The sequence below is a fragment of the Streptomyces sp. NPDC007856 genome (assembly GCF_042868225.1).
Classification (GTDB): Bacteria; Actinomycetota; Actinomycetes; order Streptomycetales; family Streptomycetaceae; genus Streptomyces.
This window is the reverse complement of sequence record NZ_JBIAEC010000002.1, coordinates 556,924-613,674: the sequence shown is the minus strand read 5'-3', so window position 1 is coordinate 613,674 and position 56,751 is coordinate 556,924. Positions and strand designations below refer to the sequence as shown.

Genomic DNA, 56,751 nt, shown 5'->3' with positions numbered 1-56,751 from the left:
CGTACAGATCGGGCGCTTCCTCGAAGTGGCAGCAACGCAGCCGCACCGGATGGCCGACGGTGCCGTACTTGAGGTCCAGCCGCCCGGTGACGCGCGCCCCCCACACCTTCAGCCCGGCGATCCGCCCGTCCCGCACCGGCCCGTCCAGCAGCAGCTCCCGCAGCACCTCCGCCCGCAACGTCCGCTCCGGACCCCATGACGCGCCCTGCGCGGGGTCCTCGTCCTCGCCCTCCCGGAAGTCGACCCCTTCGCCGAGCGGGAAGGCCTCCCGGACGCGGCGCTCGGCGGGCGTCAGGTCCGTGATCTCCACGTCAGCCCCGCGCCTGGGCGAGCGCCTCGGTGACCCCGTGCTCCCGCGGCCCGAGGAAGGTCGGATCCGGACGGAACACCGCGTCCAGCACCGCCTTGCCCGCCGCGAACACCTCGCGGGTCCCGCCGTAGTACCAGGTCACGTCGTGCTTGTCGGCCACCCCGACCCCGTACGAGTCCACCCCCGCCGCCTCGCACAGCGCCACCGCACGCCGGATGTGGAAACCCTGGCTGATCAGCACGGCCCGGTCCACACCGAAGATCTTCTTGGCCCGCACACAGGAGTCCCAGGTGTCGAACCCGGCGTAGTCGCTGACGATCCGCCGGCCCGGCACCCCGTGCTTCTGCAGGTAGGCGCGCATGGCGTCGGGCTCGTCGTAGTCCTTGCGGCTGTTGTCCCCGGTGACGAGCACGACCTTGATCCGCCCCGCCCGGTACAGCCGAGCCGCCGCGTCCAGCCGGTGCGCCAGATACGGCGACGGCTCCCCGTTCCACAGCCCCGCACCGAAGACGACCGCGACGGGTGCCGACGGGGCGTCGGCCGTCGTGCGCAGCCGGTCCGCCGTGGACACGAACAGCCAGGTCGCCGGCAGCAGCGCCAGCACACACCCGGCCATCACGGCCTGCACCAGCCGCCGCTGCCCCGTGCGGGTGCGCGGCAGCCGCGGTCGACGGATCTTCATACGGCCCCCCAGGGCTCGGTGCCAACCGGTTCCGACCATGGAGGACGTCACCGGCAGCCGTCCGGTTTGCCTCACATCGAGCATCCGTACGACGTGAAGCAGCGGAAAAGGCTCGTGACGGCCCGGCAACGGCCACGCAACCTGGCCCCGTCAGGATCCTTTCATGACGGCGTCGCACCCTCCCAGCTCCGAGTCCCGCATCCACCTCGACAGCACGGCGCAGCTCATGGACAGCATCAGCAGCCGGCTCGCCGGCCGGCTCCGGCTCGTCTCCCCGCTCGGCCACCGCCGCACGGCCCCGCCCGCCCTCGTCCTGGTCGCCCACGGCAGCCGCGACCCGCGCGCGCTGGAAACCGTGCGGACGCTCGCGGACCGGGTGCGCGAACTGCGCCCCGTCCTCGCCGTCCACCTGGGCCACATCGAGCTGAACGAGCCCCTGCTCCCGGACACCCTCGCCGCCCTGGGCGACACCCCCGCCGTCCTGGTCCCGCTGCTCCTCTCGCGCGGCTACCACGTCAAACAGGACATCCCCGAGATGGCCGCCGCCGCACCGGCACCGACCCGCCTGGCCGCCCCGCTCGGCCCGCACCCGCTCCTGGTGGAGACCCTCTACGACCGCCTGGTCGAGTCCGGCTGGCCCCCGGCCATGGACGCGGCCCCCCGTCGTGGGAGCGCGGTCGTCCTGGCCGCCGCCGGCTCACGCGACCCCGACTCGGCCCGCGACACCCGCCGCACGGCCCGCCTCCTCGCGGACCGGCTGGGCGTCCCGGTGGTCCCGGCCTACGCCTCGGCGGCGACCCCGACGGTCCCGACGGCGGTACGGGCCCTGACGGCGAGGGGCCGGCACAATGTGGCGGTCGCTTCGTACTTCACGGCCCCGGGGCGTTTCGCGACGCAGTGCGCGGACGCGGCGCCGTGGATGGCGTCGGCCCCCCTGGGCGCGCATCCGGCGATGGCCCGCCTGATCCTGCACCGGTACGACCAGGCACGGGTGACGAGGCAGGCGGAACTGGCTTCGGCTTGAAAGAAGGGGCTGCGAAAGAAGGGGCGCGGGGCTGTATCGCTATGCGGCTCCGCCGCGTGGGCGCGACGAGCCACACACGACACCCGCCTCAAAACAGAACAGGGCAGATGAGTAGGCATACTGTCGAAGAATGGAAGGCACCGCACTCGACAACGGCACCTACGACCCCACCGCAGCGGAGCGTTGGGTCCCCGAGCCCGACAAACGCCCCGGCCGCACCGCCTTCCAACGCGACCGCGCCCGCATCCTGCACTCCGCCGCGCTCAGAAGACTGGCAGGCAAGACCCAGGTCGTCACGCCAGGCACCCGGAGCCAGGCATGGGACGCCAGCCCCCGGACACGGCTCACCCACTCCCTGGAATGCGCCCAGGTGGGCCGGGAGCTCGGCGCGGCCCTCGGCTGTGACCCCGACCTGGTGGAGGCCGCCTGCCTGGCCCACGACCTCGGCCACCCGCCCTTCGGCCACAACGGCGAACAGGCGCTGAACGCCTTCGCGGACGACTGCGGCGGCTTCGAGGGCAACGCCCAGTCCCTCAGGCTCCTCACCCGTATCGAGCCCAAACGGTTCACCGCCGGAGGCACCCGTTCGGTCGGCCTCAACCTCACCCGCGCCACCCTCGACGCCGCCACCAAGTACCCCTGGCCGCGCGGCGCCCACCCCACCGACCCGGCATCGAGGAAGTTCGGTGTCTACGCGGACGACCGCCCGGTGTTCGACTGGGTCAGGGCGCACGCCCCAGGCACCCGCACCTGCTTCGAGGCCCAGGTCATGGACTGGGCGGACGACGTGGCGTACTCGGTGCACGACGTCGAGGACGGCCTGCACGCCGGTCATGTCGACCCCAACTGCCTGCACGCCGAGCCCGAGCGGCAGGCGGTGTTCGAGGTCGCCATCGGCAGATACGTTCCCGCGGACACCGCCCCGGCCGAACTGGCCGCCGCCCTCGACCGGCTCCAGGACGAGGAGTGGTGGCCGCACGGCTACGACGGCACGGCGGTCGCCCAGGCCCGCCTGAAGGACGCCACCAGCCAGCTCATCGGCCGGTTCTGTCTGGCCGCCGAGGGCGCCACCCGCGTCGCGTACGGCACCGGCCGGCTCACCCGCTACGACGCCGAACTCGTCGTACCCCGCGAGGCCCGCATGGAGTGCGCGGTGCTCAAGGCGGTCGCGGACCGGTATGTGATGCAGCGCGCCGAGCAGGAGCGGCTGCGCGCCGACCAGCGGGTCGTCGTGGCGGAGCTGGCGGAGGCGCTCACCGCCCGCGCGCCGGACGGGCTGGATCCACAGTTTCGGGCCCTGTTCGACGGGGCAGGCGACGACCACGCACGCAAGCGGGTGATCGTCGACCAGATCGCCTCCCTCACGGACGCCTCCGCGCGCTCGCTGCACGCGAGACTTACGGGGCATATGTGAGAGGAACATGACCGTCCGTGGCCTGATCGGGTCACTCCCTCTTCCCGCAGCACGCCCGGTGCGGGACGCTCGCATGTGGCGGCACCCTTACGAGGAGGCATCAAGTGGTCGACGCGGATCAGACATTCGTCATCGTCGGGGGCGGACTCGCCGGCGCGAAGGCGGCCGAGACGCTCCGGGCGGAGGGCTTCACCGGCCGGGTGATACTGATCAGTGACGAACGCGACCACCCCTACGAGCGACCGCCGCTGTCCAAGGGCTATCTGCTCGGCAAGGAGGAACGCGACAGCGTCTTCGTGCACGAGCCGGCCTGGTACGCGCGGAACGACATCGAGCTGCACCTCGGCCAGTTCGTGGACCGCATCGACCGCGGCGCGAAGACGGTCCGCTTCGGCGACGACGGCACCCTCGTCCGCTACGACAAGCTGCTGCTGGTCACCGGCGCCGAGCCGCGCCGCCTGGACATCCCGGGCACCGACCTGGCGGGCGTGCACCACCTGCGCCGCCTCGCCCACGCCGAGCGCCTCAAGGGCGTCCTCGCGGCCCTCGGCCGGGACAACGGGCACATCGTGATCGCGGGCGCCGGCTGGATCGGCCTGGAGGTCGCGGCGGCGGCCCGCGAGTACGGCGCGGAGGTCACGGTGATCGAACCGGCGCCGACCCCGCTGCACGGCGTCCTCGGCCCCGAGCTGGGCGGCGTCTTCGCCGAGCTGCACCGCGAGCACGGCGTCCGCTTCCACTTCGGGCGGCAGCTCACCGAGATCGTCGGCCAGGACGGCATGGTCCTCGCGGTCCGCACCGACGACGGCGAGGAACACCCGGCGCACGACGTGCTCGCCGCGATCGGGGCGGCGCCCCGGGTCGGCCTCGCGGAGGCGGCGGGCCTGGAGATCGCAGGCCGGGCGCTCGGCGGCGGCATCGCCGTCGACGAGCGGCTGCGCACGTCCGACCCCGACATCTACGCGGCCGGTGACGTGGCGTCCTTCCCGCTGGCCCGGTTCGACACCCGGCTGCGGGTGGAGCACTGGGCCAACGCCCTGAACGGCGGACCGGCGGCGGCCCGCGCGATGCTGGGCCAGGACGTCGTCCACGACCGGGTGCCGTACTTCTTCACCGACCAGTACGACCTGGGCATGGAGTACAGCGGATGGGCGCCGGCCGGGTCGTACGACCAGGTGGTGATCCGGGGTGACGCCGGGAAGCGGGAGTTCATCGCGTTCTGGGTGAAGGAGGGACGCGTGCTGGCCGGGATGAACGTGAACGTGTGGGATGTCACAGAGCAGATCCAGAAGCTGATCCGTTCCACGGCCCAGGTGGACACGGAGGCCCTGGCCGACCCGCACGTGCCGCTGGAGAGCCTCACTTCCTGAGGACCGGGACTGTCACAGCACCCCCGTAGAATTCACGCGTGGCAGGACGGATCAACGACGAGGACGTGAAGGCGGTACGGGACGCGGTCCCGATCGACGCCGTGGTCTCCGAGTACCTCCAGCTGCGGGGCGCGGGCGGCGGCAACCTCAAGGGGCTGTGCCCGTTCCACGACGAGAAGTCTCCGTCCTTCCAGGTCAGCCCCAGCAAGGGACTCTTCCACTGCTTCGGCTGCCAGGAGGGCGGCGACACCATCACCTTCGTGATGAAGGTGGACCACCTCTCCTTCTCGGAGGCGGTGGAGCGGCTCGCCGCCCAGGCCGGCATCACCCTGCGTTACGAGGAGGGCGGGTACAACCCGACCCACCAGCGCGGCGAGCGCATCCGCCTGGTCGAGGCGCACAAGATCGCCGCGCAGTGGTACGCCGAGCAGCTCGCCACCAGCCCCGAGGCCGAGACCGGCCGGGTCTTCCTCGCCGAGCGGGGCTTCGACCAGGCCGCCGCCGTCCACTTCGGCGTCGGCTACAGCCCCCAGGGCTGGGACCACCTCACCCGCTATCTGCGCGGCAAGGGCTTCAGCGACAAGGAGCTGATCCTCTCCGGGCTCTCGCAGGACGGCCGCCGGGGTCCCATCGACCGCTTCCGGGGCCGTCTGATGTGGCCGATCCGGGACATCGGCGGCGAGGTCGTCGGCTTCGGCGCCCGCAAGCTGTACGAGGCGGACAACGGCCCGAAGTACCTGAACACCCCCGAGACGGCGATCTACAAGAAGAGCCAGGTGCTGTACGGCATCGACCTGGCGAAGAAGGAGATCGCCAAGGCCAGCCGCGCGGTCGTGGTCGAGGGCTACACCGACGTCATGGCCTGCCATCTCGCGGGCGTCACGACGGCCATCGCGACCTGCGGCACGGCCTTCGGCGGCGAGCACATCAAGATCCTCCGCCGGCTGCTGATGGACAACGGCAGCGCACGCGTGATCTTCACCTTCGACGGCGACGCGGCGGGCCAGAAGGCCGCCCTGCGCGCCTTCGAGGACGACCAGAAGTTCGCCGCCGAGACCTACATCGCCATCGCGCCCGACGGCATGGACCCGTGCGAGCTGCGCCTGGCCAAGGGCGACGAGGCGGTGGCGGACCTGACCGAACCCCGCACGCCGCTCTTCGAGTTCGCACTCCGCCAGATCGTCTCGCGCTACGACCTGGACACGCCGGGGGGGCGCGCGGCCGCACTGGACGAAGCCGCGCCAGTCGTGGCCAAGATCAAAGACCGCAGCGTCCGGCGTGAGGTCGCGGTGCAACTGGCGGGCCTGGTCGGAATCCTGGATCAGGAGTTCGTCGTGGATCGCGTCGGCTACCTGGTGCGCAGAAACGGGCACGGCGGCCAGGCTCCCACGCCGGCGCGAAGCCGGATGCCGGCGTACGACGCCACACCGCGCCCGGCCAGCAGCGGCCCGGCCCTCACCCTGCGCAACCCGGTCTACGCCGCCGAACGCGAACTGCTCAAACTCGCCCTCCAGCGCCCTGAGCTGGTCTCCCCGGCCTTCGACGCCTACGGCGTGGACGAGTTCACCGCGCCGCCGTACGCGGCCGTCCGCCAGGCCGTCGCGGAGGCGGGCGGCGCGGAGTACGGCGTCCAGGACCCCCAGGAGTACCTGGTCCGGGTCCGTGAGGCCGCGCCCGACGACACCGTCCGCGCGATGGTCACCGAGCTGGCCGTCGAGCCGATCCTGCGCCGCACGGTCGACGAGACCTACGCCGGCACGGTCCTGGTCCAGATCCGCCGCCGCGCCGTCGAGCGCCGCATCCACGACATCCAGTCCCAGCTGACCCGCCTCGCCACCGGCGGCGACCCCGCCCAGCTGGCCGCCGTACAGAACGAGATGTGGGTGCTGCAGCAGTACGACCAGGCGCTGCGGGAGCGGGGCGCGGAGGCGCTCTAGCGTCCCGCGAAGGCCGGTGTCACCGCCTGCACCAGCCGCTTCGCGAACTCGCGCCCGCGGTGGGCGAACCGCGGGTACTCGGTGACGAAGTGGTCCCACTCGGCGTGTTCCGCGGCCTGTGCCACCTCCCGCAGGGTGACCAGATCGCGGTCCCGGGCGGACGAGTCGGCGCTGCCCGAGAGCTGGAAGACCCGCAGCAGCAGGTCGTAGGGGAGCGGGTGGGATTCGGCCAGCAGTACGGCGTCGTACAGGTCCTTGCCCTGGGGATGCATGTCGTCGATCAGCCACATCAGCTTCCAGGCCAGCGACAGCGCGGGGGACGCGGCCAACAGCACGGCAGGGCCGGGAAGTTCGACCGGCTCGGGCTGCTCGGGCAGCTCCTCGTTGAAGACGAAGTCCAGCTGCACGTGCCCGCCGGGCAGGCCGGGTGCCGACCAGGGCAGGAGCATACGGCGGCCGGGCACACGGTCGTAGGTCCAGATGTCCTCCACGAGGGAGCTCCGGGCCGCGAACCTCACTCCTCCCGCGTCCGCCGCCCGCGCCTGCGCCGCCTCCGCGATGCCGTCGAGCATCCGGGTCGTGCGCGCCTCCTCGATCCCCCAGTCCGCCGGTACGACGACGAAGTCCAGGTCACCGGGCTCGCGGGCCGCCTCCCCGAACCACAGCGACATCAGCAGACTGCCGCGCAGCACCAGGGACTCGACCCACTCGGAGTCCCCGATCGCGGCCAGGACCAGGTGCAGCGCCTGCCGCCGGGCCGTACGCCACGCCTCGCCGCGCGCCGGGTCGGCGAAGGCGGGGTCGGTGGCGCGGTAGGCGTTCTGGTGCTGTTTCAGGGCCGGTTCGAAGACGGGGCGCTGGGTCACGTCGTCGCCCGGTATCCAGGTCAGTGTCCGAGGTACATCCCTGGTCGGCCGTTCCCGATCCGTCCCGCTCATCCCCGCATCCCCTGAACCATCGGTTCCTCGATCCATCCGTCGTCCACCGACTCGTCGCTGTCGTACAGCACGAACTCCCGCTCCAGGGAGAGGACTTCGAACTCGCCGAGCTCCGAGAGCAGCAGCCGCAGAGCTTCTTCGGCCGCTGCGTCGCGGACACCCCGGCAGCGCTGCGTCACGAACCGCTCGTGCCGTCCGCCCCCGCACACCCGGCGTGCGTTCCACGACAGGTGCGCTCCGTGCGGGACGACCCGTGCGGTCAACGAGTCCAGGTCGGTCTCCGCGTCCAGGAGCAGCTTCACATGGTGCTCGAAGTACTGCCCGCCCCCGCACGGCCCATCGGGCACCTCCGGCGCCCACGGCACCGACTCCGTCTTCACCCGGACCGGCGCGAAACCGGCCGACCGCAGCGCCGCCACCGTCCCGTCCGCCCGCGCCGACTGCTCGGCGTACGAGGCCGAACCGGCCAGGGTCAGCATCCGCTGGTCCCGCATCCGGCCGCGGGCCAGCACGATGTGCGTCACCTTCAGCCCGGCCGCCTCGGCCCAGCCGCGCAGCCGCTCCGTCTCGGCGGGGCCGGCACAGCGGACGGTGACATGGGTTTCGTACAGAAGTCCGGACACCCGGGGATCCTCCCAGATCAAGGCCGGACCCGGCGCCCGGTTTTCCTGCGCCGATCACCATCCGGTCACGAACCGGACGCAAAAAGTCACCGCAAGCCCCTCGTGGCGGGGATGTGTCGTACTCCACACTGGGTCCGGTGCCCGATCCTCGGAGCGCAGGCCGTCGACTCTCCGCTCCCGAAGTACCGCTGCCGCACAGCCTTCAGCAGCGATCATCCTGGAGGTCGCCCCCGTGCAGACCCAGACCCTCACCCAGACCGACAGCGCCACCAGTGCCACCGGTACCACCGGCACGACCGCGGACGAGCCGGACGCGGAGCTGGACGTCCTCGTGGCCGTGCCCCCGCAGGGCCGCCCCGCCCACCACCCGGAGGCGGTGCCCGCCGAGCCGGTGGAACCACCGGCGGAGGCGCTCGTGGACGAGCCCGAGGAGGACGGCGGACCGCTGGAGTCCGCCGAGCCCGTCGAGACACGGGTCGCCGCCCGGGCCGAGACCGGCGGCCCCTCGGCCGACCTGTTCCGCCAGTACCTGCGCGAGATCGGCCGTATCCCGCTGCTCACCGCCGCCGAGGAGGTCGAACTCGCCCGCCGGGTCGAGGCCGGCCTGTTCGCCGAGGAGAAGCTGGGCAACGCCTCCGACCTGGACAGCCAGTTGGCGCTCGATCTGGACCGGCTCGTCGTCATGGGCCGGATGGCCAAGCGGCGGCTCATCGAGGCCAACCTGCGGCTCGTCGTGTCCGTCGCCAAGCGGTACGTCGGCCGCGGCCTGACCATGCTCGACCTCGTCCAGGAGGGCAACCTCGGGCTGATCCGGGCGGTGGAGAAGTTCGACTACGCCCGCGGCTACAAGTTCTCGACGTACGCCACCTGGTGGATCCGCCAGGCCATGTCCCGGGCCCTCGCCGACCAGGCCCGCACCATACGGGTCCCGGTGCACGTGGTGGAGCTGATCAACCGGGTCGTCCGGGTGCAGCGGCGCATGCTCCAGGAGCGGGGCTACGAGCCGACGCCCGAAGAGGTCGCCGCGCATCTCGAACTGCCGCCCGAACGGATCTCCGAGGTGCTGCGCCTCGCCCAGGAGCCGGTCTCGCTGCACGCCCCGGTCGGCGAGGAGGACGACGTCGCCCTCGGCGACCTGATCGAGGACGGGGACGCGGCATCGCCGGTCGAGTCGGCGGCGTTCCTGCTGCTCCGGGAGCATCTGGAGGCCGTGCTGTCCACGCTGGGCGAGCGGGAGCGCAAGGTCGTACAGCTCCGGTACGGGCTCATCGACGGCCGGCCGCGCACGCTGGAGGAGATAGGCCGGCTGTTCGGGGTGACCCGGGAGCGGATACGGCAGATCGAGTCCAAGACCCTCAACAAGCTCCGGGACCACGCCTTCGCGGACCAGCTGAGGGGCTATCTGGACTGAACGGGGGGCCGCCTGCCGACGGCCCCCCCCGTGCGCCTAGTCCACCTCGGCCACAGCCTGCGCGAACTGGGCCTTGTACAGCCGGGCGTACGCACCGTCCGCGGCCAACAGCTCCGCGTGCGCGCCCTGTTCCACGATCGACCCGTTCTCCATGACGAGAATCGTGTCGGCGTCCCGGATCGTCGACAGCCGGTGCGCGATCACGAACGACGTCCGTCCCGCGGCCAGCTTGGCCATGGCCTTCTGGATCAGCACCTCGGTGCGGGTGTCGACCGAACTCGTCGCCTCGTCCAGCACCAGGATCGTCGGGTCGGACAGGAACGCCCGCGCGATGGTGATGAGCTGCTTCTCACCCGCGCTGACGCCCGTGCCCTCGTCGTCGATCACGGTGTCGTACCCGTCGGGGAGGGTGCGGACGAACCGGTCGGCGTGGGCCGCCCGTGCCGCATCCTCGATCTCCCCGCGGGTGACCTCCCGGGACGCCCCGTACGCGATGTTGTCCGCGATGGTGCCGCCGAACAACCAGGTGTCCTGCAGCACCATGCCGATACCGGACCGGAGTTCGTCCCGGGACATCCTCCGGATGTCGACCCCGTCGAGAGTGATCCGGCCGCCCGAGACGTCGTAGAACCGCATCAGCAGGTTGACCAGCGTGGTCTTGCCCGCACCCGTGGGACCGACGATCGCCACCGTGTGACCGGGCTCCACCGTGAGCGAGAGGTCCTCGATCAGCGGCTTCTCCGGGTCGTACCGGAAGGACACGTGCTCCAGCCGCACCCGGCCGCGCAGCTCCGCCGGCCGCTCGCCCGGCACCGGATCCGCCTCCTGCTCCTCCGCGTCCAGGAGTTCGAAGATCCGCTCGGCCGAGGCGATACCGGACTGCACCAGGTTCGCCATCGACGCGACCTGCGTCAGCGGCATCGAGAACTGCCGCGAGTACTGGATGAAGGCCTGGACGTCACCGATGGACAGGGAACCCGAGGCGACCCGCAGACCGCCGACCACCGCCACCAGGACGTAGTTCAGGTTCGAGACGAACATCATCAGCGGCTGCATGACGCCGCTGTTGAACTGCGCCTTGAACCCGGCCTGGTACAGCGCCTCGTTCTGCTCGGCGAACTGCTTCGCCGACTCCTCCTGTCGGCCGAACACCTTCACCAGGGTGTGCCCGGTGTACATCTCCTCGACATGCGCGTTCAGCTTGCCGGTGGAGCGCCACTGCTGCACGAAGTGCGGCTGCGAGCGTTTGCCGACCCGGGTGGCCACCAGGAACGACAGCGGCACGGTGACCAGGGCGACCAGCGCCAGGATCCAGGAGACGTAGAACATCATCACGAGCACGCCGATGATGGTCAGCAGCGAGTTGATCAGCTGGCCCATCGACTGCTGGAGCGTCTGCCCGATGTTGTCGATGTCGTTGGTCGCGCGGGACAGCACCTCGCCGCGCTGGCGCTTGTCGAAGTACGACAGCGGCAGCCGCGACAGCTTCGCCTGCACGGACTCGCGCATCCGGTACATCGTGCGGTTCACGGCCCGGTTGACCAGCCGGGTGGCCACCGCCATCAGCAGGCCGGCGACCAGGAACGTACAGAGCGCGAGCAGCAGGACGTTCCCGACGGCACCGAAGTCGATGCCCTTGCCGGGCGTGAAGTCGGTGCTTTTGAGCATGTCCGCGATGGAGCCCTGGCCATGGGCCCGCATCCGGTCGAGAACCTGCTCCTTCGTGACGCCGCCCGGCATCTGCCGGCCGATGATGCCGGCGAAGACCAGGTCGGTGGCCCGGCCGAGGATCTTCGGGCCGATCACGCTGAGGGTCACGCTGACGACCACACAGAGCAGCAGGCTGTAGATCGTGGGCCGTTCCGGTCTGAACTGGGCGACGAGCCGTTTGCCCGACCCCTTGAAGTCCATCGAGCGCTGGTCGGGGCCGCCCCCGGCCATCATGCGTCCCATGGGCCCTGCCATCAGGCGGCCTCCGCTTCCGTCAGCTGGGAGAGCACGATCTCCCGGTAGGTCTCGTTGCTCGCCATCAGCTCGCGGTGCCGGCCGGAGCCGACGACCCGGCCCTCGTCCAGCACGACGATCCGGTCCGCGTCCCGGATGGTCGCCACCCGCTGGGCGACGATGACGACGGTCGCCTCGGCGGTCTCGCGGGCGAGCGCGGCGCGCAGGGCCGCGTCGGTGGCGTAGTCGAGCGCGGAGAAGGAGTCGTCGAAGAGGTAGATCTCCGGGCGCTGGACCACGGTGCGGGCGATGGCGAGCCGCTGGCGCTGGCCGCCGGAGACGTTCGTACCGCCCTGCGCGATCGGCGCGTCCAGGCCGCCATCCAGCTTGCTCACGAAGTCCTTGGCCTGCGCCACCTCCAGCGCGTGCCACAGCTCCTCGTCGGTGGCGTCCGGGTTGCCGTAGCGCAGGTTGGTGGCGACCGTCCCCGCGAACAGGTACGGCTTCTGCGGCACCAGCCCGACCGTCCGCGCGAGCAGCTTCGGGTCGACCTCCTGCACGTCCACGCCGTCCACCAGGACCTCGCCCTCGGTGGCGTCGAACAGCCGCGGGACCAGCCCGAGCAGCGTCGACTTGCCGCTGCCCGTGGAGCCGATCACGGCCGTCACCTCACCGGGCCGGGCCACCAGGTCGATGGACTTCAGCACCGGCTCCTCGGCACCCGGATAGCGGAAGCCCGCGCCCCGGACCTCCAGATACCCGTGCCGGCGCAGCTCCGTGACCGGCGCGACCGGCGGAACCACGCTGGAATCGGTCCCGAGGACCTCCTCGATGCGCTCGGCGCACACCTCGGCGCGCGGCACCATCATGAACATGAAGGTGGCCATCATCACGGACATGACGATCTGCATCAGATAGGCGAGGAAGGCGGTCAGGTCACCGATCTGCATCCCGCCGCTGCTGATGCGGTGCGCGCCGAACCACACCACCGCGATCGACGACAGGTTCACCACCGTCATGACGATCGGGAACATCAGCGCGAGCATCCGGCCGGTGGCCAGCTGCATCTCGGTGAGATCGCCGTTGGCCTTCCCGAACCGGCCCTGCTCGTACTCGTCGCGCACGAAGGCGCGGATCACCCGGTTGCCGGTGATCTGCTCGCGCAGCACCCGGTTCACCGTGTCCAGGCGGACCTGCATCGAGCGGAACAGCGGGCGCAGCCGGCGCACGATGAGCGTCACGGAGATCGCCAGCACTGGCACGACGGCCACGAGCACCCCGGACAGCGGTACGTCCAGGCCGAGCGCCAGCACGATGCCGCCCACACACATGATGGGCGCCGACACCATCAGGGTGAACGTCATCAGGGCCAGCATCTGGACCTGCTGTACGTCGTTCGTCGTACGCGTGATGAGCGACGGCGCGCCGAAGTGACCCACCTCGCGCGCGGAGAACGACTGCACCCGGTCGAAGACGGCACCGCGCACGTCCCGGCCGAGCGCGGAGGCGGTCCGCGCACCGTAGTACACGGCGCCGATGTTGCACACGACCTGCGCGAGCGAGATGCCGATCATCAGGGCACCGAAGGACAGGATGTAGTCCGTGTCGCCCTTCACGACACCGTTGTCGATGATGTGCGCGTTCAGCGTGGGCAGGTAGAGGGTGGCGCAGGTCTGCAGGAACTGCAGCAGCACCAGCAGGGCGATGGGCTTCTTGTAGGGCCTGAGATAGGTCCGCAGGAGTCGTATGAGCACGCTGGGTCTCTCGGAGTCGGCGGGTGGGGGGCCGGTCGGTTGCCCCTGGCCCCTATCGTCGGACACTCCACCCGCGTTACCTCAACCGATTAACGCCTCGGACCCGCCTCTTGAGCTAAGAGCGGAACGCCCCCGGGTGGGTCTGCTCCCGCACCGCCGTGAACTGCTGCCGCACAGCCTGGCCCACGGGCAGCTCGTCGCCCGGCTCCAGCACCTGCGCCGCCGCGCCCTGCCAGGCCGGCGGGGTACGCGGATCGAGCGCGCCCTGCGACACACCGAGCGCCCAGGCCGCCTGCCGGGCCGCGCCGATCGCCGCGTAGTCCGCGGGCTGCGGTACGACGACCTGCGCGCCGAACAGCGAGGGCGCCGAGGCCTGCACGGCGGGCAGCTCGGCGGCCGGCCCGAGCAGGAAGATCCGCCGCACGTCCACGCCCCGCCCGCGCAGCACGTCCAGCGCGTCGCCGAGCCCGCACAGCATGCCCTCGAACGCGGCCCGCGCCAGATGCTCTGGCTTCATCGACTCGCGCCTGAGGCCCGCGATCGTCCCGGCGGTGTGCGGCAGATTCGGCGTCCGCTCACCCTCCAGGTAGGGGAGCAGGACCAGTCCGTGCGCGCCCGGCGTGGACTTCATCGCCAGCTCGGACAGGCTCTCCAGATCCGGCAGCCCGAGGAGTTCGGCGGTTCCGCGCAGGGTCCGTACGGCGTTCAGGGTGGTCACGACCGGCAGGTGCATGCCGGTGGCGTCGGCGAGGGAGGTGATCATCCCGGACTGGTCGGCGAGCGCCTCGGGGTGCACGGCCATCACGGACCCGGAGGCACCGAGGGACACGACCGCGTCCCCCAGCCCGATCCCGAGCCCGAACGCGGCGGCCATGGTCTCCCCGGTCCCGGCGGAGATCAGCAGCCCCTCCGGGGTCGTACCGGCCGCGTCCGACGGGCCGATCACCTCCGGCAGCATCGCCTGATGGCCGAGCGCCAGCTCGACCAGGTCGGGCCGGTAGGCGCCGGTGGCGGCAGACCAGTACCCGGTGCCGGACGCCCCACCGCGATCGGTGGTCCTGCGCACCGGCCGCCCGAGCAACTGCCAGACCAGCCAGTCGTGCGCCTGCAGCAGTACGGCCGTGCGGCGGGCGTTCTCGGGCTCGGACTTGGCGAGCCAGCGCAGTTTGGTGACGGGCTGGGCGGCCTGCGGCACGCACCCGACGGCCTGCGCCCAGGCCTCCCGCCCGCCGAGCGCGTCGATCAGGTCGGCCGCCGCGACCTGCGCCCGCTTGTCGCCGCCGACCAGCGCCGGGCGCACGGTGTTGCCCTGGGCGTCCAGCGGGACCAGTGCGTTCTGCTGGGCCGACACGCCGATGGCCTGCACGCCCTCCAGGAGGCCGCCGCCGGCCGCCTCACCGAGGGAGAGCAGCCAGGCCTGCGGGTCCACGTCACTGGGCCGGCCCTCCACTGGATGCGAGGCGTATCCCTGCCGCAGTACGGCACCGGTGTCCGTGTCGCAGACCACGATGCGTGTGAAGTCCGGTGAGCTGTCCAAGCCGGCGACTATCCCCATGCCCTGAATTTTGCAGCATTCCTGTGGATGCGGTGGCAGTGGGCGGCCAAGCGAGTGGGGAGGCGTGCACTCCTACGTGTTGCTCGTGCCCCAGTCGTCCTCCGGGGTGCCGTTCAGGTTCCGTTCCCGGAGGGAGCGGACCCGCTGCGCCACGGCCTCGGGGACGCGGTCGCCGACCTTGTCGCTGACCGTGTGGAAGGCCTTGCCGGCGTACTGGCGGCCCTGCTGGGCGGCGGTCTCGGCGGTATTGCGGACGGCCGGGTTCTGCGCGATCCGCCGAGCGGACTTCTTCAGCTGCTCGTAGCGCTCGCGACCGGCCCTCGTGCCGAGCACGTAACCGAGGGCCAGTCCGGCGACGAACGTGAGCCGGTAGCGCATGGCTGCCACCCTTCCCTTGCCTTGGTCTGCGGTGCGACGTGGGCGCCGAGGGGAACCGATTGGCGGAACACCCCCCTGCTTGCGCTAATGTATGTGTCGCAGCGAGCGAGCGCCCCCTGGCGAATACCCGGGGAGGTACGTTCGATGCAAACGAGGCGATCCTCCGTAGCTCAATTGGCAGAGCAGCCGGCTGTTAACCGGCAGGTTACTGGTTCGAGTCCAGTCGGGGGAGCTTCGGTCCTCCGTAGCTCAATTGGCAGAGCAGCCGGCTGTTAACCGGCAGGTTACTGGTTCGAGTCCAGTCGGGGGAGCGCGATGAACGAGGACCCCTTGGGGGTCCTTTTTCATGCCCGGGGGAACCGTCGCGCCCGCGTCAATGTCCTCAAGGTCATGAGCAGCGCGGAAGCCGACCATCCGAAGCAGGAGATCGTATGAGCGGCTATGCTGCGGCAGACGGCGCGCACAGTTGTACGCGACACGCCGCTATGGGGCGGTAGCTCAGCCGGTTAGAGCAGCGGACTCATAATCCGTCGGCCGTGGGTTCGAGTCCCACCCGCCCCACCAAGCGCAGGTCAGAGAAACGTTCTGACCTGCGGAAACGTCTCTTCGGTCAAGTTGGGTCTCGAACTCTGGCCGAACGGAGGGAATCCGCTGTTCACAGGCGTTGGCGAAGGCCCTTGCGCTGCGCTCGGTCGACTCGGTCGAGTCGACGCCCCGTTCGGCCGGGGCGCGGCCACCCCGCACGCCCCGGCTTCCGAGCGCCCTATGCCAGCACCACCCCCTGGATCCGCGACAGCGTGAACCCCCGCTCGTCGTCGCGCAGATGGCACCAGGCGTCCAGGTACGGCGGGTTGAGGTCCAGGTCGCTGACAGTGCGGATCGTGTGGTTGCCGCTGGTCGCGACATACTCGATGGTGACCGCCGTGCCCTCGTCGACCGCGTGGGCGAGTTGGCGTACGTCGGTGTGCGAGAGGTTGCGGGCGTATTCGGCGATGATCTCCTCGGTGCCCGTGCCGAAGGGGACGCCGTCGGACGGGTCGGGAGCGGGGGGCGGTGAGTGGTGCGGCCGCGAGACGGGTGGCCAGTGCCGTCAGGTCAGCGAGCGCCGGGGCGGTGGCCGTGCGGAACCGGGCGCCCGGCGCTGTGCTCGCGCTGCGAGGCGGTGGCACCGGCGCGGTCGCCCGGTGGCCGCGGGGACGTTTTCCGGGTGTCCGCCGGGACGCGTCCGATCAGGTCGGCCAGGCGCTGAGGGTCGCCGTGGTGTTCCAGGAGAGTCGCGAGGCGCTGCGGTTTGGTCGTAGAAGGCCGCACGCCCAGCGCCACGAGCATGCGGCGCAGATCGTCGGAGGTCGCGTCCTTGAGTAGCACGGCCAGGGGGGCGTCGAGTCCGAGCGGTGCGCTCCACGCCCTCCGCAGCGGCGCGGCCATGTGCAGCGTGTCCTCGCTATCCGGCCAGACCAGCGCATGCGTGGCGAGCAAGTGAAGTGCCGCTTCCAGACCTTGAGCGGCCTCACCCTCCACTGCGTCCAGAAGATCCGCAAGGGCGTCGCGGGGAGCCGGTGTCCGCAGCGCGGCGAGCGCCTCGGCCGCCTGCAGCGCGGGCAGCGGGATCCGGGGCAGGGCCAGGGCCACCGAGCCGCGGCGTCCGGCCGTGCCTCCAGTACCTGCGCCAGGTTCACGGCATCGAGGCGGTGGAGCCACGCGGCCAGGGGCGAGACGTCGGATGTCACTGATCAGGGCACCTTGCTCCGGGGGACGTGCAGGCATGTGGTGGCCGACCATGGGGTGCACGGCCGTATGGCCCCCCAGCATGGCGGATTGGCGGATTGGCGGATGCGGGCGCGAGCGGCTCGTCGCGGCACACGTCAGGACACGACGCAACGCATGTTGGTGATGTATGTTGGTTATGTACATCGTGTCCTCTCACTGGCGGGGGTGGCCGTATGTCCGTGACCCAGATCGATCTCGATGACGAGGCGCTGGCCGAGGCGATGCGCCTGATGGGCGCGTCCACGAAGAAGGAGACGGTCAATGCTGCCCTGCGGGACTACGTAGCCCGGATCAGACGACTGGAGGCGGCGGAGAAGCTGGCCGCACGCGGTGAGCGAGGCGAGTTCGACGCCGCAGCGGCCGCGCACGAGGCCCGTAAGCGTGCCCGTCGGGCAGCCTTCGAGTGATCACCTATCTTCTCGACACCTCGGCCCTGTGGCACCTCTTCCGCACTTCAGGGGCCCTGCGCCCCTGGGAGGGGCATATCGCCGCCGGGGTGTTCCACATCTGCGAGCCCACCCGTACCGAGTTCTTGTACTCGGCCACAGGGCCAGTGCACCGGGATGAACTCGCCGAGGAGTTGGACGCGTTGTGCGGGCTCTCTCCGGTGCCGAAGAACGCCTGGCGCTGGGTGGACACCGCCCAGTACAAGCTCACCCAGCGCGGTCAGCATCGCTCTGCGGGTGCCGTCGACCTTCTGGTCTGCGCGACAGCGGTCCACCACGGCCACACCGTGCTCCACGTGGACAACGACTTCGCCGCCGTGGCCGCGGTGCTCAAGGAAGTGGAACAGCGGGACGCCCGGGCCTGATCACGCTCGATAACTCAGCGTGAAGATTGGGCCCATGATTGTCGGGGCGAGGTGTGCGTCGGGAACAATGCCGAGACGATGACACCGCAGCCTGCCGAGCCCGATCGCACCGAGTCCGCGGAATCCTCCGCGCGTACCGACTCCTCCGGCCATGCCTCGTACGCTCCTTTCGCGCACCTCACCGCGCCCAACAGCGCCCTCTACCGCGACGTGATGGGGGCGTTCCTCGCGGCCAAGGAGCGGTTCGCGGTGCATCTGCGGCCCGAGGACGTGCACGCGGCGCTGCCCCCTCAGCGGCGGCCCGCAGCCCTGGACGCCGTGGTCAAGGCACTGGACAGCCTCGTCGAGTGGGGCAATCTGCGCGCGGACCCGGACACCTCGCGCGTCACGGCGGTGGAGGATTTCTACCGCAAGCGGTTCATCTACCAGCTCACACAGGCCGGCGAGGCCGCCGAGCAGGCGCTGACCGCGTACGACGAGGCACTGGGGCGGCGTGGCGCCCTGCAGGCGGTGGCGCTGCACGACATCGTCACGCAGCTGCGGGCCCTGCTGGTGATCGCCGTCGAGGAGGGGGAAGGGCAGCCGGACGCGGCCAAGGCACACCTGGCGCTGTCCACGCTGACCGGCCGGTTCGAGGCCCTGGCCGAGAACGCGCGGGCGTTCATGGGGTCGCTGCAGCGCACCATCGACCTGCACGGCGTCGCGGTGGAGGTCTTCCTCGCCTACAAGGACCGGCTGATCCAGTACCTGGAGCGGTTCATCCAGGATCTGATCACTCTCGGCGGGCGGATCGCCCTGCTCATCGGGGAACTGGAGGAGCAGGGCCGGGTCGACGCCCTGCTGCGGCTGGCGGCGGCGCGGGAGGCGGCCGACGCCGCCCCGGACGAGGCCGAGAGCGCCGAGGCGCGGGCGTACGCACGATGGGCGGCGAAGTGGGCGGGCCTGGCCGCCTGGTTCGTGTCGGCGGACGGCCGCGAGTCCCAGGCCCGGCTGCTGCGCGGACGCGCCCTCGGGGCGATCCCGCAACTCCTCGCCGTCGTACGGCAGTTGACCGAGCGGCGGGCCGGGCGTTCGGACCGGTCGGCGGACTTCCGCACGCTGGCCCGCTGGTTCGCCGAGGCCCTCGACGACGCGGCGCGGCACCGCCTGTGGCGCGCCGCCTTCGGCCTGTATCCCGCTCGGCATCTCACCGTCGACGCCGACACGCTCTCCGAGCGCACGGCCCACCCGGTGGCCGCGTCCACCCCGTGGGCCGAGGCCGAGCCACTGCGGATCAGCCCGCAGCTGCGCCGCACCGGAAGCTACGAGCGGCGCGGCAAGCCCCGCAAGGTGCAGGACCGGTCCGAACAGCGGCGGCAGCTCGCCGAGATCGCCGCCAAGCAGGCGGAGGAGATCACCGCCGCCCGCGCCCGGCTGGCGACGGACGGCACCACCCGGCTGTCCGCACTGGGAGAGCTCGACCCGGTGGCCTTCGGCCTGCTCCTGCGCCTCCTCGGCGACGCCCTGGCCACCTGGCGGCCCGGCATGACGACGACCGCCGCCACCAGCAACGACGGCACGATGGAGATCCGGCTGACCGCGCTGACCGACGGTACGACGGCCGAGATACCCACCCCGGGTGGCGTGTTCCGCGGCCCCGACCACCTCGTCGAGATCACCGACCTCACCACCGGCACCCCCGCACGGGAGGCGCGATGACCACCCCCCTGGGCGAGGTCCTGGACAGCCGGCGCACCGCCGAGCTCCACAAGGCCGCCCGCGCCCTGCTGAAGGAGCCGCTGCTGCTCGCGCACGGCCCGGACGCCGATGCCTATCGCCTCGTGCGCCAGTACGCCGCCGAACTGCGCGACTGGTTCGACCGCAACACCGGCTGGTCGCTGCGGGTGGACGCGGAGGCCGCCCGGCTGCGTAAGACGCCCGGCAGCCTCGCCGATGCGACCCATCCGGCGCGGGAGGCCTCCCGAGCTGGTGCGCCGTTCACCCGCCGCCGCTATGTGCTGCTGTGTCTGGCGCTCGCCGCGCTGGAGCGCGGTGAGGCGCAGATCGCGCTCGGCCGCCTCGCCGAACAGGTGGTTCTCGACGCCGCCGACCCGCACCTGGCCGCCGCCGGGATCGAGTTCACGCTGGAGCGGCGCGACGAGCGCCTGGACCTCGCCGCCGTCGTACGGCTGCTGCTGCGCCACGGTGTGCTACGGCGGGTCGCCGGGGACGAGGACGCCTACGTCAGCGGGACGGGCGACGTGCTCTACGACGTCCAGCGCCGTGTCCTCGCCGGACTGCTCGCCGCCCGCCACGGCCCGTCGACGATCACCGCCGACGGTTTCGAGGAGCGGCTGGCCCGGCTCACCGCGGAGCTGGCCTGCAGACGGTCGCCGACGTGCAGGCGAACCGCCTCGGTCCAGGCATGGGATGTCGCGTTCCAGTACAGATGGTGCGCGGTTCCGACGATCACCTGACTGGTCCAGGCATAGCTCTGACGCGTAAATAGCTCCAGGTCAGGGTAGGTCTGGGCAGGGCTGGGTGCCCGGTGGTCAGTTGAGTGCAGAGCGGCATGGCCGGTTCGAGCGGGAACGGGGCACGCGTCTGGCACTGGTACCTGTACTTGAGCCGCCACGCCACCCGCCGTAGCCACCGCCGTCCCGGCTTGGATCGCGGTGCAGCGCCCTGCGTGCCGGCCGACGATCTTCGTCGCGCCCGCACGGAAGCGGCTGTCCCAAGGGCCCGTCGAACCGACGCAGTCGGCATGCGGTCCGTGCGGGGGTTCACCCGAGCGGTGCGGCCTACAGGTCGTCCGGTAGGAGCCGGAAGGCGGGATGGCCGGTCAAGGACGGACCGTGCGGAAGTGATGGTCGGTGGTGAGCAGGGCGTCGGTGCGGTAGGCGGCGGCCAGGGCGACGTTCATGGCGTCGGCCAGTCCCATGCCTTTACCGCCGTCGGTGTCGGCGTACCCCTCTGCGACCGCGATCGCCGCACTCAGGTGTTGGCTGACAGGCGGTACCTCGAATCGGCGCGTCGCCACGTTGCGTTCGATGAACCGGGCCGCCGCCAGAGCTTTGCGGGCTCCGGCGCGTGTCGCGATCAGGTAGGCCAACTCGGCCAGAACCAGGGGGAGATGACCAGGTGGCTGGTCGCTGCCAGTGCCTTCCTGTGCTCCTGGTGGCCGGTGAGGTTCGGGTCGAGCAGGCAGTACAGGCCGTTGGTGTCGGCGATGGCGACCAGGGTCACGCGCCCATCCCCTTGAGCGTGTCCTCGATCTCGTCGTCGGTGAGGTCGGGCAGGCCGAGGTCGGGCAGGTCGAGGTCGCCCATGGGGTCGGTCGGGTACGGGGGGGGCGGTGTCGTATATCGATATACATGATCCATGATGTCCGAGCGATGGCGAAGGAGCCGACCCGGGACCGCGCCCACGTTCGCCGTGTGTCCGGCCAGGCCGAGATCGGTCAGTTCCTGAGGTCGGTCAGTCCTTGGCCGAGGCTCGTGCGCTCATCCTCCGGGCCATCGGGGCGCTGCACTGAACCGGCGCTCGCCCGCCACCCTGTTCGCCGACAGCGGTATCCGGGCGGCTGGTTGACCCGTACATGCTTGAACGGCCCCTGTGCCGGGCACCCACCCCCTACCGGCGTCGGCCGCCGGGCCATTTCGGCAGAGGGAGGGCGTCATGGACCGTCGCATCCGGGTACGCGTCATCCGGCGCCCCACCTCCCCGCGTGACCGGGAGATCGACCGCAGGACGCCGTCGGGGCGCATCCTGCCGTACTGACCGCCTGGCCCGTCCGTGCGTCAGGACGCGCGCCGCGCTTTCCGTCACCTTCGGTAGCGGATCCGCTCGGTGGGCGAGTGCGAGCAGGGTTCGTACGGTGTGTTCGGCCTTGCCCAGGAGGGGCTGCCGGTGGGCTGTGACGGCGACTGGGCGGATGCGCTCGCTCAGGGGCAGTTCGACCATCGAGCCGCCGCTGGCCTGCGCGGCGGGCAGGCGTCAGCCGCTGCCGCTGATCGTGACCGCGGAACCGGCGCGGAGTACGCAGCGAGGAGCCGATGCGCGCTCAACGGCATCCGCCGGGCAGCGGCGGCGCTGGGCGTGATCGCGGTGATCGCGGTGCTGCCGGTTTCCCGCTCGGGTGAGTGGGCGAGGGGCGTCGGCCTCAGGCCGCCAGCGGGTTCAGCACCATGGGCTCGATACGGCCCTCCAGCATCATGCCGAGGCCCTGGGCCGCGCAGATGTCGGGCCGCTCGGCGATGTGCACCGGCATCCCGGTGGCCTCCCGCAGCATCTGGTCGAAGCCGGGCAGCAGCGCCGAGCCGCCGACCATCGTGATCCCGCTGTCGGCGAGGTCGGCGACCAGGTCGGGCGGGCACTCGCGCAACACCTTGCCGATGCCGTCGAGCACGGCGGTCAGCGGGGTCTGGATCGCGTCCCGCACGGTTGCGGTGTCGACGTGCACGCTGCGGGCGAGCCCGGTGGCCACGTCCCGGCCGTGGATCTCCGTGGTCTCCGGGCCGTGCGCGGTCAGCCCGTTGCCGGACAGAGCCAGTTGCAGCGGCCGTACCGACTGGCTGGGCAGCATCAGCTCGTGCTCGTGCCGCAGGAGCTGCACGATCGCGTGGTCCACCGCCTCACCGCCCACCGGGATCCGTTCGGCGGTGACGATGGAGCCGAGCGAGAGGACGGCCACCTGGGTGGCGGCCGCCCCGCACACCATGATCATCGTGGCCTCGGGGCGTTCCACCGGCAGCCCGCACCCCACCGCGGCGGCGATCAGCGTGTCCACCAGCTCGACCCTTCTGGCCCCCAGTCCGACCAGCGTCTCGATGGTCGCCCGCTGGGCCAGCGGGTCGGCGTCGTGCGGGGTGCAGGCCGCCGCGCGCAGCCGGAGATTGCGGCGCAGGCTACGGCGCGTCTTGTCGCCGAGCAGTTGCCTCAGCATGCGCTGGGCCATCTCGATGTCGACCACCGTGCCGCCGGAGATGGGCCGGGCGACCCTGATGTACCCCGGCGTCCGTCCCGTCATCTTCTCCGCGAACTCGCCCACGGCTATGAGCGCCCCGGTACGGGTGTTCACTGCGGCGACCGAGGGCTGGTCGACGACGAGGCCGGCGCCCTTCACATACACACGGGTGCGGGCGGCACCCAGGTCGACGGCGAAGTGGCAGCGGCGCAACTGCTCCAGACTGACGGTCACGGCGGATCCTCCGAGTGCACGGGCCTTGGGCGCCCGCCCGGTCGGCGGGTGTCTTCCTCACACTGCATCCTGCGCGCGGGCCGGCGGCGGGCGCCTGCTGGAGGGGGCCGGGCGGGGTGCCGCTGAATGGGGGGTTTCCGGGGCGGTGCGGTGTGTCGCGTGGTCAGGGACCGATCCGGGTGATGCGCAGCTCCCAGCGGACCGTGCAACCGGGTACGTCGTCGGGCCGGACCGGGGCCAGTGATATGCGTGCCCCCGGCATGGCGTCCGGATGGGTGGCCGCCAGGTGCCGCAGCCGCCCGCGCACGAGTTCCCTGATGAGCTCGGGGAACGACGCGGCGTCCGAGTGCGCCACGGCCTGGAGCGGGTCGCTGACGCGCCAGATCGCCGTGCCGGTGGCCCGGAAGGACGACTCCGTCTCGTCCAGCTGCAGGCGGCGCTCGGTGAGGTCGACCTCGAAGTACTCGGTGACCCCCGGGCGCCGGATGAGGCTGGGTTCCCCTACGTCGGACCGGTGGACGACGGTCCTGGTCTCGCCCGTCCCCTCGGGGAGGACGTCACCGGAGGGCAGCGGGTGAGGGCCGAGGACGGGCGGAAGCGAGTGCGTGCCGTCGAAGAGCAGGCGCTCGAGCAGGCACAGCCGGTACCATCCCGCCGCCGTGCCCCGGCGCAGCGGCTGCAGCCAGGGCGCCAGGTCGGGATCCTCGTCCAGCTCGTCCCGCAGCGTCTGCGGTACGGCCACGATGCCCCGCCGGTCCTCGGAGGCGTCCAGCGTCCTGCGGACGGCCACCGCGTCCGGGGTCTCCGCAAGGCCGTCGTCCGAGACGCAGGAGAAGGTCACCAGCCATCTGCGGCCGCCCAGGTGCACGACCTCTCTCTCGAAGTGCGCCACTGTGGCATGCAGCAGCGGCAGCCCCGGCACGTCCCGCGCCGTCTCCACCGACCAGCCACGGTCCGTCGCGGTCAGCTCGTACGCGCCGGGGGCCAGGCCGCTCGCCGTCAGCAGCCGGGTGACCGCCCGGCCGAGCGCCGCCACGGTGTCCGGGTGCCGCCCGTCGTCGGCGAACTCGAAGGTGGCGATGGTGCGGTACGTGGGCGGCGGCTCGTCGTCGAGGCCGGCGTAGGGATCGTCGTCGTCCTCGTAGGGCTGCTCGTCGTACGGCCCGTCGGGCTCCTCGGCGAGCGGGTCGTCCACGGCGAACAGGCTCTCCGGCACCACGTTCTGCGGCAGCGGTGCCTCCACCGCCGACTCCCGTTCCCGCATCTCGAAGATCGACGGCAGCGACTCCTCGGTGGGGAAGCTGCCCTCCGGCAGGGCGTCCGGCTCCGGGACCGGGTTCTGCGAGAGCGGGGCGGTGTCGAAGTCGTCGGCGGGGGAGTCCTCCGAGGGGGCGTCGTACTCCCCGCGGAGCTCGTGCCCCAGGGCGAGCAGCTCCGGGTTCCGGCCGCCGGAGAGCTCGTAGTCCTCGTACACCTCCAGGGCTTCCTCGGTACGGCCCTGGCGGCGCAGGGCGATCATCAGCAGCCGGCGGAAGTCCTCCCGGGCAGGGTACTGCCGCATCAGGTCGGTGAGTTGTGCGGCGGCGCGCTCGAACTCGCCCAGATCCAGGTCGAGTTCGGCCCGCTTGCGGTACAGGGCTAGCCGCAGCCGCAGGAGGCGGGTGCGGGCGGTGCGGGCAGCGGGGCCGGGGACGTCGGCGAGGGGACCGGCGTCGTGCCAGAGGGCCAGTGCCCGGTCCAGGTGGTCCCGTGCCTGCTGGGCGAACCCAGGAGCCTCCAGTTCGGCGGCCGTCCGCTCCAGTTCCTCACATTCGAGCAGGTCCACGCGGTCGGCGCTGGTGTGCAGGGCGTACCCGTCGGGGAGCGTCGCGAGGGCCCCGGGGCCCAGCGCCTCGCGCAGCCCCGACGCCAGGCGGCCCAGGACCGCCATCGCGTCCTTCGGTTCCTCGGCGGGGGTCCACAGTCCGGCCCGCAGCTCGTCGTGGGCCACCTTGCGGCCGTGCCGGAGCAGCAGCATGGCGAGCAGCGCGCGGGCCGGCGGCGGGAGTTCCACCGGGCGACCGGATACGTCGACGGTCACCGGGCCGAGGAGCGAGTAGGACCGTGGCTCGTACGCCCGCCGGGCCTCCTCCAGCATCCGGCCGTCCAGGAGCGTCGTCGTACCCGCGTCCCGGTACAGCGAGGAAAGCAAGCGAGAGAAGGCCTTCGCATACGGCCGGTGCAGCGGCTCGGGGAGATGGCGCAGCACACTTTCCGCATCGGCATGCGCGTCCCCGGTGGCCAGGTGCAGCATCAGCCGTCCCAGTGCCCCCAGGTCCGCGTCCCGCGGCACGTTCGACGGCAGGAACGGCTCGAACAGGGTGAGCTTGACCGTACCGTCGGGCAGCAGCACCACCCGGGACATGCTGACGGCGCCGTGCCGGACCCAGCGCGGGTGCGCGGCGTCGAGAGCGCGCGCGAGCTGCGCGCCGATGGACACCGTCAGCGGGGCCGGCAGGTGATAGCCGTTCGGTGCGGCCAAGGCGTTCAGCGGGATGCCGTCCAGGTGCTCCATGACGACGTACGGGATGTCGTCCTCGATGTCGAACTCGTGCACGGTCACCACGTTCGGGTGGTCGAGTCCCTTCAGCGCCTTCGTCTCCCGCAGGAACTGCGCGCGCCGCTCCCGGTCGGTGACGGCCTCGTGCAGCCGCACCACCACCGTCCGGTGCTGCTCGGAGTCCTCGGCCAGCCAGAGGGAGCCGCTCGGGCTCATCCGCCGCAGCAGCCGGTAACGGTCGCCCAGCCCCGGCGGCACCGACCGCCCTGCGGATCCGGAGAGCCTGCGCACGCTCTCCGGGCGTACTGTCGCAAACGCCTCCCCCCGCGCCGCCTCCGCCTCGGTGCCGTCCGCCGCCGGAGTCACCGCACGGAACTCTCCCGGTGCCGCGCCCGCCCGCTCCTCGATCAGGCCGCCCGCCCGGGCCAGCAGGTCCGTCACACGGTTGCGGGACGAGCGGGGCAGTCCGCGCAGCAGCAGGTCCCGCACACCGGGGCGGAAGGCGTAGCTGCCCGGTGGTCCGGGGGCCGTGGTCAGCAGGCCGCTGAGGATGACCTCGGCCAGTTGCTGGGGGCGCGGATCGGGTTCGACCGCGCGCTGCACGAGCCGCATCACCGGCAGGTCGGGGCGGCCGACGGCCAGATGGCCGGCCAGGCGCACCGCCTCCGTGGAGGAGGTCTCGCGGAACCGCAGGACCAGTTCCTCCGGGGTGAGCCGGCCGAGGTCGGTACGCGTCTCGGGGGCGGGATGGCTGCCCAGCGGAGCGGCCGCGCCCGGAACCCCGCTGCCGCCGGCCGACGTCAGCAGGGACGCCCAGTTCGCCAGCCACCGCGGACCGGCCTCCAGGACGGGCAGTGGGACCACGCCCCGGCCCGCGAACCGCGCAGGATCGCCGTCGTACGGGGTGAACCCCAGCGCCGATCCCGGAGCGGCCGGGGACGGCGCGGTCAGCAGACCCGGAGCGGCCGGCAGCGCGCTGTCCCGCCACAGGTGCTCGGGCAGCGGCTGTACGACGGCCACGGGCATCCGGCGGCACCAGCGGCGCAGGGTCGCCTCCCACCGGCTGCCCGCCGGGCCGGGGCGCCACTGTGGGCCCATGCAGTCGCTGATCACCAGGGTGACGGTGCGGCCGTCGGCCGGGCCGTGCGCGCCCGCACCGTGCACCGTGCCTTCGGGCGTCAACCGGACCGGGCTCACCATGCGGAAGACGCCCGACCGGGCCAGCGCCGCCCGCAGTTCGCGGATCAGGGGCAGCCACACGGGCATCGTCGGGCCCGTGTCGTACACCAGGTTGAGGCGCAGCCAGCGCTCCCGGGCGGGACGCAGCACCGGCAGCCATCCCTCGGGGGACCCACCGAGGCGGGCGATGCGGTCGGCGGTGGCCTGCTCGTCGACGCGGTGGCCGGCCGGGGCGTCGGCGTGCCGTTTGAGCGGGCGCAGTGCGCGTTGCAAGCCCAGGGGATGGCGCAGCATCGGCGGCGCGGGGGCGAGGAGGCCGAGGTACGGGCCGGTGTCGCCCGGCACCGGTGACGGCAGGTGCAGCGGGGCCCGGTGCGCTTCCCGCGGCCCGGTCGGGGCGGGCCGCGGCGGCGGGGTCGGCTGCCGCTCCCCGGGCGGTGTCGGGGGTGGCTGGGGCAGCGGCTCAGGGGCAGCGGGTTGGGCGGGCTCCGGGCCGCTGGTGGAGGTGACGGTCGGCTCCGGATCGGCGGCTGCCGGTTCCGGTTCCAACTGGCGTGCCAGCCAGAGCAGTTCGGCCAGTTCCCGTGGTGTGGGACGCACCCCCCGAGCCGCCCCGGCCAGCGCGTCGGCCAGGCGGGCGAGCGGGTCCGCGGGGACGGGGACGGGGACGTCAGAGCCCATCGGTGTGCCGGCCTTCGCCGAGATACGGCATCAGCTGCGCCGCGAGGTCGTCCAGGGAGTCGGCGGGCAGGTCGGCGGAGCGGGCCAGGTAGATGGCGTTGAGCAGTTGGTCGGTGGCCAGGTCGCCGCCACCCACGCGGGACAGGAAGCGGCTGATCAGGGTCTGCGCGTAGGCGTCCGGCTCGTCGTCGAAGTGGGCGCGGACGATGTCCGCAAGCTGCCGGTCGTCCGGCTGCCGCAGCCGCAGCGTCACACAGCGGCGCAGGAACGCGGGCGGGAACTCGCGCTCACCGTTGCTGGTCAGGACGACGAAGGGGAACGCACGGCAGCGGACCCGGCCGCGTTCGACCGGTACGCGGTCGTGGGTGCCGTCGACCATCACCCGTGCCGTCGGGACGTGCCGGGCGGCGCGGACCAGTTCGGGGATCTCGTACTGGCCCTCCTCCAGCACGTTCAGCAGGTCGTTGGGCAGGTCCAGGTCGCTCTTGTCGATCTCGTCGATGAGCAGCGCACGCGGGCGGGCGTAGGGGAGCAGGGCCGTGCCCAGGGGCCCGAGGCGCAGATGGTCCTCCACGCCCGACTCCGGCGTCGGCGTCGACGGGGCCTGGCGGGCGGCGTACAGGCGGGAGAGCGGGTCGTACTGGTAGAGGCCGTCATGCAGGGTGCTGCGGCTGGTGATGTTCCAGCGCAGCACCGGGCCCAGCCGCAGCTCGCGGGCCACCGCGTAGGCCAGCGAGGACTTGCCGGTGCCGGGCGGGCCGGTGACCAGGAGCGGTCGCCGCAGGTACAGGGCGGCGTTGACCAGCTGGACGGTGTCCGGGGTGGCCCGGTACGTCTGCGCGCGGTGGGTGCGGTCCGCCGAGGTGGCCGCGGTGTCGGCGGTGTCGGCGGGCGTGTCCAGCTCGGGGCCGCCGTCGAAGGCCCGCCAGGGCGGGGGAGGCGGCAGCCGGGTGATGCCGTCGTGCGGCTCCTGCGTGCCGGTGTACACGGGCCATAGGGGCATGGGATGCGGTCCTTCTCGGTCGGCTCAGGCCACGGGAGTGTGCAGGCTGGCGGCGGGTTCGGGGAAGCAGCGCGGGTCGTCCCACAGCAGCTGGACCTCCCGTGCCCAGTGCCGCTCGGGCTCCTCCTCCGCCTCGGCCTCCTCCCGCAACTGCTGTATTCGGCGGGGCAGTTCGGCCGGGTGGACACCCGCCACGTGCGGGGCGAGGGCGTCCAGGAATGCCGTACCGGTGCAGGGCGTCGGGTGCGCGGCGGCGCCGGGGCAGCCCTCCCGCGGCCACAGCAGCACCGGAACGGGCATGTTCAGGCCGACGTCGAAGTGCTCGGGTACGGCGGTGGGCGGGGCGGCGAAACCCGCCAGGCCCGCCTCCTGCTCGCGCAGGCGTTTACGCAGACCCAGGGAGGGGGTGTCGCAGTCCACGCGATGCAGCTCCGGTTTCCCGCCCGTGTCCAGCTTCCGCCACTTCTTGCCGAGCTGGTGGCGCAGCCGGGCGCTGTGGTGCCGGGAGCGGTCGGTGACGACCACCGGATGGGCGCAGCCCAGCGGCGTGGGGTCGTCCGCGCTGCACGCCCAGTGCGCCACCGGCAGGTTCAGCAACTCGCGCGGCAACGCGAAGGCCAGCAACTCATCGGCGTCGAAGGAGAGTTCTGCGAAGGCCCGGTCGATGCTGCGTTGCACGTGGGCCTGCACCTCGGCGCGCGGCAGCCGGACCGTGCCCACGGGCCGCCGGCGTCCGTCGCGGTACGCCGACACCGCGACCGTTACCTGGTCGGGTCCGGCGCCGCTGCGGTCGATCTCGACCAGGATCGGCGCCCAGGCGGCGGAGCCGGCCGGGGCCGGCGCGGCCGGGCCCGGCCCGTCCAGCAGGTCCGTGAGCCGGTCGGCGAAGCGGGTGAGCGCTTCGGCCGGCTCCGCGACCTCCCACTGCACATAGCCGGCCGCCGCCCGCAGCGAGGGGAAGCCGCCCGGCGGCAGGGGCGGACCGAAGTCGCCGACGGCGTCCACGAACAACTGGTCCGGTGAGCAGCGAAGACCGGTGGCCTCGGCCCGCCGCACCAGCTCGTACAGCCGTCGCGCCGGATACCCGGCGCCCTGATGCGCCGGCACCAGTTCCCCGAGGGCGGGCCAGTGCCGGGCCAGCACCTCGGTGGGCAGCATCCGCGCGACCAGGACGCCGGGCTCGCCCGCCACCTGGGCGACCATGCCGACCACCCGGCCGTCCGGCAGGGCCGCCGCGGCGCCGCTGAAACCGTGCGTCAGCGGCTGTCCGTGCCCGGCCATGGCCTCCAACTGCACCCATTCGCCCGCGATGCGCGTGGCGGACCGCGCCCGGTACCAGGCGAGCTGCCCCTCGTCGTAACCCTCGGGGAAGCCGTACGCCTCCAATGCCAGCTCCGGCAGGGTCCGTTCGGCGTCCAGCGGGGCGAACCGGGCCGGTGTCAGCGGTACGTCCCGGGCCAGTTCGAGGACGGCCAGGTCGCCGGGGTCGGTGGCGCCACCCCGCCAGCCGCCGTGCACGGCCACCGTCGCGGGCAGCCCAACGAGGTCGGGGCGCTGCGGGAACGACACCGTCAGCGTCCCCGGCTCACTGCTCTGCACGACATGCGCGCAGGTCAGCACGGTGGTGGGCGTCACCAGGAAACCCGCGCCGGCCACCGCGCCCGCGCACTCGATGCGGGCGTGCCAGGAAGCACCTCTCATGGCCGTGATGCCGGCTCCGGGCTGATCACCGACGCGTCCGGCACATCCGACGGGACCGGCGCGTCCGGCACATCCGACGAGACCGACGCCGCCCGCGGCTCCACCGCCGGACGCTCCGCCGACCACCCCAGCCGCACCACCAGCTGCCCCTCCGCCGCGCCCTTGGCGATGACCGCGCCCGCCTCCGCGGTCAGCTTCACGGCGAACTCCAGCTCCACGGAGTCCGGGCGCAGGGCTCCGTCGCGGAAGGTGCGCAGGGCGGAGTGGGCCGCCGCGCGCACGCTGTCCAGGGCGCCCTCGAAGGTGCGCGTGGCCTGGGCGGCCGGTCCGTCACCGCGTGAGACGAGGCGGGTGCCGCCCGCCGGGTCCGCGGTCTCCACGACGACCACGGCACCGTCCTCCGTGGTGAACTCCACCAGCCTGTTCATGACCAGCCCCCGTCCTCTCCCTCATCGGCCAACTCCATTGTCACGGAAGGCGACCGGACTGTCCGCTCCTCCCGCCGTGCCGGGCACCGGAATTGGCGGGAAGCCGTCACGGCACCTTCCCGCCGGCGCCGCGCAACACCCCTGCACCACAGGGCACATGACACTCGTCCCAGCACGCGACACGCTCGAACCCACACGAGAAGAGGCGTGGATGACCACAGGACCAGTCAGACGCTCGGCGGTCCTGGTGGCGGTGGGGCTGTTGGGTGCCCTGCTGCCGAGCGGCCCGGCCGCCGCCGTCCCGCGGACGCCCGTCACCGCCCCGCACTCCCCGGGCCCCGCCACCACGGCCACCACCGTCACCCTCGTCACCGGAGACAAGGTGACCGTCACCGACCTCGGGCACGGGAAGAAGGCGGTCACCGTGCAGCGTCCCAAGGGGGCCACCGGAGCCGTGCGGACGCAGCGGAGCGCCGGCGAGATCAGCGTCGTACCGGACGAGGCGCTGCCGTATCTGCGGGCCGGGACGCTGGACCGGCGGCTGTTCGACGTGAGCGGACTGATCCGGCAGGGGCTGACCGACGCCAGGGCAGCCGCGACGCCGCTGATCGTGACCTACGGCAGGAGCGCGCGGGCCGCGCCCCCGGCCGGGACCGAGCAGACCCGGAGCCTGCCCAGCCTGCGCGGCGCTGCGGTCGAGGCCGGCAAAGGGCGCACCTTCTGGCGCTCTTCACCCACCGCGACGGCGTCGACAAGGTGTGGCTGGACGGCAGGGTGAAGGCCGGCATGGCCGAGAGCAACGCCCAGATCGGCACCCGGGCGGCCTGGGACGCGGACTGGTGCGGTACGCGGGCGGTTCGCATCCGGTGCTGAACTGGTTCCGGCCCGTGTGGCACCCGTGGCTGGACACCGGGCTGGGCTGGGGGCAGCAACGCGCCGGGAACCAGATCCAGTTGAACACCCCCGGCTGGGGGGACTCCGGGCCCGACCACACCGGGTTCGGCGACGTGTGGAGCACGGACAGCGGCATGAGCCAGACCACCGCCGTGTACCTCGACGGCACACTCGTCGACAAGGGCAACAGCTCCGCCGCGTACGTCTGGGACGCGCCCGCCGACGAGCACACCTACCAGGTCGTCACCGACACCGCGCTCGACTCGGCGCGCTGGCCGCTGGGCTCGCGGGGGCACTCCGAGTGGACGTTCCGGTCGGCCGCCACCGCGGAGGACCACTGGACCTGTCTGCCGCTGATCAACCTCGCGTACGACATCGAGACCGACCTCGCGGGGACCGTGCGGGGCGGGCAGCGGATTCCGGTGGGGCTCGGGGCGTCGTATGTGGCGCAGGCCGCGGGGACCGGCACCTTGGGTGGGGGCCGGCTGGAGGTGTCGTACGACGACGGCGGCACCTGGACGACCGTCCCGCTCAAGGGCGCAGGCGCCTCCTGGCACGGCGCGCTGACCGTGCCGCGCGGCGCGTCCTCCGTCTCGCTGCGGGCCTCGGCCCACGACGACAAGGGCGGCGCGGTGACGCAGGAGATCATCCGGGCGGTGGAGGTGAGGTGACCTACGGCTGGGGGTGGTGCGCGATCCCTCTGATCACCCCCAGCTCCACCAGATCCTGCGGCCGGATCCGCAGTTGCTCGGCGGTCGCCTCCACGTCCTCCTCCCGCCGTTTGAGTATGGCGGCCGCGAGCTCCGGGGCGATCACCGAGAAGTAACTGTCCGGCGTGGCCCAGGTGTTGTCCGGAGCGGACAATGCGAGGGCCCCGCCGGAGCCGCCCTCGCCGATGACGAGCGTGGTGATCGGGACCCGGGCGGAGGCCACCGCCGCGAAGACCTCCGCGATCGCCGCGCCGGCCCCCTGCCGCTCCGCCTCGGCGTCATTGGCCGCGCCCGGAGTGTCCACCAGCGTCAGCACCGGGATGTCGAGCCGGTCGGCGAGCCGGATCAGCCGGGCGGCGGTGCGGTACCCGGCGGGCCGGGTCGCGGTTCCGGTCTGCGCGGCGAACGCGACGGTACGACCGCCCCGCGCACCGAACCCGCACAGCATGCCGTCGGTGTCCGTACCCCCGCACCGGTCCCCGCTGATCTCGCGGCGGTGGGTGAAGTAGGCATCCAGGTAGGCCCGTGCGCGCGGGCGTTCGGGGGAGCGTGCCCGGCGGACGGCCGCCCAGCCGGTGGCGGGCAGGTCCGGGGTGCCGAGAGCCGCCGGCACGGGGGCTTCCTGGGCGGGGGTGGTGAGCAGCCGGAGCCACTGTCCCAGCGTCTCCCGCAGCTCCTCGGGCCGTACCACCGCGTCCGCCGCTCCGACCGCCACCTGACCCTCGGCGGTGTAGGCCGCAGGGTCGGCGTCCGCGGGCCGGACCCGGGAGCCGGCGAAGCCCACCTGGGCGCCCGGCAGGGCCAGGACGACGTCCGCACCGGCGCCGAGCGTGGCCCAGCCGCCGCCGGTCGTCGGGTCCCGCAGCACCGCGATCTGCGGCAGGCCCGCCTCCCGGGTGAGCACGGACTGCCGGGCCACGCGCTGGAGTTGGCTCAGCGCGAGCATGCCCTCCTGCATCCGGCTGCCACCGGTCGCGATCAACGGCACGACCGGCAACCGGTGCGCGCGGGCATGGGCGTACGCCGCCTCCAGCCGGTCTCCGGTGCGCTCGCCGAGCGAGCCGCCCAGGAAGCCGAACTCGAAGGCGATCAGCACGGCCGGGGTGCCGTTGACGCTCGCGGTGCCGCAGACGACCGACTCCTGCTCGCCGGTGCGTTCGGCGGCACGGGCGCGCGAGGCGTCGTAGCCCTGCCAGCCGAGGGAGCCGTCCGGCTTCGACCTCCCCGTCGGGAGGGCGAGTTCGCTGAAGCTGTCCGGGTCCGCGACCAGGGTCAGAACCTCCCGGGCCGAGCGGCGCTCAGCCATCGGCCAGCGCCCGCTTCATGATCTTGCCCATGTCGTTGCGGGGGAGCGCGTCCAGGTAGCGGACCACGCGGGGGCGCTTGTGCGGGGCGAGGCGACGGGCCACGTGGTCGGCCAACTCCTCGGCTGCGGGCGGCGCCCCCGGGTCCGCCGGGACGATCCAGGCGACGATCCGCTCGCCCAGGTCCGCGTCGGGCTCGCCGGTGACGGCCGCCTCCCGCACGCCCGGGTGTTCCAGCAGCGCGTTCTCGATCTCACCGGCCCCGATCTTGTACCCCCCGCTCTTGATCAGGTCCGTGGCCTTGCGCCCGACGATCCGCACATAGCCGTCGGGCTCGCGGACGGCCATGTCACCGGTGCGGAAGAACCCGTCGGCGGTGAACGCGGCGGCCGTGGCGTCGGGGCGGTTCAGATACTCGGTGAACAGGTTCGGCCCGCGCACCTGGATCTCGCCGACGCTCTCCCCGTCGTACGCGGTGATCGGCGTCCCGTCCTCCTCCACGAGCCGCAGCTCGACACCGGGCAGCGGCACGCCCACGGTGCCGGCGCGCGGCTCGCCGTCGGCCCGCACGCTGGTGTTCATCAGGGTCTCCGTCATGCCGTACCGCTCGATCACCCGCCGACCGGTCGCCGCCGCGATCCGCTCGTGGTCGTGCACGGGCAGCGCGGCCGAGCCGGAGACCAGCAGCCGGGCCCGGGTGAGCGCCTTGGCCAGCTCGGGGTCCTCGGGCAGGGCCTCGGCGATGCGGTGGTACATCGTCGGCACCCCGAACAGCATGGTCGCGCCGGCGTTCAGCTCCCGTGCCACGCCCTCGGTGCCGAACCGCCCCAGGTGCCGCACGCTGCCGCCGCGCCGCAGCGGGCCGAGGATGCCCAGCACGAGCCCGTGCACATGGAACAGCGGCAGCCCCTGCACCAGCACATCCGCCTCCGTCCACTGCCAGGCGTCGGCGAGCGAGTCCAGGGTGGTGGCGAGGGCCCGGCGGGGCAGGACGGCACCCTTCGGCGGGCCGGTGGTGCCGGAGGTGTAGACGATCAGCGCCGGGTCCTCGTCGGTGGCGGTGTCCTCGGGTACGGCGCCGGACGCGGCGGACGCGTCGACGTCGATGCGCTCCAACGCACCCAATGCGGCGGGGAGTCGGTCGCCCGGCGCGGCCAGCACCAGCTTCGGTGCGCTGTCGGAGAGGATGTGCGCGAGTTCCTTCTCGCCCGACTTCGGGTTCAGCGGCACCGCGGCCGCCCCGGCGAGCAGCACGCCCGTCACGGCGACGGCGGTCTCCAGCTCCGGCGTGGCCCACACGGCCACCCGGCCGGCACCGCGCAGCCGGGCGGCGAGCGCACCGGCGGCCCCGGCCAGCTCGCCGTACGTCAACGACCGTTCGCCGAACCGCAGGGCGATCCTCCCCCAGACTTCGTCCGGGGGGACCCCCATCTCGCTGCGCTCGCCCGGACCGCCCGCCAGAGCGGGGAAGAGGGAGGACACGCGGCGCACTCCTAACTGTCGGTCGACCGTCGCCACCTTCCTACACCAAGAGCCCGCTCCCGACGACCGCGCGGCTGTGACGGCGCCCACCACAGCCGGCCGCACAGTGCCGCCGCCGTTGCGGGCGCAGCGGCACCCTGCCGGCGAGGGTGAGCGACCCCGACCCGCGCCCAGCCGCAGCTTGGTCCGCCGCTCCGGACCCCTCGCGCCGTACAGCCGGCACCCCGGGCGCCGCACCCGAGGCCAGCCACGCCAGCCCCCGCGGTGGACACGGCGGTCGAGACGAGGGGCGGGAGTCCGGTGGCGCCGGCGTACGGTCGGTACCGGTCAGTGCCATGCACCGCGTCCTGCCCTGTCTCAGGCGGCCGCTTGCATGACATCGGCCACGACGCAGCTGACGTTGTCGGGGCCACCCGCCTCGTCGGCCGCCGTGATGAGCGCCCGCACGACGTCGCCCGGTCCGGTGGAGGCACCCAGGGCCTCCCGGATCCGCGCGTCCGGCACGACCTCGGTCAGCCCGTCCGAGCACAGCAGATACCGGTCCCCCTCCCGGACCTCCTGCAGGCGCACGTCCGGCACCGGGTCCATCCCGCCGGCCAGGGCCTTGAGCAGCAGCAAAGACTGCGGCTCCACCCGGTGGTCCCGGGTCATCCGGATCAAAGGTCAACCGCGGTGCTCCGGTTCCCGGCCAGTTGTTAGCCTCGCTGCTGACCCGAACCGTCGTACGACAGGGAGTCCGCCGTGCCCCGCATCGCCCTCGCCACCTACGACCCCGGCGCCGAACCCGGCAAGGACACCGATCTGCCGGAGCTGGTGCGGGCGCTCAGGGACGCGGGGGCCGAGGCGGAGGCCCGGTACTGGGACGACCCGGACGCCGACTGGGGCCGCTACGACCTCGTCGTCATACGCTCCACCTGGGACTACAGCTGGCGGGCCGCGGAGTTCGGGGCCTGGGTGGACCGGGTCGGCGCGCTGACCCGGCTCGCCAATCCGGCGCCCGTGGTGCGCTGGAACTCCGACAAGAGCTACCTCGGCGAGCTGGCGGCGGCCGGCGTGCCCACCGTCCCCACGCGCTACCTCGCACCGGGCGAGCCGGCCGACCTGCCCGGCGACCACGAGTACGTGATCAAGCCGACCTCGGGCGCCGGCGCCCGGTTCGCCGCCCGCTACACCCCCGACCAGCGCGAGACGGCGGTACGGCAGCTCGCCCGGATGCACGCCGAGGGCTTCACCGCGATGGTCCAGCCGTACATGCGCGGGATCGACGCCGGCGGGGAGCGGGCGCTGCAGTTCTTCGGCGGCCGACTGCTGCACGCCAGCCGCAAGGGCGCGGTGCTCGCGCCCGGGACGCCGTACGACGCGGACAAGGTGGCGCATCCCGACCTGGCGCGCTGGCAGCCTACGGGGGCCGAACTGGCGGTCGCCGAGAAGGCGTTGGGCGTGGTGCCGGGTGGTTCCGAGTTGCTGTACGCGCGGGTGGATCTAGTGGACGGCGAGGATGGGGAACCCCGGCTGATGGAGCTTGAGTTGGTGGAGCCGAATCTGTTTCTTCGGCTGCATCCGGGGTCGCTGGAGCGGGTTGTGGAGGCGGTGCTGGCGGCCGCGGCCTAGCTCAGCGCACCGTCTCTCGACATGCCTCCGCATACGCTCGCACCAGCGGGCGGTGTCCCTCCTCCCGGCACCACGCCAGCACATAGCGGCTCGAGCCGATGCCCCGCACCCGGCGGGTGGTGACGCCGCCCAGGCTGATCAGCGGGGCGTTGCCCGCTGCCACCAGGCAGACGCCCAGGCCCGCGACCAGGGCCTCGTACGTCTCCTCCGCCCCGGAGACCTCCGCGCCGATCCGGGGCGGCCGGCCGGCGCGGGCGTCCAGGGCGAGCCAGTGGTCGCGCAGGCGGCCCGCGCTCCTGGGCAGGGCCAGGAACGGCTCGTCCAGCAGGTCGGCGAAGTCGATCTCGGGGCGGGCGGCGAGGGGGTGGGAGTCGGGCAGGGCGAGCAGGCGGGGTTCCTCGGCGACCACCGTCCAGGCGTAGCGCTCCTCGTCGGGCAGCGGGAGCCAGACGAAGGCGACGTCCACGGTGCCGTCCGCCAGACCCGCCGTCGGATCGTCCCAGCTCATCTGGCGCAGCCGGACCATCGTCCCCGGGTGCGCGGCGGTGAAGCGGGAGCGGATGGCCGGCAGCAGCCCGCCCCGGCCGGGACTGGTGCTCATGCCCACGACCAGCGTGCTGCGCGCGGCCGCCTTGGCCGCCTCCACGGCCGCCGCGCCCGCCTCCCACGCGGCCAGCACCCTGCGCGCGTGCGGCAGCAGCGCCTCGCCCGCGCCCGTCAGCGCCACCCCGTGGCGGTCGCGCCGGAACAGCTCCGCCCCCAACTGCCGCTCCAGTGCCCGGATCTGCTTGCTCAGCGCGGGCTGTGAGACGTACAGCTTCTCGGCGGCGCGGGTGAAGTGCAGCTCCTCGGCGACCGCGACGAAGTAGCGCAGCTCGCGGGCGTGGACGTCCATGGTCATAGCCGTTGGTTATCACCGAGGGTCTTGGACGGGCAACGGCACGCGGCCGCAGTGTTGTTCGTGTCGAACCCGACGAGAGCTACGGAGAGTCGTGATGAACAAGGTCTGGCTGGTGACCGGGGCGAGCAGCGGTTTCGGGCGGGCGATCACCGAGGCGGCCGTCGCCGCAGGTGATGTCGTGGTCGGCGCCGCCCGGCGCCCCGAGGCCCTGGAGGACCTGGTGGCCGCCCATCCCGACCAGGTGGAGGCGCTGCGGCTGGACGTCACCGACGTGGCCGCGGCCGAGGCGGCGGTCCGGGATGTCGTGGCCCGGCACGGGCGGATCGACGTGCTGGTCAACAACGCCGGCCGCACCTACGTCGGCGCCGTCGAGGAGACCACCGACGCCGAGCTGCGCGACCTGTTCGACCTGCACTTCTTCGGTCCGGCGGCGCTCGTCCGGGCGGTCCTGCCGCACCTGCGGGAGCGGCGTTCGGGCGCGATCGTGCAGATGAGCAGCATGGGCGGCCAGATGTCCTTCGCGGGCTTCGGGGCGTACAGCGCGACGAAGTTCGCCCTGGAGGGCCTGTCCGAGGCGCTCGCGGACGAGGTGCGGGAGTACGGCGTCAAGGTGCTGATCGTCGAGCCGGGCGCGTTCCGGACCTCGCTGTTCGAGGCCGGCCGGGCCGGGGCCGGCTCCGACAGCGGGGTGTACGCCAAGGTCGGCGAGACGCGCGGCGCCGTCGCCGGCGGCCACGGCAGCCAGCCCGGCGACCCGGCCAAGGCGGCCGGCCTGATCCTGGCCGCGCTGGAGGCCGAGGACACCCCGCTGCGGCTGCCGCTCGGCGACGACGGAGTGAGCGCGGTCCTGGGCCACCTCGACCAGGTCCGCGAGGAGGTCACCGCCTGGGAGAAGCGGACCCGGGCCACCGCTTTCGACGCTTGAGCTAAGTCAGTACAGCCGTCCGCTGGAGCAGCCCCCAGGTGAACTCGGCGACCACCTCGTGCGGTACGCCGTCCGGGCCGGGCGCGGTGAATGCGAGGCCCCACCGGGTCGGCGCGGTGCCCTCCAGCGGGCGGGCCGGGGCGAAGGCACGGGCGGCCTCGTCCACCGTGCAGGACCAGGGAACGAGGTCGTCCACGGTCTCCAGCCTGGGCGCCGGGGCGCCGGATGCGCGCACCAGCCACTCGTTCCACACCGCCCCGTCCGGCCCGACCAGCACCTCGAAGCGCAGGTCGGGCCAGAGCGGCAGGGGCCAGCGCCGGGCCTCGCAGTCGACGTCGCCGAGCCGGCGGGGGAGGACGGATTCCGGCTCGCCCAGGACCGAGCGGTACCGGGCGGCGGCGGAGCGGGCCCTCGGCGAGCGGACCATCGCCTGCCAGCGCTTGTTGGTCTCCCGCATTTCGGCGATGGACACCCCGAGCCGGTGCCGGGCATCCTCGACCAGATCCGGGTTGTGGTCGGCCATGCGGCGCAGCAGGACCAGCTGGAAGTCGAGATCCATGCCCCCATGGTGCACGGTCTGCTTCCGGGCCATTGCCCGCGCAACCCTCCATGACTAGCCTGTGTTCGTCATGCCGATCGCCTGTTGATATCTCGAACAACTCGCTGTCGAGGTGTCGAACGGGCGCTTAGACCCAAGGGAGGGGGCCGGACGTGGGACGCCTCGTGCCTGCCGTGACCCGGGCTCTGGACATTCTTGAGCTGTTCCTCGACGGGGACGGGACGCTCTCCGCCCCCGACATCGTGCGCAAGCTCCAGCTGCCGCGCACCACCGTGCACGAGCTGGTCACCACGCTCGCGGCACGGTCGTACATCGTGCCCGTGCCGGGACAGTCCGGACGCTACCGGCTCGGCGTCCGCCCGTACCAGCTCGGCAGCCGCTACGCCGAGCAGCTCGACCTCGCCGCCGAGGGCCAGCAGGTGGCCCGCTCGGTCGCCGAGACCTGCGACGAGACGGTCCACGTGGCGATCCTCGAAGGCACCGACGTCATCTACATCGCCAAGGTCGACTCCACGCACGCCGTCCGCATGGTCTCCGCCGCCGGCCGCCGGCTGCCCGCCCACTGCACCTCGGTCGGCAAGATGCTGCTGGCCTCGCTGCCCGAGCAGGAGCTCGCGGCACGGATCCCGGACGACGCCGATCTGACCGCGATGACCCCGAACAGCATCACCGACCCCGCTGCGCTGCGCGAGGCGCTCGCGGAGATCCGGCAGCGGGGCATCGCGGTGGAGAGCCGCGAGTCCAACCCGGACGTGAGCTGTGTGGCCGCTCCCGTGCGCGATCGCACGGGCCAGGTGGTCGCGGCCCTGTCCATCTCGGTCCCCATGATCCGCTGGAGCGACGAGCGCCGGGCCGAGCTGGAGCAGCTGTCGGCGAAGGGCGCGGCCGAGCTGTCGGAGCGGCTCGGCCACCGGAGCGCGGCGTGAGCGCCGGGTACGAGGTCGCCGTACGGGCGGAGGCGGAGCTGGGCGAGGGCCCGACCTGGGATCCGGCGACGGGCCGGCTGATATGGCTCGACATCCTGGGCATGCGCGTCAACACCTACGACCCGGTCACGGGCCGGCGCACGGTGCGGACGACGGAGCAGCACGTGGGCGCGGTCAAGCCCCGCGCGGGCGGCGGCCTGGTCCTCAACCTGCGGGACGGCGTGGGCCTGCTGGACCCCGACGACACGTTCCGCTGGCTGCACCACGAGCCGGTCCCGGGCCGCCGCGCCAACGACGCCGCTGTGGCGCCCGACGGCTCGTTGTGGGCGGGCACCATGCGGTACGACGAGGCGCCGGGCGGCGGCACGCTGACCCGGCTGACCGGCGACGGCACGGTTCAGACGGTCCTGTCCGACACCACGGTCAGCAACGGCACGGGCTGGAGCCCCGACGGTCGCCTCATGTACTACGTCGACACCCCGACCCGCCGGGTGGACGTCTTCGACCACGACGGCGAGCACGTCCAGGGCCGCCGCCCGTTCGTGGAGATCGAGGAGGGCGCGGGCTTCCCGGACGGCCTGACGGTCGACGCGGAGGGCTGTGTGTGGGTGGCGTTGTGGGACGGGGGAGCGGTACGGCGTTATACGCCGGCCGGTGTGCTGGACCGGGTGATCCCGCTGCCGACCCCGCGTACGACGGCCTGCGCGTTCGGCGGCGCCGACCTGACCGACCTGTACATCACCACGGCGCGGACGGGACTGTCGGCGCCGCACCCGCTGTCGGGCTCGGTGCTGGTGATTCCGGACGCGGGGAAGGGCTTGCCCCAACCGGCGTTCGAGGGCTGACCCGGCGGCGGGCAACCCACCACGCACCCGCACCCGGAAGCCGGCCTAGACGCCCGCCACCTTCCGCTCCTGCGCGGTCATCGGCGGAGCCGCGAGCGGCGGCCGAAGCGGTCCGACCGCCGCCGCCAGCAGCACGCTCGGCGCCAGCAACACCTCGGCCCCGCGCTCCAGTGACGTCACGTCGGTCACCCGGCGGGCCACGCGCCCGTTCCCCGTCGCGGTGTGCATCAGCCGGCCGACGTACGCGGACAGGAGCCGGTCCCGCAGGGTGGGACCGGCTTCCGTCGCGCCGGGGTAGAACACGTCCTGACCCAGCGCCAGATCCCATGCCGCACGCACCGGACGGGCCACCGCCCGCTGCAGGCGGCGGGCCAGCCCCGGCGTGCTCCAGCCGTGCCGCCGTATCACCTCGCGCAGCACCACCGCGCTCTGGGCGGCGACGGCCAGTCCATGGCCGTAGACCGGGTTGAACACGGCGAGCGCGTCGCCGAGGACGGTGAAGTTCTCGGGCCACGCCGGCATCCGCTCGTAGAAGTGCCGGCGGTTGACGGTGGAACGGGTGAGGGTGACCTCGGACAGCGGCTCGGCGCGGTCCAGCAGTTCGCCGATCAGCGGATGCCGCAGCTTCTCGCGGGCGAAGGGGATGAAGTCCTCGTTCCCGGCGGTGGGTTCGCCGCCGCGGGTGCCGGCGAGGGTGACGATCCAGCGGCCGCGCTCGATGGGGAGCAGGAAGCCGGAGCGGCCCGGCCCGTCGCCGCGCGGATCGGGTTGCACATTGACCACCGGGAAGCCCTCCCGGGCCGCCTCGGGGGCGAGGAAGAGCCGGCTCGCGTAGACCAGACCGGGGTCGACCTCGCGGACCTGCGGCGCGGGCAGCCCCAGCTCCGCGAGCCAGCGCGCGGCCCGGGAGCCGCGCCCGGTGGCGTCGACCACGAGGCCGGCCGGAAGGGTGCGCTCGACGCCGTCCCGGGTCCGGATGCGTACGCCGGTGACCGCGGCGCCGGTGCCGGTGAGGCCGAGCGCCTCGGTGCCGTCGAGGAGTTCGATCCGCTGGTCGGCGAGGACCTGTGCGCGGATCGTCGCGTCCAGCAGGTCGCGGCCGGCCAGGATCACATGGTGGGACTCGGGCCAGCGCCGGAACCAGCCCTGTGCGGAGAGGGCGACCACGCCGGTGGTGAACGGATGCCGGCGCCCCCCGGCGGCCTTCAGCGCGTCGGTGCTGCCGGGCAGCAGCTCCTCCACCGCCCGCACCCCGCCCGACCAGAGCATATGGGCGTGCCGGGCCTGTGGCAGCCCCTTGCGGGGTTCGGGGCCGCCGGGCAGGGCGTCGCGCTCGACGACGACGACCCGGTCGGCGAACTCGGCGAGCGCCCGCGCCGCGAGCATGCCGGTGTGGGATCCCCCCAGCACGACGGCGGTTCTGGCGGGGGAGGGGCGGTCACTCATGCGCGGGCACGCTCTCTGCCGGGGCGGCCGCACGAGCGCGGACCGCCGTGATCTCGTCGGGACGACGGAGGGCCTCGGACACGGCCTGGATCTCCTGGAGCAGATATGCCGTGTCGGGACCGGACGGGGAGTCGGTGCCGTCGGCCCGCGGCCGCCCGCCGCCGGCCGCGTCCAGCAGCGTCACGGCGGCGGCGAGGGCCCTGGCCCGGCCGGACTCGAAGCCGAGGGCGAGGGCGGCCCGGTACGACCGTTCGCGCAGCTCCTCGTCCAGGTGCCGGGAGAGTTGCAGCAGGGCGTCGCGGATGAAGGTCTCGCGGCGGATCAGGCGCAGTTCGGCGGGGGCGTGCGGGGCGAAGGGCTCGCGCTCGCCCGTGACGGTCCGCGTCAGCTGGTAGAGGGGGCCGAGAGCGCGGTGGCGCAGCCGGACGTGCCAGCGCTCGTGCAGATACTGGCCGACGTGCGGGACGATGAAGCCCACCGCGACCAGGGTCGCGGAGACACACGCGCCCGCCGGCGCCACATTGGTGCTCAGCCAGTCCAGGTCGTGGCCGGTCCACCGGGCCACGACGGCGGTGAGCTTGGCCGCGTCGAAGAACAGGTTGGTGGCATAGCCGACGCCCAGCAGCCTGAGCCCCCAGCGCAGCCAGGCGTCGAGGCCGTCGGTGCGGATCCAGTTCCAGATCAGCCGGGCCGTGATCGAGCAGGCCACGGTGTGCGCGACGAGGTAGAGCAGGATCTCCTCGCGCATGAAGGGGGTGTCGGCGTAGTACGTGTCCAGGTCCCGCAGCCGCTGCACGGGCACGTCCGCGAGCGCGAAGAGCACCCACAGGGCGACGACCACGCCCGCGTAGACGGCCACGACCCAGCGGGTCACCCGGCGGGTCTGGGCCGAGTCGGAGCGGCCGTTGCGCCAGGCGATGATCAGCAGCAGCCAGGACGCGCACAGCGCGGTGATCAGGGAGTACACCCAGGGCGCCGAGATGTTCGGCACCCCGGTGACCCGGTTGGTCCAGGCGATGGTCCGCGGGGCCGCGAAGACGAACACCGCGCAGCCGAACAGCAGCAGACCGCCGACGGCGCGCAGCAGCGGGTCCCGCCACAGCTTGATGATGCTGGGCAGCTTGATGGCCAGGGCGGCGGTCAGGACGGCCGTGGGGATCCAGAAGGAGACGGAGACCTCGTCGAGGAGTCCGGAGAGCTCGAACGCCAGGGTCACCGCGCGGCTCCCCCCTCTTGCGGCGCTCGGTCGTCCGGCAGCCGGTTCACCTCCGGGGCGCCGGCCGCCGGTGCCGAAAGGTCGCCCGCGCGCCCCTTCGGGTCACTCGCCCGGTCGCGTCGGTAGCCGAGGGTCCGCTGCACCGGGCTGAGGGACCGCCCCGCCGGGCCGAGGGCGGCGCCCGCTCCGGAGCCGGTGAGGTGCGGCCGGAACAGGGCGGCCAGGCGGTGCCCGAAGTCGTCCGCCTCGGCCTCGTCGGCCTCCCGGGAGCCGTTGCGGGCGGCCACCGTGAGGGGCATGCCCCGCCAGCCGGGTGCGTCGGCGAGCGCCCGGGCCGCCGCGTCCCCGGCCAGGTGGGAATGCCGGTGCCCGTTCTGCAGATGCCACAACTCATGGCCCAGGATCACCAGTTGCTGCACGGCCTCGGCCCGCTCCTCCACGATCACCAGGTCGAACTCGGCGAACTCCAGCCACAGCCCGGTGACCTCGATCTCGTCCGGGAAGCGCTCGAAGCGCACCTCGATCGGCCGTCCGCCGCGCAGTCCGCTCATCTCCTCGCCCAGTGCCCGGCACAACTCCCGGACACCGCCGGGTGTTTCGGGGCGGGCGTGGACGGCGGCAGCGAGGTCGCGGGCCAGCGAGCGCATCGCCGAGCCCGGCCGGGCTCGGCGCAGCCGTGCGGCCAGGCGTGTCGCCTGCTCACGCGCGCCCGCGATACCCATCGCCTCCCCCTTCCGCTGGGCAGAGCCTACGCGTCTCGGCGTGTCCTCGTCATGGGATGCCGTGACCGTGGTCGAAGGGAAAACCACCCATGAGCTTGTGTCCCACCCCTTGACGCGGAAGCGCTTCGAATCTACGGTCCCGTTCGAAGTTACGGGCGACATTCGGTATATCGAACGAACGAGCCGAACAAACTATGCAAGACGTGGCTGGCGTACCACTCCTACGACGCGGCCGACAACGGCACCCCGAAGCCGGGCCTGAACCAACTGAGCCGGCGTTCCGACTGGCCTGTTCTGAAGTGACCCGAAAGGACCCCATGAGCAAGCGCACCGCCCGCTTCATCCTCGACCCCGCCTTCACCGTCGGCCCGGTCAACCCCCGCATCTTCGGCTCCTTCGTGGAACACCTCGGCCGCTGCGTCTACACCGGCATCCACGAACCCGACCACCCCTCGGCGGACGAAGCCGGACTGCGCACCGACGTCCTGGAGCTGGTCCGCGAACTCGGCGTCACCGCCGTCCGCTACCCCGGCGGCAACTTCGTCTCCGGCTACAAGTGGGAGGACTCCGTCGGCCCCGTCGAGAACCGCCCCCGCCGGCTGGACCTCGCCTGGCACTCCACCGAGACGAACCGGTTCGGCCTCTCCGAATTCATCGCGTTCCTGAAGAAGCTCGGGCCCGAGGCCGAGCCGATGATGGCGCTGAATCTCGGCACCCGCGGCGTCGCCGAGGCCCTCGAACTCCAGGAGTACGCCAACCACCCCACCGGCACCGCCCTGTCCGACCTCCGCGCGGCACACGGCGACAAGGAGCCCTTCGGCATCCGGCTCTGGTGCCTGGGCAACGAGATGGACGGCCCCTGGCAGACCGGCCACAAGACGGCACAGGAGTACGGCCGGCTCGCCGCCGAGACGGCACGGGCCATGCGCCAGGCCGACCCTGAAGTCGAACTGGTCGCCTGCGGTTCCTCCAGCCAGGCCATGCCCACCTTCGCCGAGTGGGAGGCGACCGTCCTGCAGGAGGCGTACGACCTCGTCGGCCACATCTCCCTGCACGCCTACTACGAGCCCACCGACGGCGATGTGGACTCCTTCCTCGCCTCGGCCGTCGACATGGAGTCCTTCATCGAGAACGTGGTCGCCACCGCCGACCACATCGGCGCGAAGCTCAAGTCCAAGAAGAGGATCAACCTCTCCTTCGACGAGTGGAACGTCTGGTACTTCTCCCGATGGGAGGAGCACGCCAAGACCTTGGACCAGTCCGACTGGCCCGAGGCGCCCCGGCTGCTGGAGGACAACTACAGCGTCACGGACGCCGTCGTCTTCGGCTCGCTCCTCATCGCCCTGCTCCGGCACGCCGACCGCGTCACCGTCGCCTGCCTCGCCCAGCTGGTCAATGTGATCGCCCCGATCATGACCGAGCCGGGCGGCCCGGCCTGGCGGCAGACGACGTTCTTCCCGTTCGCGCAGGCGTCGAAGCACGGCCGGGGCGAGGTGCTCGACGTGCGCGTGGACTCGCCGACGTACGAGACGAAGAAGTACGGCGAGACGGACCTGCTGCACGCCACCGCCGTCCGCGCGGCCGACGGCACGGTCACGGTGTTCGCCGTCAACCGCAGCCGTACGGACGCCCTGCCGCTCGAAGTCAACCTCAGCAGGCTTGAGTTGACGACCGTCACCGAGCACAGCGCGCTCGCGGACGCCGACCCCGACGCCCGCAACACCCTCGACGAGCCCGAGCGGGTCGTCCCGCATCCGGTCGAGGGCGCTGCCCTGACGGACGGCACCCTCAGCGCGGTACTGGAACCGCTGTCCTGGAACGTGATCAGGCTCGCGTGATCAGACCGGCGATCGGACCGGCGGTCAGACCGGCGTGACCGGCAGTCCGCCGCTCGTCCTGCCGAGCAGCGTCAGGCTCACCCGGCCCGGCCCCGACAGCGTGGTGAACTCCGAAAGGACCGCCAGCGCCAGGGTGTTGGTGCCCCGGGTGCGCAGGACGCCGTTCGGCAGGACGAAGGTGTGCTGCGGGCCCACGTTGTTGATGTACTGGCCCATGTTCCAGCCGTTGAGGAAGATCTGGGCGCGGTAGGCGCGGTACGGGTCGTCCTCCAGGGTCAGGCCGATCGAGGCGTCGATGTCGGCCGGCACCGCCAGCCGGAAGGTCGTCCGGTACCAGGTCACGCCCTGGTACCGGGCGGCCCGCGGGAAGGCGGCGCGCTCCCAGTCGTCGTCCCGGAAGCCGGGCAGATGCCAGCCCTGCCGCTCGCCGTACAGGCCGCCGTTGTTCATCGGGCCGCGCACGGGGTCGGGGGCCGCCGCGCCCTGGATCCGCCAGGTCACGCTCGGCGAGGCGCCCTTGAAGGCCGCCGCCGTCAGCCCGCGCGCCCCCTTGTGGGTGTCGAGCCCCTTGCCGTCCTGGTCGTGCTGCATGCGCCGGACGAGGACCGACAGCACATGCCGGCCGGGAGAGCGCAGCCGCTCGCGGACGGGGAAGACGGCCGTGTCCGCCCAACTGCCCTTCCGTACGGTCGTGTTCTTGTCCGGCACCGGCATCCGGTGGGTGCCCAGCGGCTCCCCGTCCAGCCAGGCCATCAACAGGCCCTGCGTGCCGGTGCTGTAGGCGAGCGAGACCTCCTGAAGGCCGGTGGCGTCGGTGAAGGAGCCGCGGTACCAGACGTCCCCGTAGTGGAAGCCGTAGTCGTCGGCGAAGAGCACCGGCCCGCCGTCGGGGACCGGCGTGGTGCTGAACGACGACCTCTTGTCCGCGACCGTCCAGGCCGAGTCGTCGAAACCGGGCCCGGCCTCCGGGTTCTCCGTGCGCATCCGCCAGCCGCCCAGCTCGGGCAGCTTCACCTCGGGAACGGCGGGCAGCAGGCCGGTGGTCATCAGGCTGCCGGACAGGGTCACCCGGGTGGGCAGGGTGCGGCCGTTCCACACCAGGCTGTCGATCCCGCGCGGCCCCCACACCTCGATGGTGGTCGTCTCGGTGATGTCACCCGTCAGATGGACCTCGGATCCGCGCAGCTCGGCGTGGCGCAGCAACGCCGGGCCGTACACCAGCAGGGTCCCGGACGGGGTGTCGTACGGGAACAGGTGTACGGCGGTGGCGTCGTCGGCGAAGAGCAGCAGCAGCGGGGTCTCGGTCTCGCCCTTCTGCACCAGCACGCGGGTGAGCCCGCCCTCGCCGAGCGGGACGTTCACATGCAGGGAGCTGTCGCTGTCGTCGAAGACCCAGGCGGCCTCTGGGTCCAGCCGCATGACGCTCGGCTCCACCGGGCACTTCAGCACCAGTTCGGCCATGTCACCGGTGCGCCCCGAGAACAGCGCGATGTCCTGCCGGCCGGCCGTCAGAGCCAGCATCGGCTCGGCTGTGGAGCACTTCAGCGTCCGCTTGCCCAGCTTCAGCCCCGTCGCGAGCAGCCTGGCGTCCTTGCCGGGCACGGTGATCCGGAGCCGCCCGGCGTCGGTCGGCAGATCGGTGGTGACCGGGTCCGTGCCGTCGTTGCGGGCGACATAGATGTGGGCGCCGGTGTCCGGGTTGGTCAGGTGGTAGACCTTCAGGCCCTCGGCCCTCACCTCCGCCGCCCGGTCCAGCTTGGCGAAGTCGGGCACGCGCTGGAGCAGATGCCCGAGCTGGTGCATCGGCGCGATCTTGGCGGTGACGTTCCGCGCCTCGTCGATGGCGGCGCCGTAGTCGTACGACGTGTAGACGACCGGCGCGGGCAGCCAGCCCCAGGAGGTCCCGCCGAAGGTCATGTAGACGTTGTGCAGGGTGAGCCCGTTGGCGAGGTTGGTCAGATAGAACCGGCGCTCGTACGCGGCATCCCGGGTGCGCCGGGACTCGGCGTACCCCTTGCCGTCGAACCAGGCCCCGCCCCACGGGTCGAACCAGCCGCCGCCGAACTCGGGCACGAACCCGGGTGTGGCCGGCGAGGCAGTGGCCCCGCCCTTCGCCCCGCCGGACCCGAACGTCCCCCAGTCCGGCGGGGTCTGCGACGGCGACGGATACCCGTCGAAGCCGTACAGCCAGCCGCCCTTCTCACCGCCGGTGTCGAACGAGCCGGGCACCCAGTACCCGTTCCTGCCCTTGTCGTTGTGGAACATCGGGACGTCGATGCCGTCCGCGCGCACCTTCTTGTACAGGTGGGACAGGTACGCCCGGCCGGCCTCGTCGACGTGGGCGTCGTACTCGTTCTCGATCTGGTAGAGCAGGATCGTGCCGGTGCCCTGGGTGAACAGATGCCTGCGGGCGATCCGGTTCACCTGGGTCAGCCACTCGTCGACGTACGACAGATAGACCGGATCGTCGGTCCGGGCCGTCCCCTTCGTCGCCGTCAGCCAGCCCGGGAAGCCGCCGCCGTCCACCTCGGCGTTGATGTACGGGCCGGGCCGCAGTATGACGTACAGCCCCGTCTCGGCGGCCGTGCGCAGGAACAGGTCCAGGTCGCGGACGCCGGTGAAGTCGTAGTGGCCGGGCGCGGGGGAGTGGTAGTTCCAGGCCACGTAGATGCTGACCGCGTTGTAGCCGTGGGCCCGCATCTTCTGCAGCACGTCCCGCCACAGGGCGGGACTGGGCAGCCGGAAGGGATGCATCTCGCCGGACCACACCACCAGCCGCCTGCCGTCCACGAGCAGCGAGTAGTGGTCGTAGCCGATGGTGTGCCGGTGGCCGTCGGCGCTCGGCGGGGCGGGCGCCGGGCCGGTCGGCACACTGCGCGCCGCGTACGCCGAAGGCGCCCCGGGGCCGCCGCTGCCACCCAGGGCGAGCCCGAGGGCGGTCGAGCCGGTCAGGGCACTGAAGGTACGTCTGCTGAGCGCCAAGGTGGATCCTCCGCGGGCGATCTTACGGGGCGCGGGTGCAGGCCATTCTCCACGCGGCGACGCCCCACAATGGACCCATGAGGATCTCGGCGCGGGCGGATTACGCGGTACGGGCAGTACTGGAGCTGGCCGTACGGCAGGGTAATGGCCCGGTGAAGGCGGAGGAAATCGCCGCCGCCCAGGGCATCCCGCACAAGTTCCTGGAAGGGATCCTGGGCGACCTGAGGCGCGGCGGGATCGTCGACAGCAGGCGCGGCGGAGGCGGCGGCTACCGGCTGGCGCGGGACGCCGCCGGGATCACGGTGGCCGACGTGATCCGGGCGGTGGACGGCCCGATCGTCTCGGTCCGCGGTGAACGCCCCACGGGCCTCGCCTACACCGGCAGCGCACAGCCCCTGCTGCCCCTGTGGATCGCGCTGCGCGCGAACGTCCGCCGGATCCTGGAGGGCGTCACCATCGCCGACCTCGCGGCGGACGCGCTGCCGGAGCCCGTCCGGGCGCTGGCGGCGGAACCGGCGGCCTGGGAGAACCCGTAGCGGCCGCTCGGTGTGAACGGCCCGCTGTGAATGGCCGGAGTTGACCCTCCCGGGGGTGACGGGAGCTTCCTACGATGCGGAACGCTTCACAGGTTCCACACAGACCCCCCACACCTGACCACGGGAGAAACGATGGCTGGTGGACTCCTCCTCAGCGGCGCCGTAGCCGCCCTCCTCACCACCGCGCTGCCCGCGCACCCCTCCTCGCCGGTGTTCGACAACCCGCCCCCGGACAAGATCGTCATCGATGTGGCCACGGTGAACGGCTCCGGCTGTCCCGCGGGTACGGCCGCGGTGGCCGTCTCGCCGGACAACACGGCGTTCACGGTGACCTACAGCGAGTACCTGGCCCAGGCCGGCGGCGCCTCCGACCCGACGGCCTTCCGCAAGAACTGCCAGCTCAACCTGGTGGTGCACGTCCCCCAGGGCTTCACCTACGCGATAGCCAGCGCCGACTACCGGGGCTTCCTCTCGCTCCAGCCCGGCGCGAGCGCCGCGCAGAAGGCCTCGTACTACTTCCAGGGCTCCTCGCAGACCGTGCCCAGGAACCACCCCTTCAACGGCCCCTACAACGACGACTGGCAGGCCACCGACAGCACCGACTGGGCCCAACTGGTCTGGGCGCCCTGCGGGGTGCTGCGCAACTTCAACATCAACACCGAGCTACGGGTGAACGCCGGGACCCAGGCCTCGGACAAGGTCAGCTTCATGACCATGGACTCCACGGACGGGGACATCAGCACGGTGTACCACCTGGCGTGGAAGCAGTGCCCGGGCAAGTAGACCTGTACGGCGCGGGCGGCACCCGGGGCGGATCGGTCGCCGGGGTGCCGCTTGCTGCTTGAGCGGGTGGCCGGTCGCCCACTGATGCCCGGTCTGCCCATAGCGCGTATGCGGCTAGGCCCCCGCCGCGTTCGGCCAGCTCTGTGCATTGGGCCATCCCGTGGCCGGCGCCGGAGTCAGATCGGTCGCCGGTGCCGTCATCCCGCGCACCTGGGCCGCCGTGAGGCCGCCGCGCGCCGGGACGCCGGGGGGAGTGGGGGCGACCGCGGCGGCGGGTGCCGGTACCGGGGTGGGAGCGGGTAGGGGGGCCGGCGCGGGTAGGGCGGCCGGCGCGGGTAGGGGGGCCCGCGCGGGTAGGGGCGCGGGAGCGGGCGCCGGGGCCGGCTGGGGGACGGCCACCGGTGCCATCGGCTGCTGTACCGGCGCGGGCTGCGGTGCCGCCGGCTGAGGCACCGGCATCGGCTGAGCCGCCGCGGGCAAGGGCTGCGACACCGGCATCGGTTGGGGCGCGGGCGCCGGCTGCGGCGCTGCGGGCAACCGCATGCCACCCCCGTTCGTCTCGCTCACCAGCCGGTCCACCGCCGCCGTACCCGAGCTGTAGCTGGTCCCGGTGCCCAGCTCGGGTACGGCGGCTCCCCTCCTGGACCCGTAGAGCACCTGCTCCAGGCCGGACACCAGGCGACGCACGTCGACCTGGGGGCGCACCACGAGTCTCAGGAAGCGGCTGGACGAGCCGATCTTGTTGCCGCACTCGCGGACCAGGATCCGGTGCTCGGTGAGCATCCGGTCCCGGACCACCGTGCCCTCGGCGCCGACGGGCAGTCGTACGAAGAGGAAGTTGCCCTGGGACGGGTACACCGTCAGGCCCGGGAGTGCGGAGAGGTGGCTGGTCATCTCCAGGCGGTCGCGGCGGACCTGCTGCAGGCTCCGGGCGTACTCGGGGCCGTGTTCCCTCAGCATGAACACCACGTGCTCGGCGAAGGAGTTGAGGTTCCACTTCGGGAGCATCCCCCGCACCTTCCCCGCGAGCGCCGGGTTGGCCACCAGATAGCCGAAGCGGATGCCGTGCAGGCCGAAGTTCTTGCCGAGGCTGCGCAGCACGACGACGTTGGGGCGGATCATGGCCTCCTGGACGACGCTCGGTTCGGCCTCCGCGTCTGCGAACTCCAGGAAGGACTCGTCGACGATCACCAGGTCCAGGTCCGCCATCGCGTCCATGAACTGCACCACCTGCTGTTTGCGCAGATAGCCGCCGTCGGGGTTGTTGGGGTTGCAGATCACCGCCACCCGCGTGCCCCGGGTGCGGATGAAGTCCGCGTACTGGGCGAGGTCCAGGGCGAACCCGCTCGCCTCCTGGAGCGGGAACATGTCGACCCGCTTGCCGGTCTCCATCGGCTGGTCGGTCCAGCGGCCGAAGGCCGGCACCGGGATCGCCAGGGACTCGCGGACCAGCAGGTGGTCCATCCAGGTGATCAGTTCCGTGGAGCCGTTGCCCATCGCCACGCACTGCGGCGGCAGCTGGAGGAGGCTGCACAGTTCCGCGGTGATCGCGTCGGCGCTGCTCGGGTAGTACGTGATGATCTCGCGCAGCCGGACCGCCAGCTCGTCGTACATGGCCGGGGTGGGGAAGTACGGGTTGCACGGGATGCAGAAGTCCACCGGGCCGGTTCCGTCGCCGCCCTCCCGCGTCAGCGCCGCCATCGAAGGGCTGTGGGCGGCGCTGCCGCGGAACAACGAGGTGACGTTGCCGGCCAAAGGAACCTCCGTTTCAGGTGGCCCGTGCGGGGGAGCACGGGCCACCCTTGGATACGGAGGGGGCGGCAGTGGCGTTCAACTCGCCTGTCGTGTGAGGTGGTTCACGCCCCGGTCCGCGCCCCGGTTCACGCCTCGAACGTGTGGATCGTCGTCGTCCGGTACGTCTGCCCGGGCCGCAGCACGGTCGACGGGAAGTTCGCGTGGTTCGGCGCGTCCGGGAAGTGCTGGGTCTCCAGGCACAGGGCGTCACCCTGGCGGTAGGTGTGGCCGCCGGTGCCGGTGAGGGTGCCGTCGAGGAAGTTGCCGGAGTAGAACTGCAGTCCGGGCTGGTCGGTGGCGATCTTGAGGGTGCGGCCGGAGCGCGGGTCGCGCAGGGTCACCACATGTTCCGGGCGTGCCGTGATGCCCTTGTCCAGGACCCAGTTGTGGTCGTATCCCTTGGCCTGCACCTGCTGGACGTGCCCGGCGCGGATGTCCCGGCCGATCGGCTTGGCGTGGCGGAAGTCGAACGGGGTGCCCGCGACCTTCGCCAGCTCGCCGGTCGGGATCAGACCCGAGTCGGTGGGGGTGTACCGGGAGGCGGCGATCCGGAGCTCGTGGTCCTCGATCGTGCCGCTGCCCTCGCCGGCCAGGTTCCAGTAGACGTGGCTGGTGAGGTTGACGATGGTCGCCTTGTCCGTGGTGGCCTCGTAGTCGATGCGCCACTCACCGTGCCGGGTCAGGGTGTACGTCACCTTCGCCTTGAGCGTGCCCGGGTAGCCCATCTCGCCGTCGACGCTGGTGTAGTGCAGGTGCAGGCCGACGTCGGAGCCCTCGGCGAACGGCTCGACGTCCCACACGTGCTTGTCGAAGCCCTGCTTGCCGCCGTGCAGGCTGTTCACGCCGTCGTTGACGGAGAGCTGGTAGCTCTTGCCGTCGAGCGTGAACCGGCCCTTGCCGATGCGGTTGCCGTACCGCCCGATCAGGGCGCCGAAGTACGGGCTCTTGGCGACGTAGTCGGCTATGTTGTCGAAGCCCGCGACGACGTTGGCGCAGTGGCCGCGGCGGTCGGGGACCTCCAGGGTCTGGACGATGCCGCCGTAGTTCAGGACCTTCAGCCGAGTGCCGCCGTTCACCAGCGACCAGCGGTAGATCTTCGTGCCGTCGGCGAGCGTGCCGAACAGTTCCTTCACCGGCTTGCGGCCCCCTGACGTGGCGGACGCGGCCTGGGCGCCCGCCGCGGCAGCGGCTGATGTCTGCGTCGTGCCGAGGGTGGTGGCGGCGATACCGGCCGCCGCGGCTCCAGCGATGACCGTGCGTCTGTTCAGTTCCATGGATGCGGCTCCCTGAGAGGAGGGGCCCCACCGGCTCTTTCCGGTGGGGCCCGATCTGACTTACGAACCGGACTTGCGCTTGTTCCACACGTCGAAGCCGACCGCCGCCAACAGGGCCAGGCCCTTGATGACCTGCTGCCAGTCGGTGCCGACGCTGAGGAGGTTCATGCCGTTGTTCAGCACGCCGAGGACGAGACCGCCGATGATGGCGCCGAGCACGGTGCCGACACCGCCGCTCATGGAGGCGCCGCCGATGAACGAGGAGGCGATGGCCTCCAGTTCGAAGCCGTCGCCCGCCTTCGGCGAGGCCGCGTTCAGACGGGCGGCGACCACCAGACCCGCCAGGGCCGCGAGCACGCCCATGTTCAGGAACACCTGGAAGGTGATGCGCTTGTCCTTCACACCGGACAGCTTCGCCGCCGGCAGATTGCCGCCGATGGCGTAGATGTGCCGGCCGAAGACCGAGTTGCGCATGACGTAGCCGTAGCCGCCCACCAGGACGCCGAGGATGATCAGGATGATCGGCGCGCCGTCGTAGCTGGCGAGCAGCATGGTGAGGGCGAGAACCGCGGCGACCAGCGCGATGAGCTTGAGCAGGAACAGCTTGAAGGGCACCACGTCGAGGGAGAACTCCTGCTGGCGGCGCCGGTCGCGCACCTCCTGCCACACCACGGCGGCGATCAGGACGATGCCGAGGAGCAGGGTGAGGTTGTGGTAGTTGGTGTTGGGGCCGACCTCGGGCAGGAAGCCGTTGCCGATCTTCTGCAGGCCGTTCGGGAACGGGCCGAGGGTCTGGCCCTTGAGGAAGATCTCCGTCAGGCCGCGGAAGAGCAGCATCCCGGCGAGGGTGACGATGAACGACGGTATGCCGAAATACGCGATCAAAAAGCCCTGTACGGAGCCTGCCACCGCGCCCACCAGCAGGCACAGCACCAGGGCGACGGGCCACGCCACATGGTGCTGCACCGTCAGTACGGCGGCGAAGGCGCCCACGAACGCCGTGATCGAGCCGACCGACAGGTCGATGTGCCCGGCGATGATCACCAGCATCATGCCGATCGCGAGGATCAGGATGTAGCTGTTCTGCAGCACCAGGTTGGAGACGTTGCGCGGCAGCAGCAGGTCGCCGCCGGTCCAGAACTGGAAGAGGACGACGATCAGGCCGAGCGCGATCAGCATGCCGTACTGGCGCATGTTGCGGCGCAGGCCGCCGAGCACCAGCTGCAACAGGCCCTCGCCGGCGGTCGGTCCGCCCTTGCCCGGCGGCGCGGCCGCCGGGGTCTTGTCGGTGACGTCCGTGCTCATCGGGTTACCTCTTTGTCCTTCGTCATCTGGCGCATCAGCACTTCCTGCGTGGCCTCGGCCCGCGGCACCTCACCGGTCAGCCGTCCCGCGGCCATCGTGTAGATGCGGTCGCACATGCCGAGCAGCTCCGGCAGCTCGGAGGAGATGAAGACGACCGCCTTGCCCTGGGCGGCCAGTTGGTCGATGACCGTGTAGATCTCGTACTTGGCGCCCACGTCGATGCCGCGCGTGGGCTCGTCCAGGATCAGCACGTCCGGACCCGCGAAGATCCACTTGCTGAGGACGACCTTCTGCTGGTTGCCGCCGGACAGCTTGCCCACCGGCTCGAACACCGTCGGCGCCTTGATGTTCATGGACGTGCGGAACCCCTCGGAGACCTGCCGCTCCGCCTGCTCGTCCACCACGCCCCGCCTCGCGACCTTCTTCAGCGCGGTCAGCGAGATGTTCCGGTTGATGGTGTCGATCAGGTTGAGGCCGTAGTGCTTGCGGTCCTCGGTGACGTACGCGATGCCGTGCTCCACCGCCTCCGCGACGGTCTTCGTACGGATCTCCGTGCCGTCCTTGAGGACCGTGCCGCCCGCGTACCGGCCGTAGGTGCGGCCGAAGACGCTCATCGCGAGTTCGGTGCGGCCGGCGCCCATCAGGCCCGCGATGCCGACGATCTCGCCCCGGCGGACGTTGATCGACACGTCGTCCACGACCCTGCGCTGCTGGTCGATCGGGTGCAGCACGGTCCAGTTGCGGATCTCCAGCGCGGGGGCCGCGCCCTCCTCCGGCTCGTGCGGGGTGCGCTCCGGGAAGCGGTGGTCGAGGTCGCGGCCCACCATGCCGCTGATGATCCGGTCCTCGGTGGTCTCCGGCGCCTTCACGTCGAGCGTTTCGATGGACCGCCCGTCGCGGATGATCGTCACCGAGTCGGCCACCCGGCGGATCTCGTTGAGCTTGTGGGAGATGATGATCGAGGTGATGCCCTGGTCCTTCAGCTCCAGGATCAGGTCGAGGAGTTTGCCGCTGTCCTCGTCGTTCAGCGCCGCCGTCGGCTCGTCGAGGATGAGCAGCTTCACCTCCTTCGACAGGGCCTTGGCGATCTCCACGAGCTGCTGCTTGCCCACGCCGATGTCGGCGACGCGGGTCTCCGGGTGCTCGTCGAGGCCGACCCGGCGCAGCAGTTCGGTGGCGTGGCGCAGGGTCTCGCGCCAGTTGATGAGTCCACGCGTGGCGTGCTCGTTGCCGAGGAAGATGTTCTCCGCGATGGAGAGGTACGGCACCAGCGCCAGCTCCTGGTGGATGATGACGATGCCGTGCTGCTCGCTCGCCCGGATGTCCTTGAACCGGCAGACCTCTCCCTCGAAGAGGATCTCGCCCTCGTAGGTGCCGTGCGGATGGACGCCGGAGAGCACCTTCATCAGGGTCGACTTGCCGGCGCCGTTCTCCCCGCAGATGGCGTGGACCTCGCCCTGACGGACCGTCAGGGTGACGTCCGACAGCGCTTTGACACCGGGAAAGGTCTTGACGATCGAGCGCATTTCCAGGACGGGTCCCGCCATGGTCGTGCCTTCCAATCCGTAGGGGGCGGGCGCTTACTTGAGCTCGGACTCGGTGTAGTAGCCGCCGTCCACCAGCACCTGCTTGTAGTTGGTCTTGTCGACGCTGACCGGCTGGAGCAGGTAGGCGGGCACGACCTTGCTGCCGTTGTCGTAGGTCTTGGTGTCGTTGACCTGCGGCTTCTTGCCCTTCAGGGCGTCGTCCACCATGGTCGAGGCGACCTTGGCGAGCTGCCGGGTGTCCTTGTAGACGGTCTGTGTCTGCTGCCCGGCGATGATCGACTTGACCGAGGCGAGCTCCGCGTCCTGGCCGGTGATGACCGGCAGCGGGTTGCTGCCGGAGCCGTAGCCGTCCGACTTGAGCGCGGACAGGATGCCGATGGAGATGCCGTCGTACGGCGAGAGCACCGCGTCGACCCGGCCGCTCTTGTAGGACGAGGTGAGGATGTCCTCCATGCGCTTCTGTGCGGTGGTGCCGTCCCAGCGCAGCGTCGTGACCTGGTTGAGCTGGGTCTGCCCGGAC

At 72.0% G+C, this 56,751-nt stretch carries 48 protein-coding genes, 3 tRNA genes and 2 pseudogenes (2 of these 53 cut by a window edge); 21 read left to right on the top strand and 32 right to left on the bottom strand.

Going from position 1 to position 56,751, the window contains the following annotated elements:
• On the bottom strand, nt 1-310 hold the beginning of the coding sequence (locus ACFYOH_RS07315; RefSeq protein WP_388622069.1) for a membrane-associated oxidoreductase. It extends 1,160 nt beyond the left edge of the window; the window shows 310 of its 1,470 coding nt (coding positions 1-310); it begins with the start codon at nt 308-310; its stop codon lies off the left edge, out of view.
• A gap of 1 nt (nt 311) precedes the next feature.
• Nucleotides 312-992: a vancomycin high temperature exclusion protein gene (locus tag ACFYOH_RS07310; protein ID WP_388622067.1), complete on the bottom strand. Its 681-nt coding sequence runs from the start codon at nt 990-992 to the stop codon at nt 312-314.
• A 163-nt stretch (nt 993-1,155) separates the two neighbouring features.
• On the opposite strand from ACFYOH_RS07310, the gene ACFYOH_RS07305 reads away from it, so the two are divergent.
• The 4 genes from ACFYOH_RS07305 (at nt 1,156) to dnaG (ending at nt 6,737) form a co-directional block, all read left to right on the top strand.
• Nucleotides 1,156-2,016 carry a sirohydrochlorin chelatase gene (locus ACFYOH_RS07305; RefSeq protein ID WP_388622065.1) on the top strand — a complete coding sequence of 287 codons (861 nt, stop codon included), beginning with the start codon at nt 1,156-1,158 and terminating at the stop codon, nt 2,014-2,016.
• Nucleotides 2,017-2,146: 130 nt separating this feature from the next.
• Nucleotides 2,147-3,430 carry a deoxyguanosinetriphosphate triphosphohydrolase gene (locus ACFYOH_RS07300; protein ID WP_388622063.1) on the top strand — a complete coding sequence of 428 codons (1,284 nt, stop codon included), beginning with the start codon at nt 2,147-2,149 and terminating at the stop codon, nt 3,428-3,430.
• Nucleotides 3,431-3,534: 104 nt separating this feature from the next.
• The gene (locus ACFYOH_RS07295; RefSeq protein WP_388622061.1) at nt 3,535-4,800 is read left to right on the top strand and encodes an NAD(P)/FAD-dependent oxidoreductase; all 1,266 of its coding nucleotides are present in this window, start codon (nt 3,535-3,537) and stop codon (nt 4,798-4,800) included.
• 38 nt (nt 4,801-4,838) lie between these two features.
• The gene (dnaG, locus tag ACFYOH_RS07290) at nt 4,839-6,737 is read left to right on the top strand and encodes a DNA primase (protein WP_388622059.1); all 1,899 of its coding nucleotides are present in this window, start codon (nt 4,839-4,841) and stop codon (nt 6,735-6,737) included.
• On the opposite strand, the gene ACFYOH_RS07285 is transcribed toward dnaG, so the two are convergent.
• Nucleotides 6,734-7,603 carry a nucleotidyl transferase AbiEii/AbiGii toxin family protein gene (locus ACFYOH_RS07285; RefSeq protein ID WP_388622057.1) on the bottom strand — a complete coding sequence of 290 codons (870 nt, stop codon included), beginning with the start codon at nt 7,601-7,603 and terminating at the stop codon, nt 6,734-6,736. The two genes, dnaG and ACFYOH_RS07285, sit on opposite strands and share 4 nt — an antisense overlap.
• Before the next feature lie 68 nt (nt 7,604-7,671).
• On the bottom strand, nt 7,672-8,298 hold the full coding sequence (locus ACFYOH_RS07280) for a hypothetical protein (RefSeq protein ID WP_388622055.1): 627 nt from the start codon (nt 8,296-8,298) through the stop codon (nt 7,672-7,674).
• A gap of 232 nt (nt 8,299-8,530) precedes the next feature.
• On the opposite strand from ACFYOH_RS07280, the gene ACFYOH_RS07275 reads away from it, so the two are divergent.
• Nucleotides 8,531-9,709 carry an RNA polymerase sigma factor gene (locus ACFYOH_RS07275; RefSeq protein WP_388622053.1) on the top strand — a complete coding sequence of 393 codons (1,179 nt, stop codon included), beginning with the start codon at nt 8,531-8,533 and terminating at the stop codon, nt 9,707-9,709.
• A 36-nt stretch (nt 9,710-9,745) separates the two neighbouring features.
• Here the strand turns inward: ACFYOH_RS07275 and ACFYOH_RS07270 are convergent, their stop codons facing one another.
• The 4 genes from ACFYOH_RS07270 to ACFYOH_RS07255 form a co-directional block, all read right to left on the bottom strand.
• Nucleotides 9,746-11,674, bottom strand: a complete 1,929-nt coding sequence (locus tag ACFYOH_RS07270; protein WP_388622051.1) for an ABC transporter ATP-binding protein — start codon at nt 11,672-11,674, stop codon at nt 9,746-9,748.
• Nucleotides 11,674-13,407 (bottom strand): ABC transporter ATP-binding protein, encoded by a 1,734-nt coding sequence (locus tag ACFYOH_RS07265; protein ID WP_388622049.1) that lies wholly within the window; start codon nt 13,405-13,407, stop codon nt 11,674-11,676. Before ACFYOH_RS07265 ends, ACFYOH_RS07270 begins: the two co-directional genes overlap by 1 nt.
• A gap of 115 nt (nt 13,408-13,522) precedes the next feature.
• Nucleotides 13,523-14,962: an FGGY family carbohydrate kinase gene (locus ACFYOH_RS07260; protein WP_388622047.1), complete on the bottom strand. Its 1,440-nt coding sequence runs from the start codon at nt 14,960-14,962 to the stop codon at nt 13,523-13,525.
• A gap of 72 nt (nt 14,963-15,034) precedes the next feature.
• Nucleotides 15,035-15,340: a YtxH domain-containing protein gene (locus ACFYOH_RS07255; RefSeq protein WP_388622045.1), complete on the bottom strand. Its 306-nt coding sequence runs from the start codon at nt 15,338-15,340 to the stop codon at nt 15,035-15,037.
• A 159-nt stretch (nt 15,341-15,499) separates the two neighbouring features.
• Here ACFYOH_RS07255 and ACFYOH_RS07250 point away from each other — a divergent pair.
• From ACFYOH_RS07250 to ACFYOH_RS07240, 3 genes are all read left to right on the top strand, one after another.
• Nucleotides 15,500-15,572: transfer RNA gene (locus ACFYOH_RS07250), tRNA-Asn, on the top strand.
• Nucleotides 15,573-15,578: 6 nt separating this feature from the next.
• Nucleotides 15,579-15,651 (top strand) — tRNA-Asn (locus ACFYOH_RS07245).
• 176 nt (nt 15,652-15,827) lie between these two features.
• Nucleotides 15,828-15,904, top strand: a tRNA-Ile gene (locus ACFYOH_RS07240).
• A 199-nt stretch (nt 15,905-16,103) separates the two neighbouring features.
• Here ACFYOH_RS07240 and ACFYOH_RS07235 read toward each other — a convergent pair.
• Both ACFYOH_RS07235 and ACFYOH_RS07230 read right to left on the bottom strand, forming a co-directional pair.
• Nucleotides 16,104-16,253 (bottom strand): hypothetical protein, encoded by a 150-nt coding sequence (locus ACFYOH_RS07235; protein WP_388622339.1) that lies wholly within the window; start codon nt 16,251-16,253, stop codon nt 16,104-16,106.
• Nucleotides 16,254-16,435: 182 nt separating this feature from the next.
• Nucleotides 16,436-16,972 carry a hypothetical protein gene (locus ACFYOH_RS07230; protein ID WP_388622044.1) on the bottom strand — a complete coding sequence of 179 codons (537 nt, stop codon included), beginning with the start codon at nt 16,970-16,972 and terminating at the stop codon, nt 16,436-16,438.
• Nucleotides 16,973-17,283: 311 nt separating this feature from the next.
• Between ACFYOH_RS07230 and ACFYOH_RS07225 the strand changes: the two genes are divergently transcribed.
• The 4 genes from ACFYOH_RS07225 to ACFYOH_RS07210 all read left to right on the top strand — a co-directional run bounded on the left by ACFYOH_RS07225 (nt 17,284) and on the right by ACFYOH_RS07210 (nt 20,377).
• Nucleotides 17,284-17,517 carry a type II toxin-antitoxin system VapB family antitoxin gene (locus tag ACFYOH_RS07225; protein WP_250400441.1) on the top strand — a complete coding sequence of 78 codons (234 nt, stop codon included), beginning with the start codon at nt 17,284-17,286 and terminating at the stop codon, nt 17,515-17,517.
• A complete protein-coding gene (locus ACFYOH_RS07220) occupies nt 17,514-17,921 on the top strand; it encodes a PIN domain nuclease (RefSeq protein ID WP_388622042.1) in 408 nt (135 codons plus the stop codon). Before ACFYOH_RS07225 ends, ACFYOH_RS07220 begins: the two co-directional genes overlap by 4 nt.
• Before the next feature lie 78 nt (nt 17,922-17,999).
• Nucleotides 18,000-19,619, top strand: a complete 1,620-nt coding sequence (locus tag ACFYOH_RS07215) for a TIGR02677 family protein (protein ID WP_388622040.1) — start codon at nt 18,000-18,002, stop codon at nt 19,617-19,619.
• The gene (locus tag ACFYOH_RS07210; RefSeq protein ID WP_388622038.1) at nt 19,616-20,377 is read left to right on the top strand and encodes a TIGR02678 family protein; all 762 of its coding nucleotides are present in this window, start codon (nt 19,616-19,618) and stop codon (nt 20,375-20,377) included. The genes ACFYOH_RS07215 and ACFYOH_RS07210 overlap by 4 nt, the downstream gene beginning before the upstream one ends.
• 365 nt (nt 20,378-20,742) lie before the next feature.
• Here ACFYOH_RS07210 and ACFYOH_RS07205 read toward each other — a convergent pair whose 3' ends face one another.
• The 8 genes from ACFYOH_RS07205 to ACFYOH_RS07170 form a co-directional block, all read right to left on the bottom strand.
• Nucleotides 20,743-21,012 (bottom strand): hypothetical protein, encoded by a 270-nt coding sequence (locus tag ACFYOH_RS07205; RefSeq protein ID WP_388622036.1) that lies wholly within the window; start codon nt 21,010-21,012, stop codon nt 20,743-20,745.
• Nucleotides 21,000-21,146, bottom strand: coding sequence for a hypothetical protein (locus tag ACFYOH_RS07200; RefSeq protein WP_388622034.1), 147 nt, complete (start codon nt 21,144-21,146; stop codon nt 21,000-21,002). The genes ACFYOH_RS07205 and ACFYOH_RS07200 overlap by 13 nt, the downstream gene beginning before the upstream one ends.
• Nucleotides 21,143-21,283, bottom strand: coding sequence for a hypothetical protein (locus tag ACFYOH_RS07195; protein WP_388622032.1), 141 nt, complete (start codon nt 21,281-21,283; stop codon nt 21,143-21,145). Before ACFYOH_RS07195 ends, ACFYOH_RS07200 begins: the two co-directional genes overlap by 4 nt.
• A 779-nt stretch (nt 21,284-22,062) precedes the next feature.
• Nucleotides 22,063-23,100 carry a rod shape-determining protein gene (locus ACFYOH_RS07190; protein WP_388622030.1) on the bottom strand — a complete coding sequence of 346 codons (1,038 nt, stop codon included), beginning with the start codon at nt 23,098-23,100 and terminating at the stop codon, nt 22,063-22,065.
• A gap of 163 nt (nt 23,101-23,263) precedes the next feature.
• On the bottom strand, nt 23,264-27,499 hold the full coding sequence (locus ACFYOH_RS07185; RefSeq protein ID WP_388622028.1) for an SAV_2336 N-terminal domain-related protein: 4,236 nt from the start codon (nt 27,497-27,499) through the stop codon (nt 23,264-23,266).
• Complete coding sequence (locus tag ACFYOH_RS07180; RefSeq protein ID WP_388622026.1) at nt 27,489-28,502, bottom strand: AAA family ATPase; 1,014 nt, start codon at nt 28,500-28,502, stop codon at nt 27,489-27,491. Before ACFYOH_RS07180 ends, ACFYOH_RS07185 begins: the two co-directional genes overlap by 11 nt.
• 24 nt (nt 28,503-28,526) lie before the next feature.
• On the bottom strand, nt 28,527-30,203 hold the full coding sequence (locus ACFYOH_RS07175) for a trypsin-like peptidase domain-containing protein (RefSeq protein ID WP_388622024.1): 1,677 nt from the start codon (nt 30,201-30,203) through the stop codon (nt 28,527-28,529).
• A complete protein-coding gene (locus ACFYOH_RS07170; protein WP_388622022.1) occupies nt 30,200-30,631 on the bottom strand; it encodes a CU044_2847 family protein in 432 nt (143 codons plus the stop codon). The genes ACFYOH_RS07175 and ACFYOH_RS07170 overlap by 4 nt, the downstream gene beginning before the upstream one ends.
• A gap of 211 nt (nt 30,632-30,842) precedes the next feature.
• Here ACFYOH_RS07170 and ACFYOH_RS07165 point away from each other — a divergent pair, with 211 nt between their 5' ends.
• Nucleotides 30,843-31,409 carry a hypothetical protein gene (locus tag ACFYOH_RS07165; RefSeq protein ID WP_388622020.1) on the top strand — a complete coding sequence of 189 codons (567 nt, stop codon included), beginning with the start codon at nt 30,843-30,845 and terminating at the stop codon, nt 31,407-31,409.
• A 55-nt stretch (nt 31,410-31,464) separates the two neighbouring features.
• Nucleotides 31,465-32,196, top strand: a pseudogene (locus ACFYOH_RS07160) (peptidase S8); the annotation flags it as partial.
• A 1-nt stretch (nt 32,197) separates the two neighbouring features.
• Here the strand turns inward: ACFYOH_RS07160 and ACFYOH_RS07155 are convergent.
• The 3 genes from ACFYOH_RS07155 to ACFYOH_RS07145 all read right to left on the bottom strand — a co-directional run bounded on the left by ACFYOH_RS07155 (nt 32,198) and on the right by ACFYOH_RS07145 (nt 35,672).
• Nucleotides 32,198-33,541: a carboxyl transferase domain-containing protein gene (locus ACFYOH_RS07155; protein WP_388622018.1), complete on the bottom strand. Its 1,344-nt coding sequence runs from the start codon at nt 33,539-33,541 to the stop codon at nt 32,198-32,200.
• On the bottom strand, nt 33,534-35,021 hold the full coding sequence (locus ACFYOH_RS07150; protein WP_388622016.1) for an acyl-CoA synthetase: 1,488 nt from the start codon (nt 35,019-35,021) through the stop codon (nt 33,534-33,536). Before ACFYOH_RS07150 ends, ACFYOH_RS07155 begins: the two co-directional genes overlap by 8 nt.
• Before the next feature lie 357 nt (nt 35,022-35,378).
• Nucleotides 35,379-35,672, bottom strand: coding sequence for a PP2C family protein-serine/threonine phosphatase (locus ACFYOH_RS07145; RefSeq protein WP_388622014.1), 294 nt, complete (start codon nt 35,670-35,672; stop codon nt 35,379-35,381).
• Nucleotides 35,673-35,762: 90 nt separating this feature from the next.
• On the opposite strand from ACFYOH_RS07145, the gene ACFYOH_RS07140 reads away from it, so the two are divergent.
• Entirely contained in the window at nt 35,763-36,632 is an 870-nt protein-coding gene (locus ACFYOH_RS07140; RefSeq protein WP_388622013.1) for a RimK family alpha-L-glutamate ligase, read from the top strand.
• Nucleotide 36,633: 1 nt separating this feature from the next.
• Here the strand turns inward: ACFYOH_RS07140 and ACFYOH_RS07135 are convergent, their stop codons facing one another.
• Entirely contained in the window at nt 36,634-37,533 is a 900-nt protein-coding gene (locus ACFYOH_RS07135) for a LysR family transcriptional regulator (protein ID WP_388622011.1), read from the bottom strand.
• Nucleotides 37,534-37,627: 94 nt separating this feature from the next.
• Between ACFYOH_RS07135 and ACFYOH_RS07130 the strand changes: the two genes are divergently transcribed.
• Nucleotides 37,628-38,458: an oxidoreductase gene (locus ACFYOH_RS07130; RefSeq protein WP_388622009.1), complete on the top strand. Its 831-nt coding sequence runs from the start codon at nt 37,628-37,630 to the stop codon at nt 38,456-38,458.
• Between the two features lies 1 nt (nt 38,459).
• Here the strand turns inward: ACFYOH_RS07130 and ACFYOH_RS07125 are convergent, their stop codons facing one another.
• Nucleotides 38,460-39,017 carry a hypothetical protein gene (locus tag ACFYOH_RS07125; RefSeq protein ID WP_388622007.1) on the bottom strand — a complete coding sequence of 186 codons (558 nt, stop codon included), beginning with the start codon at nt 39,015-39,017 and terminating at the stop codon, nt 38,460-38,462.
• A 152-nt stretch (nt 39,018-39,169) separates the two neighbouring features.
• On the opposite strand from ACFYOH_RS07125, the gene ACFYOH_RS07120 reads away from it, so the two are divergent.
• Nucleotides 39,170-39,943 (top strand): IclR family transcriptional regulator, encoded by a 774-nt coding sequence (locus tag ACFYOH_RS07120; protein WP_388622005.1) that lies wholly within the window; start codon nt 39,170-39,172, stop codon nt 39,941-39,943.
• Complete coding sequence (locus tag ACFYOH_RS07115) at nt 39,940-40,788, top strand: SMP-30/gluconolactonase/LRE family protein (protein ID WP_388622004.1); 849 nt, start codon at nt 39,940-39,942, stop codon at nt 40,786-40,788. The genes ACFYOH_RS07120 and ACFYOH_RS07115 overlap by 4 nt, the downstream gene beginning before the upstream one ends.
• A gap of 45 nt (nt 40,789-40,833) precedes the next feature.
• Here the strand turns inward: ACFYOH_RS07115 and ACFYOH_RS07110 are convergent, their stop codons facing one another.
• The 3 genes and pseudogenes from ACFYOH_RS07110 to ACFYOH_RS07100 form a co-directional block, all read right to left on the bottom strand.
• Nucleotides 40,834-42,234, bottom strand: a complete 1,401-nt coding sequence (locus ACFYOH_RS07110) for an FAD-dependent oxidoreductase (protein WP_388622002.1) — start codon at nt 42,232-42,234, stop codon at nt 40,834-40,836.
• Entirely contained in the window at nt 42,227-43,450 is a 1,224-nt protein-coding gene (locus tag ACFYOH_RS07105; RefSeq protein WP_388622000.1) for an MAB_1171c family putative transporter, read from the bottom strand. The genes ACFYOH_RS07110 and ACFYOH_RS07105 overlap by 8 nt, the downstream gene beginning before the upstream one ends.
• 119 nt (nt 43,451-43,569) lie before the next feature.
• A pseudogene (locus ACFYOH_RS07100) lies at nt 43,570-44,172 on the bottom strand (toxin-antitoxin system, toxin component family protein); the annotation flags it as partial.
• Between the two features lie 317 nt (nt 44,173-44,489).
• On the opposite strand from ACFYOH_RS07100, the gene ACFYOH_RS07095 reads away from it, so the two are divergent.
• Nucleotides 44,490-46,010, top strand: a complete 1,521-nt coding sequence (locus ACFYOH_RS07095) for an alpha-N-arabinofuranosidase (protein ID WP_388621998.1) — start codon at nt 44,490-44,492, stop codon at nt 46,008-46,010.
• Between the two features lie 24 nt (nt 46,011-46,034).
• Here ACFYOH_RS07095 and ACFYOH_RS07090 read toward each other — a convergent pair whose 3' ends face one another.
• A complete protein-coding gene (locus tag ACFYOH_RS07090; RefSeq protein ID WP_388621996.1) occupies nt 46,035-48,992 on the bottom strand; it encodes a beta-galactosidase in 2,958 nt (985 codons plus the stop codon).
• 77 nt (nt 48,993-49,069) lie between these two features.
• Here ACFYOH_RS07090 and ACFYOH_RS07085 point away from each other — a divergent pair, with 77 nt between their 5' ends.
• Both ACFYOH_RS07085 and ACFYOH_RS07080 read left to right on the top strand, forming a co-directional pair.
• A complete protein-coding gene (locus tag ACFYOH_RS07085; RefSeq protein ID WP_388621994.1) occupies nt 49,070-49,528 on the top strand; it encodes an RrF2 family transcriptional regulator in 459 nt (152 codons plus the stop codon).
• A 132-nt stretch (nt 49,529-49,660) separates the two neighbouring features.
• Nucleotides 49,661-50,311 (top strand): DUF4360 domain-containing protein, encoded by a 651-nt coding sequence (locus ACFYOH_RS07080; RefSeq protein ID WP_388621992.1) that lies wholly within the window; start codon nt 49,661-49,663, stop codon nt 50,309-50,311.
• A 114-nt stretch (nt 50,312-50,425) separates the two neighbouring features.
• On the opposite strand, the gene ACFYOH_RS07075 is transcribed toward ACFYOH_RS07080, so the two are convergent.
• The 5 genes from ACFYOH_RS07075 to chvE form a co-directional block, all read right to left on the bottom strand.
• Nucleotides 50,426-52,066 (bottom strand): pyridoxal phosphate-dependent aminotransferase, encoded by a 1,641-nt coding sequence (locus ACFYOH_RS07075; protein WP_388621990.1) that lies wholly within the window; start codon nt 52,064-52,066, stop codon nt 50,426-50,428.
• Between the two features lie 125 nt (nt 52,067-52,191).
• Entirely contained in the window at nt 52,192-53,379 is a 1,188-nt protein-coding gene (locus tag ACFYOH_RS07070) for an aldose epimerase family protein (protein WP_388621989.1), read from the bottom strand.
• Nucleotides 53,380-53,439: 60 nt separating this feature from the next.
• Nucleotides 53,440-54,684, bottom strand: a complete 1,245-nt coding sequence (gene mmsB / locus ACFYOH_RS07065; protein ID WP_388621987.1) for a multiple monosaccharide ABC transporter permease — start codon at nt 54,682-54,684, stop codon at nt 53,440-53,442.
• Nucleotides 54,681-56,231: a multiple monosaccharide ABC transporter ATP-binding protein gene (mmsA, locus tag ACFYOH_RS07060; RefSeq protein ID WP_388621985.1), complete on the bottom strand. Its 1,551-nt coding sequence runs from the start codon at nt 56,229-56,231 to the stop codon at nt 54,681-54,683. The genes mmsB and mmsA overlap by 4 nt, the downstream gene beginning before the upstream one ends.
• A gap of 33 nt (nt 56,232-56,264) precedes the next feature.
• Nucleotides 56,265-56,751, bottom strand: partial view of a multiple monosaccharide ABC transporter substrate-binding protein gene (gene chvE / locus ACFYOH_RS07055; RefSeq protein ID WP_388621984.1) — the 3' end only. 623 nt of this gene lie beyond the right edge of the window; only the last 487 of its 1,110 coding nucleotides appear in the window; the start codon falls outside the window, past its right edge; its stop codon occupies nt 56,265-56,267.

Coding starts and splice junctions, on each gene's coding strand:
- ACFYOH_RS07310 (WP_388622067.1), bottom strand. CDS start 992: ATGAAGATCCGTCGACCGCGGCTGCCGCGCACCCGCACGGGGCAGCGG.
- ACFYOH_RS07305 (WP_388622065.1), top strand. CDS start 1,156: ATGACGGCGTCGCACCCTCCCAGCTCCGAGTCCCGCATCCACCTCGAC.
- ACFYOH_RS07300 (WP_388622063.1), top strand. CDS start 2,147: ATGGAAGGCACCGCACTCGACAACGGCACCTACGACCCCACCGCAGCG.
- ACFYOH_RS07270 (WP_388622051.1), bottom strand. CDS start 11,674: ATGGCAGGGCCCATGGGACGCATGATGGCCGGGGGCGGCCCCGACCAG.
- ACFYOH_RS07260 (WP_388622047.1), bottom strand. CDS start 14,962: ATGGGGATAGTCGCCGGCTTGGACAGCTCACCGGACTTCACACGCATC.
- ACFYOH_RS07255 (WP_388622045.1), bottom strand. CDS start 15,340: ATGCGCTACCGGCTCACGTTCGTCGCCGGACTGGCCCTCGGTTACGTG.
- ACFYOH_RS07225 (WP_250400441.1), top strand. CDS start 17,284: ATGTCCGTGACCCAGATCGATCTCGATGACGAGGCGCTGGCCGAGGCG.
- ACFYOH_RS07215 (WP_388622040.1), top strand. CDS start 18,000: ATGACACCGCAGCCTGCCGAGCCCGATCGCACCGAGTCCGCGGAATCC.
- ACFYOH_RS07210 (WP_388622038.1), top strand. CDS start 19,616: ATGACCACCCCCCTGGGCGAGGTCCTGGACAGCCGGCGCACCGCCGAG.
- ACFYOH_RS07195 (WP_388622032.1), bottom strand. CDS start 21,283: ATGGATCATGTATATCGATATACGACACCGCCCCCCCCGTACCCGACC.
- ACFYOH_RS07185 (WP_388622028.1), bottom strand. CDS start 27,499: ATGGGCTCTGACGTCCCCGTCCCCGTCCCCGCGGACCCGCTCGCCCGC.
- ACFYOH_RS07180 (WP_388622026.1), bottom strand. CDS start 28,502: ATGCCCCTATGGCCCGTGTACACCGGCACGCAGGAGCCGCACGACGGC.
- ACFYOH_RS07175 (WP_388622024.1), bottom strand. CDS start 30,203: ATGAGAGGTGCTTCCTGGCACGCCCGCATCGAGTGCGCGGGCGCGGTG.
- ACFYOH_RS07170 (WP_388622022.1), bottom strand. CDS start 30,631: ATGAACAGGCTGGTGGAGTTCACCACGGAGGACGGTGCCGTGGTCGTC.
- ACFYOH_RS07165 (WP_388622020.1), top strand. CDS start 30,843: ATGACCACAGGACCAGTCAGACGCTCGGCGGTCCTGGTGGCGGTGGGG.
- ACFYOH_RS07155 (WP_388622018.1), bottom strand. CDS start 33,541: ATGGCTGAGCGCCGCTCGGCCCGGGAGGTTCTGACCCTGGTCGCGGAC.
- ACFYOH_RS07145 (WP_388622014.1), bottom strand. CDS start 35,672: ATGACCCGGGACCACCGGGTGGAGCCGCAGTCTTTGCTGCTGCTCAAG.
- ACFYOH_RS07135 (WP_388622011.1), bottom strand. CDS start 37,533: ATGACCATGGACGTCCACGCCCGCGAGCTGCGCTACTTCGTCGCGGTC.
- ACFYOH_RS07130 (WP_388622009.1), top strand. CDS start 37,628: ATGAACAAGGTCTGGCTGGTGACCGGGGCGAGCAGCGGTTTCGGGCGG.
- ACFYOH_RS07125 (WP_388622007.1), bottom strand. CDS start 39,017: ATGGATCTCGACTTCCAGCTGGTCCTGCTGCGCCGCATGGCCGACCAC.
- ACFYOH_RS07110 (WP_388622002.1), bottom strand. CDS start 42,234: ATGAGTGACCGCCCCTCCCCCGCCAGAACCGCCGTCGTGCTGGGGGGA.
- ACFYOH_RS07095 (WP_388621998.1), top strand. CDS start 44,490: ATGAGCAAGCGCACCGCCCGCTTCATCCTCGACCCCGCCTTCACCGTC.
- ACFYOH_RS07085 (WP_388621994.1), top strand. CDS start 49,070: ATGAGGATCTCGGCGCGGGCGGATTACGCGGTACGGGCAGTACTGGAG.
- ACFYOH_RS07080 (WP_388621992.1), top strand. CDS start 49,661: ATGGCTGGTGGACTCCTCCTCAGCGGCGCCGTAGCCGCCCTCCTCACC.
- ACFYOH_RS07070 (WP_388621989.1), bottom strand. CDS start 53,379: ATGGAACTGAACAGACGCACGGTCATCGCTGGAGCCGCGGCGGCCGGT.
- mmsB (WP_388621987.1), bottom strand. CDS start 54,684: ATGAGCACGGACGTCACCGACAAGACCCCGGCGGCCGCGCCGCCGGGC.
- mmsA (WP_388621985.1), bottom strand. CDS start 56,231: ATGGCGGGACCCGTCCTGGAAATGCGCTCGATCGTCAAGACCTTTCCC.